51 protein-coding genes (2 of these 51 running past the window's edge) are annotated in these 57,671 nt (G+C 36.5%); 19 read left to right on the top strand and 32 right to left on the bottom strand.

Translation table 11 applies throughout. The annotated features are described in order from the left end of the window. Nucleotides 1-1,177, bottom strand: partial view of a UDP-N-acetylmuramate--L-alanine ligase gene (locus tag ALGA_RS07215; RefSeq protein WP_096428689.1) — the 5' portion only. Its footprint begins 191 nt before the window's first position; the window shows 1,177 of its 1,368 coding nt (coding positions 1-1,177); it begins with the start codon at nucleotides 1,175-1,177; its stop codon lies beyond the left edge, outside the window. A 111-nt stretch (nucleotides 1,178-1,288) separates the two neighbouring features. Between ALGA_RS07215 and ALGA_RS07210 the strand changes: the two genes are divergently transcribed. Beyond that, complete coding sequence (locus ALGA_RS07210; RefSeq protein ID WP_096428688.1) at nucleotides 1,289-2,131, top strand: MBL fold metallo-hydrolase; 843 nt, start codon at nucleotides 1,289-1,291, stop codon at nucleotides 2,129-2,131. Here the strand turns inward: ALGA_RS07210 and ALGA_RS07205 are convergent. From ALGA_RS07205 to ALGA_RS07165, 9 genes are all read right to left on the bottom strand, one after another. Further along, nucleotides 2,124-2,459, bottom strand: coding sequence for a hypothetical protein (locus ALGA_RS07205; RefSeq protein WP_096428687.1), 336 nt, complete (start codon nucleotides 2,457-2,459; stop codon nucleotides 2,124-2,126). The genes ALGA_RS07210 and ALGA_RS07205 overlap by 8 nt on opposite strands. 33 nt (nucleotides 2,460-2,492) lie before the next feature. Further along, entirely contained in the window at nucleotides 2,493-2,927 is a 435-nt protein-coding gene (locus ALGA_RS23555; RefSeq protein WP_162845397.1) for a DUF2752 domain-containing protein, read from the bottom strand. After that, nucleotides 2,920-3,378, bottom strand: coding sequence for a DUF4190 domain-containing protein (locus ALGA_RS07195; RefSeq protein ID WP_096428685.1), 459 nt, complete (start codon nucleotides 3,376-3,378; stop codon nucleotides 2,920-2,922). The genes ALGA_RS23555 and ALGA_RS07195 overlap by 8 nt, the downstream gene beginning before the upstream one ends. Before the next feature lie 32 nt (nucleotides 3,379-3,410). After that, a complete protein-coding gene (locus tag ALGA_RS07190) occupies nucleotides 3,411-3,920 on the bottom strand; it encodes a thioredoxin family protein (protein ID WP_096428684.1) in 510 nt (169 codons plus the stop codon). Nucleotides 3,921-4,004: 84 nt separating this feature from the next. Then, the gene (gene scpA, locus ALGA_RS07185; RefSeq protein ID WP_096428683.1) at nucleotides 4,005-6,161 is read right to left on the bottom strand and encodes a methylmalonyl-CoA mutase; all 2,157 of its coding nucleotides are present in this window, start codon (nucleotides 6,159-6,161) and stop codon (nucleotides 4,005-4,007) included. A 47-nt stretch (nucleotides 6,162-6,208) separates the two neighbouring features. Further along, nucleotides 6,209-6,604 (bottom strand): GxxExxY protein, encoded by a 396-nt coding sequence (locus ALGA_RS07180; protein ID WP_096428682.1) that lies wholly within the window; start codon nucleotides 6,602-6,604, stop codon nucleotides 6,209-6,211. A gap of 28 nt (nucleotides 6,605-6,632) precedes the next feature. Next, the gene (locus tag ALGA_RS07175; protein WP_096428681.1) at nucleotides 6,633-8,495 is read right to left on the bottom strand and encodes a methylmalonyl-CoA mutase family protein; all 1,863 of its coding nucleotides are present in this window, start codon (nucleotides 8,493-8,495) and stop codon (nucleotides 6,633-6,635) included. A gap of 219 nt (nucleotides 8,496-8,714) precedes the next feature. Then, nucleotides 8,715-9,764: an endonuclease/exonuclease/phosphatase family protein gene (locus ALGA_RS07170; protein ID WP_096428680.1), complete on the bottom strand. Its 1,050-nt coding sequence runs from the start codon at nucleotides 9,762-9,764 to the stop codon at nucleotides 8,715-8,717. Between the two features lie 86 nt (nucleotides 9,765-9,850). Further along, nucleotides 9,851-10,192 (bottom strand): arsenate reductase family protein, encoded by a 342-nt coding sequence (locus tag ALGA_RS07165; protein WP_096428679.1) that lies wholly within the window; start codon nucleotides 10,190-10,192, stop codon nucleotides 9,851-9,853. Between the two features lie 235 nt (nucleotides 10,193-10,427). On the opposite strand from ALGA_RS07165, the gene ALGA_RS07160 reads away from it, so the two are divergent. Beyond that, the gene (locus tag ALGA_RS07160) at nucleotides 10,428-10,634 is read left to right on the top strand and encodes a hypothetical protein (protein ID WP_096428678.1); all 207 of its coding nucleotides are present in this window, start codon (nucleotides 10,428-10,430) and stop codon (nucleotides 10,632-10,634) included. Between the two features lie 29 nt (nucleotides 10,635-10,663). On the opposite strand, the gene prfB is transcribed toward ALGA_RS07160, so the two are convergent. After that, nucleotides 10,664-11,762, bottom strand: a protein-coding gene (gene prfB / locus ALGA_RS07155) for a peptide chain release factor 2 (protein WP_145957582.1) whose coding sequence is annotated in 2 segments (ribosomal slippage) — nucleotides 10,664-11,698 and nucleotides 11,700-11,762 — 1,098 coding nt in all. Because the reading frame shifts where the segments join, the coding sequence is not laid out codon by codon here. A 610-nt stretch (nucleotides 11,763-12,372) separates the two neighbouring features. Between prfB and ALGA_RS07150 the strand changes: the two genes are divergently transcribed. After that, nucleotides 12,373-12,882, top strand: coding sequence for an outer membrane beta-barrel protein (locus ALGA_RS07150; protein ID WP_096428676.1), 510 nt, complete (start codon nucleotides 12,373-12,375; stop codon nucleotides 12,880-12,882). Nucleotides 12,883-12,953: 71 nt separating this feature from the next. Here ALGA_RS07150 and ALGA_RS07145 read toward each other — a convergent pair whose 3' ends face one another. From ALGA_RS07145 to prmC, 4 genes are all read right to left on the bottom strand, one after another. Further along, on the bottom strand, nucleotides 12,954-13,553 hold the full coding sequence (locus ALGA_RS07145) for an LPP20 family lipoprotein (protein ID WP_096428675.1): 600 nt from the start codon (nucleotides 13,551-13,553) through the stop codon (nucleotides 12,954-12,956). A gap of 45 nt (nucleotides 13,554-13,598) precedes the next feature. Next, nucleotides 13,599-15,008: an LPP20 family lipoprotein gene (locus tag ALGA_RS07140; RefSeq protein WP_096428674.1), complete on the bottom strand. Its 1,410-nt coding sequence runs from the start codon at nucleotides 15,006-15,008 to the stop codon at nucleotides 13,599-13,601. Nucleotides 15,009-15,084: 76 nt separating this feature from the next. Continuing rightward, complete coding sequence (locus ALGA_RS07135; RefSeq protein WP_096428673.1) at nucleotides 15,085-15,576, bottom strand: regulatory protein RecX; 492 nt, start codon at nucleotides 15,574-15,576, stop codon at nucleotides 15,085-15,087. Next, a complete protein-coding gene (prmC, locus tag ALGA_RS07130; RefSeq protein ID WP_096428672.1) occupies nucleotides 15,576-16,439 on the bottom strand; it encodes a peptide chain release factor N(5)-glutamine methyltransferase in 864 nt (287 codons plus the stop codon). Before prmC ends, ALGA_RS07135 begins: the two co-directional genes overlap by 1 nt. Before the next feature lie 163 nt (nucleotides 16,440-16,602). Here prmC and cls point away from each other — a divergent pair, with 163 nt between their 5' ends. Next, complete coding sequence (cls, locus tag ALGA_RS07125) at nucleotides 16,603-18,075, top strand: cardiolipin synthase (RefSeq protein ID WP_096428671.1); 1,473 nt, start codon at nucleotides 16,603-16,605, stop codon at nucleotides 18,073-18,075. Here cls and ALGA_RS07120 read toward each other — a convergent pair. The 4 genes from ALGA_RS07120 to ALGA_RS07100 all read right to left on the bottom strand — a co-directional run bounded on the left by ALGA_RS07120 (nucleotide 18,059) and on the right by ALGA_RS07100 (nucleotide 21,513). Beyond that, nucleotides 18,059-18,880, bottom strand: a complete 822-nt coding sequence (locus tag ALGA_RS07120; RefSeq protein ID WP_096428670.1) for a carboxypeptidase-like regulatory domain-containing protein — start codon at nucleotides 18,878-18,880, stop codon at nucleotides 18,059-18,061. The genes cls and ALGA_RS07120 overlap by 17 nt on opposite strands. A gap of 21 nt (nucleotides 18,881-18,901) precedes the next feature. Next, the gene (locus ALGA_RS07115; protein WP_096428669.1) at nucleotides 18,902-19,762 is read right to left on the bottom strand and encodes a carboxypeptidase-like regulatory domain-containing protein; all 861 of its coding nucleotides are present in this window, start codon (nucleotides 19,760-19,762) and stop codon (nucleotides 18,902-18,904) included. A gap of 22 nt (nucleotides 19,763-19,784) precedes the next feature. Next, nucleotides 19,785-20,627 carry a carboxypeptidase-like regulatory domain-containing protein gene (locus tag ALGA_RS07110; protein ID WP_145957581.1) on the bottom strand — a complete coding sequence of 281 codons (843 nt, stop codon included), beginning with the start codon at nucleotides 20,625-20,627 and terminating at the stop codon, nucleotides 19,785-19,787. A gap of 112 nt (nucleotides 20,628-20,739) precedes the next feature. Next, nucleotides 20,740-21,513: a uracil-DNA glycosylase gene (locus tag ALGA_RS07100; RefSeq protein WP_145957580.1), complete on the bottom strand. Its 774-nt coding sequence runs from the start codon at nucleotides 21,511-21,513 to the stop codon at nucleotides 20,740-20,742. Between the two features lie 165 nt (nucleotides 21,514-21,678). On the opposite strand from ALGA_RS07100, the gene ALGA_RS07095 reads away from it, so the two are divergent. Continuing rightward, nucleotides 21,679-22,497 (top strand): 2,3,4,5-tetrahydropyridine-2,6-dicarboxylate N-succinyltransferase, encoded by an 819-nt coding sequence (locus ALGA_RS07095; protein ID WP_096428665.1) that lies wholly within the window; start codon nucleotides 21,679-21,681, stop codon nucleotides 22,495-22,497. Between the two features lie 59 nt (nucleotides 22,498-22,556). After that, a complete protein-coding gene (locus ALGA_RS07090) occupies nucleotides 22,557-23,156 on the top strand; it encodes an L-threonylcarbamoyladenylate synthase (RefSeq protein WP_231706083.1) in 600 nt (199 codons plus the stop codon). Between the two features lie 34 nt (nucleotides 23,157-23,190). Here the strand turns inward: ALGA_RS07090 and ALGA_RS07085 are convergent, their stop codons facing one another. Further along, the gene (locus tag ALGA_RS07085; RefSeq protein WP_096428663.1) at nucleotides 23,191-23,910 is read right to left on the bottom strand and encodes a head GIN domain-containing protein; all 720 of its coding nucleotides are present in this window, start codon (nucleotides 23,908-23,910) and stop codon (nucleotides 23,191-23,193) included. A 145-nt stretch (nucleotides 23,911-24,055) separates the two neighbouring features. On the opposite strand from ALGA_RS07085, the gene ALGA_RS07080 reads away from it, so the two are divergent. Continuing rightward, nucleotides 24,056-24,475 carry an acyl-CoA thioesterase gene (locus ALGA_RS07080; RefSeq protein ID WP_162845396.1) on the top strand — a complete coding sequence of 140 codons (420 nt, stop codon included), beginning with the start codon at nucleotides 24,056-24,058 and terminating at the stop codon, nucleotides 24,473-24,475. Between the two features lie 527 nt (nucleotides 24,476-25,002). On the opposite strand, the gene rimM is transcribed toward ALGA_RS07080, so the two are convergent. Together rimM and ALGA_RS07070 are read right to left on the bottom strand one after the other, a co-directional pair. Continuing rightward, nucleotides 25,003-25,548, bottom strand: coding sequence for a ribosome maturation factor RimM (gene rimM / locus ALGA_RS07075; RefSeq protein ID WP_096428661.1), 546 nt, complete (start codon nucleotides 25,546-25,548; stop codon nucleotides 25,003-25,005). A gap of 9 nt (nucleotides 25,549-25,557) precedes the next feature. Beyond that, complete coding sequence (locus tag ALGA_RS07070) at nucleotides 25,558-26,250, bottom strand: 30S ribosomal protein S16 (protein ID WP_096428660.1); 693 nt, start codon at nucleotides 26,248-26,250, stop codon at nucleotides 25,558-25,560. Nucleotides 26,251-26,663: 413 nt separating this feature from the next. Here ALGA_RS07070 and dnaE point away from each other — a divergent pair, with 413 nt between their 5' ends. From dnaE to ALGA_RS07050, 4 genes are all read left to right on the top strand, one after another. Next, nucleotides 26,664-30,185, top strand: coding sequence for a DNA polymerase III subunit alpha (gene dnaE, locus ALGA_RS07065; RefSeq protein ID WP_096428659.1), 3,522 nt, complete (start codon nucleotides 26,664-26,666; stop codon nucleotides 30,183-30,185). A gap of 47 nt (nucleotides 30,186-30,232) precedes the next feature. Next, the gene (gene trxA / locus ALGA_RS07060) at nucleotides 30,233-30,550 is read left to right on the top strand and encodes a thioredoxin (RefSeq protein WP_096428658.1); all 318 of its coding nucleotides are present in this window, start codon (nucleotides 30,233-30,235) and stop codon (nucleotides 30,548-30,550) included. Nucleotides 30,551-30,632: 82 nt separating this feature from the next. Then, nucleotides 30,633-31,553 carry a DUF58 domain-containing protein gene (locus ALGA_RS07055; RefSeq protein ID WP_096428657.1) on the top strand — a complete coding sequence of 307 codons (921 nt, stop codon included), beginning with the start codon at nucleotides 30,633-30,635 and terminating at the stop codon, nucleotides 31,551-31,553. 150 nt (nucleotides 31,554-31,703) lie between these two features. Beyond that, nucleotides 31,704-32,426: a toxin-antitoxin system YwqK family antitoxin gene (locus ALGA_RS07050; RefSeq protein WP_096428656.1), complete on the top strand. Its 723-nt coding sequence runs from the start codon at nucleotides 31,704-31,706 to the stop codon at nucleotides 32,424-32,426. A 5-nt stretch (nucleotides 32,427-32,431) separates the two neighbouring features. On the opposite strand, the gene ALGA_RS07045 is transcribed toward ALGA_RS07050, so the two are convergent. From ALGA_RS07045 to ALGA_RS07020, 6 genes are all read right to left on the bottom strand, one after another. Then, nucleotides 32,432-33,505 carry an endonuclease/exonuclease/phosphatase family protein gene (locus ALGA_RS07045; protein WP_096428655.1) on the bottom strand — a complete coding sequence of 358 codons (1,074 nt, stop codon included), beginning with the start codon at nucleotides 33,503-33,505 and terminating at the stop codon, nucleotides 32,432-32,434. Between the two features lie 4 nt (nucleotides 33,506-33,509). Beyond that, nucleotides 33,510-34,442, bottom strand: a complete 933-nt coding sequence (locus ALGA_RS07040) for a rhomboid family protein (protein WP_231706081.1) — start codon at nucleotides 34,440-34,442, stop codon at nucleotides 33,510-33,512. A gap of 21 nt (nucleotides 34,443-34,463) precedes the next feature. Then, nucleotides 34,464-35,285 carry a rhomboid family intramembrane serine protease gene (locus ALGA_RS07035; protein ID WP_096428654.1) on the bottom strand — a complete coding sequence of 274 codons (822 nt, stop codon included), beginning with the start codon at nucleotides 35,283-35,285 and terminating at the stop codon, nucleotides 34,464-34,466. Nucleotides 35,286-35,379: 94 nt separating this feature from the next. Further along, nucleotides 35,380-37,371 carry a DNA mismatch repair endonuclease MutL gene (mutL, locus tag ALGA_RS07030; RefSeq protein ID WP_096428653.1) on the bottom strand — a complete coding sequence of 664 codons (1,992 nt, stop codon included), beginning with the start codon at nucleotides 37,369-37,371 and terminating at the stop codon, nucleotides 35,380-35,382. A gap of 234 nt (nucleotides 37,372-37,605) precedes the next feature. Next, entirely contained in the window at nucleotides 37,606-37,911 is a 306-nt protein-coding gene (locus ALGA_RS07025; RefSeq protein ID WP_096428652.1) for a hypothetical protein, read from the bottom strand. A 264-nt stretch (nucleotides 37,912-38,175) separates the two neighbouring features. After that, entirely contained in the window at nucleotides 38,176-38,979 is an 804-nt protein-coding gene (locus ALGA_RS07020) for an ion transporter (protein ID WP_096428651.1), read from the bottom strand. A 210-nt stretch (nucleotides 38,980-39,189) separates the two neighbouring features. Here ALGA_RS07020 and lpcA point away from each other — a divergent pair, with 210 nt between their 5' ends. From lpcA to ALGA_RS06975, 8 genes are all read left to right on the top strand, one after another. Further along, nucleotides 39,190-39,765: a D-sedoheptulose 7-phosphate isomerase gene (gene lpcA / locus ALGA_RS07015; RefSeq protein ID WP_096428650.1), complete on the top strand. Its 576-nt coding sequence runs from the start codon at nucleotides 39,190-39,192 to the stop codon at nucleotides 39,763-39,765. Between the two features lie 435 nt (nucleotides 39,766-40,200). Further along, nucleotides 40,201-41,739, top strand: coding sequence for a YifB family Mg chelatase-like AAA ATPase (locus ALGA_RS07010; RefSeq protein ID WP_096428649.1), 1,539 nt, complete (start codon nucleotides 40,201-40,203; stop codon nucleotides 41,737-41,739). Between the two features lie 175 nt (nucleotides 41,740-41,914). Beyond that, nucleotides 41,915-42,121: a hypothetical protein gene (locus ALGA_RS07005; protein ID WP_096428648.1), complete on the top strand. Its 207-nt coding sequence runs from the start codon at nucleotides 41,915-41,917 to the stop codon at nucleotides 42,119-42,121. A 141-nt stretch (nucleotides 42,122-42,262) separates the two neighbouring features. Next, complete coding sequence (locus tag ALGA_RS23345) at nucleotides 42,263-43,390, top strand: hypothetical protein (RefSeq protein WP_231706079.1); 1,128 nt, start codon at nucleotides 42,263-42,265, stop codon at nucleotides 43,388-43,390. A gap of 1,349 nt (nucleotides 43,391-44,739) precedes the next feature. Continuing rightward, nucleotides 44,740-44,901 (top strand): hypothetical protein, encoded by a 162-nt coding sequence (locus tag ALGA_RS22925; RefSeq protein ID WP_153244840.1) that lies wholly within the window; start codon nucleotides 44,740-44,742, stop codon nucleotides 44,899-44,901. Nucleotides 44,902-45,815: 914 nt separating this feature from the next. Further along, complete coding sequence (locus ALGA_RS06990) at nucleotides 45,816-46,490, top strand: hypothetical protein (protein ID WP_145957579.1); 675 nt, start codon at nucleotides 45,816-45,818, stop codon at nucleotides 46,488-46,490. A gap of 950 nt (nucleotides 46,491-47,440) precedes the next feature. Next, nucleotides 47,441-48,112 (top strand): inorganic pyrophosphatase, encoded by a 672-nt coding sequence (locus ALGA_RS06980; protein ID WP_096428644.1) that lies wholly within the window; start codon nucleotides 47,441-47,443, stop codon nucleotides 48,110-48,112. Nucleotides 48,113-48,432: 320 nt separating this feature from the next. Continuing rightward, a complete protein-coding gene (locus ALGA_RS06975) occupies nucleotides 48,433-48,957 on the top strand; it encodes a GNAT family N-acetyltransferase (protein ID WP_096433482.1) in 525 nt (174 codons plus the stop codon). A gap of 431 nt (nucleotides 48,958-49,388) precedes the next feature. On the opposite strand, the gene ALGA_RS06970 is transcribed toward ALGA_RS06975, so the two are convergent. From ALGA_RS06970 to ALGA_RS06955, 4 genes are all read right to left on the bottom strand, one after another. Then, a complete protein-coding gene (locus ALGA_RS06970) occupies nucleotides 49,389-51,755 on the bottom strand; it encodes an ABC transporter permease (protein WP_096428643.1) in 2,367 nt (788 codons plus the stop codon). A 69-nt stretch (nucleotides 51,756-51,824) separates the two neighbouring features. Beyond that, on the bottom strand, nucleotides 51,825-54,257 hold the full coding sequence (locus ALGA_RS06965; RefSeq protein WP_096428642.1) for an ABC transporter permease: 2,433 nt from the start codon (nucleotides 54,255-54,257) through the stop codon (nucleotides 51,825-51,827). Between the two features lie 39 nt (nucleotides 54,258-54,296). Continuing rightward, a complete protein-coding gene (locus ALGA_RS06960) occupies nucleotides 54,297-56,651 on the bottom strand; it encodes an ABC transporter permease (RefSeq protein ID WP_096428641.1) in 2,355 nt (784 codons plus the stop codon). 63 nt (nucleotides 56,652-56,714) lie between these two features. After that, nucleotides 56,715-57,671, bottom strand: partial view of an ABC transporter permease gene (locus ALGA_RS06955; protein ID WP_096428640.1) — the end only. It continues 1,428 nt past the right edge of the window; only the last 957 of its 2,385 coding nucleotides appear in the window; the start codon falls outside the window, past its right edge; the stop codon is at nucleotides 56,715-56,717.

Here is a 57,671-nt window from a genome sequence, read left to right as displayed (position 1 = left end):
TTGGTTCCAGTTTCTTGTGTTCAATCGTTTTAGGATCAAAATAAACAAAAGCGTGATCTGCCATACACATCGTGTTTTCATAATGTGGAAGGAACTCTTTTTTTAAACTACTGAATGTATGGAGTTCCATGCAGGCAATTAGTTTTCGATTCTGATATTGTTTTTTAACCGCTTCGGTTGTTGCTTTTAATTTGGATGGGGAATGAGCAAAATCTTGAAAAACACTGCAGTTTTCACTTTCTGCAAGTTTTTGAAGACGACGAGCGGCACCAGAGAAGTTTTGTATCGATTTATAAAAATCAAGATCTTTTACTCCAATGCTTTTACAGATGTGATAAGCACCCATTAAGTTTTGTAGGTTGTGCTCTCCAAATATCTCAAGAGCAAATTCGTCCTTGTCTGTAGTTAAAATTGTTTGGTTATTTTCTAATCTGAATGGATGCGTATTGTATGGAATGTAGCTGACATCTTTTCTCCTATTACTTAGGATTTTTTGAATGTGTTCGTCTTCCTCAAAATAAATTAAGCTTCCATTGGGCTGAATTAGATTTGTGAAAATATCGAATTGCTCCACATAGTTTTCAAATGTTGGAAAAACATTGATGTGATCCCAGGCTATACCAGTTAGCAATGCAATATGCGGATGATAAAGATGAAATTTGGGTCTTCTATCAATAGGAGAGGATAAATATTCATCGCCTTCGAAAATTGCTATTTTGGCCTCTTTCGTCAACCTAACCATAGTTTCGAATCCTTCAATTTGAGCACCAACCATGTAGTCGAAATCAATATTATTATCTTTCAGTACATGCATTACCATGGAGGTTGTTGTGGTTTTGCCATGACTGCCTCCAATTACGATTCTTGTTTTATCCTTTGTCTGCTCGTAAATGTACTCAGGGTAAGAGAAAATTTTTAATCCTAATTCTTGCGCTCTTAACAATTCAGGATTGTCAATTCGAGCATGCATTCCTAAAATAATGGCGTCAAGACCAGTATCTATTTTTTCAGGAAACCAACCCCATTCTTCGGGCAGGATATTGTGTTTTTCCAAACGGGATCTTGATGGATTAAAAATTTCATCATCGGAACCCGAAACAGTAAAACCTTTTAAATGCAAGGCTATTGCAAGATTGTGCATGGCACTACCGCCAATTGCTATAAAATGTACTCTCATTGATAATCGTTTTAAAAAATTGTATTTTTGACCTGAATCAAATGATTAGGTCTGTAAAGCCGTGTTTACAGTATTATTTGAAATTAAAGATAACATATTTAAGTTAAAATAATGGAAATATATAATATAGAAACGGGCAATTTTAAATGCGATGGTGGAGCTATGTTCAGTGTGGTTCCAAAACTTCTTTGGAGTCGGAAATATCCTAGCGATGAAGATAATTTATGCAATTGTGCGATGAGAAGTATGCTTGTTGTTGATGGGGAGCGAAAGATATTAATTGATAATGGTAGCGGAGATAAGCAGGATGTAGAGTTTTTCAAACATCATCATTTAAATGGTAATGCCACATTGCTGTCTTCTCTTTCAAATATTGGTTTTCAACCAACTGATATTACCGATGTCGTTTTTACTCATTTGCACTTCGACCATTGCGGTGGAGCTGTAAAGAATAATGAAAAAGGAGAAGGTTTTGATTTGGTTTTCCCAAACGCAACTCATTGGGTGAGCAAAACACAATGGGAAAATTTCAACAATCCAAATATTCGTGAAGCGGACGCCTATTTTCAGGAAAACATTGTTCCAATAAAGGAGGTTGGTCAATTAAAACTTGTTGACAGGGAGGGAGAGTTGTTTCCTAATTTTGAAATTCGATTTGTAAATGGACATACTCCGGGTTTGATGGTTGCTATTATCAAAAATGAAAATGACACCATTGTATTTGCCGGAGATTTTATTCCTACAACAGCAAATGTACCTGTAAAATGGCTGGCTAGTTATGACCTTAATCCAAAAGAATCATTGCATGAGAAAGAAGCTTTTTTAAAAGAGGCAGTGGAAAATAACTATATTTTATTTTTTCAGCACGATATACTGCATGAGTGTTGCAGTCTGGTGCAAACACCCAGAGGTGTAAAAGTTGATAAATGTTTTTCGCTCACAGAAATTAAATAACACTTAATTTGTTCTGGTAGCCATATTCTGCCAGAACATTCTCTATTGTTATTAGTCTCTGAATAACTGTTTTTTTTGTGCCAAAATCCTTGTAAGATGAATTAAGAGAGTGCAAATAGTACTCTAATACTCGAAGTTGAGTCGTAATAGTGGATTTTTCAAATTTCTTTTCCAGATCAAGATGTTTAATACCATGTTGATCCATTAATTCCTGCACAAAAAATCCTGCTCGAATAATCCTTTTGGATAAATTGAGTTCATTGTAGATATTTAAAACCATGAGGCTGGTCAAAAGTGCGAGAAAAACAATTACAAGTAGTACCAACATATCGCAAGAGTTAGTTTGTTAATATTAACTTGCTCAGTTTACGATGGTTTCTTGAAAAAGTTTTATAGTGAATACTATTAATGGTCTGAATGCTAGATAAAAGCCAATTATCGTCAGAGTAGCATCCATGAAAATATATGGTTTCATCCATAAAAATCGCTCTTTAATCAACATAAAAGATAAGCTCCTAAAAATTAGTTGAATAGCGAAAAATAGAAATATATGTAAACCAAGAGGATTGTATGTTTTCGCCAGTTGAAGATCACCTTGAACAATAGCTGAGAAACTACGGGATAATCCCGTAGATGGACTATTTTCGTTTGTTATTTGAGTGTAAAATGATGGGATTGGGTGTTTGCTTTCTTCTGCAGAAAAAAGACCTGAGTAAATAAAAATACATAGAATAATTCCGGCGAAAGAGAGGTTGATTACTTTGTAGTTTTGTTTAGTTTGATGAGAATTACTCATTATTAATTTTGATTTCAAGATTGATGCTATCTGTTTTGATATGAATTGAATCAACAGATACTTCATCAAGTTGATCTTCTAGTTCTTCTAGAACATCTTGCAAGTCAGGATTTTGTACGGATTCATCAATAGCTTCTTCGATTACATCTTCGACAAAATTTTGAATTTCATCTTCGTTGAGGTTAGCAATTCCAACGACAAAAATCAGCCATAGGGAAGCGACTAAAACGCCAATAATTGAGACAATTAATGCTCCGATATTAATCCCGCGTGCACCATTTCCCCGATTGGCTTGGCTTAGTCCAACTGCGCTTAAAATAATTGCAATTACTCCAGGAATAATTGCAATAACTCCAACGCAAGGAATAAATCCAATCATGAAAGTTATAATACCTAGTATTAATCCAATAATTCCTAATGTTTGTCCGGCATTTGTTTGCTCTTGCTCCATGATTGCGTTAGTTGGTCTAAAAGATAAAGATACTAATTTTTTGAAAGTATTTTTAAAAGATCTTTTTCCAAAGATAATTTTGGGCTTTCGATGATGCGACCTATTTCAACTCTATTTCGAGAAATAATCGCGGTTGGAACATTAGTGACATTGTTCGCTTTTGCATCAAAATCCGGTGAGGTTTTGTCGGTGTCCAATGCGTACATTTGAAGTCTGTCAAACGGATAGTTTATTTCTTCTAGTATTTTGATGAAACGAGGCACTTCCCGATGACTATCATGACACCATGAACCAAGAATAAGACTGATTGAGATATTCTCAAAATTTTGTTCTGTGAGCTTTTTTAGAATAGTTGTATCTGCCAAATAAGAGTCATGCTCGGGAGTGTACCAAGGGGAGCATAAATCCATATTAAAAGCATCTAAAGTGAATTGTCCGTATAGAACGGTCTCATTAATTCTGGAATCTTCTTTGGTGTTATTTTGAGCCGAGAGATTCAAAACGATGGCTAAAAAAATAAGAAGCGATGCAAGCCTTTTCATAGAAGTTGATATTATAATTTAAAATTTAGCAAAAAAAAGACAGGAACATTGTTCCTGTCTTTAAATATAGTGTAATAAAAAGAACTAGTCTTTGTATTGCTCAATTAGGATATCCAACATTTGGATGGCACATCTTGATACTTTGGTACCAGGACCAAATACACCAACAACACCAGCTTCGTATAAGAAATCGTAATCCTGAGCTGGTATAACACCACCTGCAGTAACCATGATATCTTCACGACCTAATTTTTTCAATTCCGCGATAACTGCAGGAACCAAAGTTTTGTGACCAGCAGCCAATGAAGAAACACCAAGGATGTGTACATCATTTTCTACAGCTTGCTTAGCAGATTCTTCCGGAGTTTGGAACAAGGGTCCCATGTCAACGTCAAATCCTATATCAGCAAAACCTGTAGCAACAACTTTACCACCACGGTCATGACCATCTTGTCCCATTTTTGCAACCATGATACGAGGACGACGTCCTGTCATTTCTGCAAATTTGTCTGCTAATAATTTTGCTTTTGCAAAATCAGCATCTTGTTTTGATTCTGATGAATACACTCCTGACACAGTTCTAATTACAGCTTTATATCTTCCACAAACTTCTTCGCAAGCGTCAGAAATCTCACCTAAAGAAGCACGAAGTTGTGCAGCTTTTACAGCAAGATCCAACAGGTTACCTTCACCACCGTTTGCACAGGCAGTAATAGCTTTAAGAGCAGCCTGAACAGCTTTTTCGTCGCGGTTAGCACGAAGCTTAGCCAAACGTTCAAGTTGTGCAGTACGTACAGCAGTGTTATCTACTTCTAAAATATCTATTGGATCTTCTTTCTCCAAACGATATTTATTAATACCTACAATAGTTTGAGTGTTCGCATCAATTTTAGCTTGAGTACGAGCAGCAGCTTCTTCGATACGAAGTTTTGGAATGCCAGACTCGATAGCCTTAGCCATTCCACCTAATTTCTCAACTTCTTCGATGTGAGCCCAAGCTTTGTCTACTAATTCTTGAGTTAATGACTCAACGTAGTAAGAACCTGCCCATGGATCAACTGATTTACAGATTGTAGTTTCATCCTGAATATAAATCTGAGTGTTACGGGCAATACGTGCTGAGAAGTCAGTTGGCAATGCAATCGCTTCATCCAATGCATTGGTGTGAAGAGATTGAGTGTGACCCAAAGCTGCAGCCATTGCTTCGATACAAGTACGTCCAATATTATTGAAAGGATCTTGCTCGGTTAATGACCAACCTGAAGTTTGCGAGTGAGTACGCAATGCCATTGACTTAGGATTCTTAGGATCGAATTGTTTTACAATCTTAGACCATAGTAAACGACCTGCTCTCATTTTAGCAATCTCCATGAAGTGATTCATTCCGATAGCCCAGAAGAAAGACAAACGAGGAGCGAATGTATCAACATCCATTCCTGCAGCTACACCTTTTTTCAAGTACTCTAAACCATCAGCAAGAGTATAAGCTAACTCGATATCTGCAGTAGCACCTGCTTCTTGCATGTGGTATCCTGAGATAGAAATAGAGTTGAACTTAGGCATGAAATTCGAAGTAAATTCGAAAATATCAGCAATAATTTTCATTGAGAAATCTGGTGGGTAGATGTAAGTGTTACGCACCATGAATTCTTTTAGGATATCATTCTGGATTGTTCCAGAAAGTTGATCCAATCGAGCACCTTGCTCTAAACCTGCAACAATGTAGAAAGCCAATACTGGAAGTACTGCACCATTCATTGTCATAGATACTGACATCTCATCCAAAGGAATTTGATCGAAAAGGATCTCCATATCCAGGATAGAGTCGATAGCAACACCTGCTTTACCAACATCACCAATTACACGAGGATGATCTGAATCATACCCACGGTGAGTAGCCAAATCGAATGCTACAGAAAGTCCTTTCTGACCAGCAGCAAGGTTACGACGGTAGAATGCATTTGATTCTTCAGCAGTAGAGAAACCTGCGTACTGACGAATTGTCCAAGGACGCAAAGGAAACATAGCTGAATAAGGTCCACGTAGGAATGGTGGTAAACCTGAAACATAGTTCAAGTGCTCCATTCCTTCTAAATCTTCCTTGTTAAAGGCTGTTTTAACAGGAATTTGTTCTGGTGTCATCCAAGATTTTTCAATGCCGTTTTCTTTTTCCCATTTCTGAGATGTTGTCGCAGCTCTTTGAGATGACTTGATATTTATATCTTTAAAATTTGGCTTCATTTCTTTTTATTTTTGTTAACGCAAAGGCGCTAAGACGCAATTTACTTTTAGAAATAATATTGATTGACTTTTCGTTTAATACCTTGTTTAATTAATGGAACATTAAAATTGATTAAAAAACCTAGCTTTTTATCTGCAAGTTTTAGATAGGTTACCAATTGAACTTCATGTACTGGTAATAGAATTTCCAATGCTTTTAGTTCAATTATCACCTCATCTTCAACTAATAAATCAATTATAAAATCTTTCCCTAAAGTTTTTCCTTTAAAAACTACAGGTATTCTAACTTGTCTTTCAACTCTTAATTTAAGTCTTTTAATTTCTTCTTCGAGACAAACTTCATAAACAGATTCAAGTAAACCTGGCCCAAGTTCTTTATGCACCTCATAAGATGCTTGAACTATTATCTGACCTATTTCCTCGTATCGTATTTTAGAAATCATCTTGGCGTCTTTGTGTCTTAGCGTTGAATTAAATTCCTAACTCGGCTTGGTATGCTTTTAAAGTTTCAAGAACGTTAGACTTCACGTTAATAAAGTTTTCAACACCCTTAGCTTTTAATTCGTCAGTACATGCCGGAGCACCTGCAACAACAAGAGTAGCTTTTCCTTTAAGTGCTTTTAAAAGCTCAGGAGCGATAGTTACGTACTCATCATCAGAGCTACAAATAACAACAATCTTAGCATTCTTCTCGGTAACGAATTTTGCACCTTCTTCTACAGAAGTAAAACCGTTGTGATCTTCAACATCGAAACCTGCACAAGCGAAAAAGTTACAAGCAAACTGAGCGCGAGCCTTACGCATATTCAAGTTTCCGATAGGGAACATCATCACTTTAGGACGTGCATTTGTTTTGCTGTAAATATCAGTCTTGTTACGAAGAGCTTCGAAAGCCTGAGCACCACGGTATGGTTTAAGAGTTTCACAAACTGCATCAGCTGCAGTTTTATCAGTAGGAACAAGAACTGCTTCAGGAAGAGTTTCCAATACTTCACCGAAGTTAGGGTACTGGTTGGTTCCTAAGAAATTCTCTTTACGGGTAGCAATCTGAAAATCTCTTTTTTGAGCAGTTGCCGTAATAGTAGACTGTACAAATCCTGCTTTGAAAGCAGCAAGGTATCCACCTTTGTCTTCAACAGTTAAGAATAATTTCCAAGCTTCATCAGCAATCGACTCGGTCAATGACTCAATATAGTATGAACCAGCAGCAGGGTCAGCAATTTTACCGAAGTGCGATTCTTCTTTTAGTAGTAATTGTTGGTTACGGGCAATTCTGTCCGAGAATACTGATGTCTCAGCAAATGCAGAATCGAAAGGTTTCACAGTAAATGAATCAAGACCACCTAAAACGGCAGACATTGTTTCAGTTTGAGAACGCAACATGTTTACATATGGATCATAAACTGTTTTGTTCCACTCTGAAGTTTCACCGTGAACAAACATTTTGCAAACTTCGTCGTTCGAAGCGCCAAATGCTTTAACGATGTTGGCCCATAGCATACGTCCAGCTCTTAGTTTTGCAATCTCCATGAAATACTTAGAGCTTGTTGCAAAGTTGAAACGGATTTTTGGAGCAACCTCGTCAACAGAAAGACCAGCAGCAACCATTTTGCCAAGATATTCAGCACCTGAAGCTAAAGAGAAACCTAATTCTTCAACAATTGAAGAACCTGAGTTATTGAATAAGCTTCCACCTACAGCAATAACCTTAAAGTTAGGAAGCGCTTTTGAAGCTTCGATAGCTTCTTTTAAATAGTTGAATGAGCTTTCTTCTGATTGACAGAAGTTACCAACAGTACTGAATCCTGAAAGAAGATCGATTGAAACCCCGCCATTTAATTTATCAAGAGCGATGCTTTTTTCAGTTGCAATTGCCTGTAGGTTTTTGATTAATTCAACTGTACCGTGAGATTTTTCAAAGTTGATTTCTACACAATCCAAGAAAATACCATTCAACAAAGTAGCTAATTCGTCTTTACTTAGGTCTTTCCAATTCAATACGAATCCAATTGAGTCAACACCTTTGTTCAAGATATCAAGAGCTTGTTCGTTAGCTGCTTTCACATCTTCAACAATAATATCTTGACGAACTAACCAATCGTTATTGTCTTTTTTATTACCACGAACATAAGGAAAATCTCCAGGATAGGTATTCATGAAGGCTTTGTCATCCATGTTTTCCAGTCTATAGAAAGGTTGTACATTGAATCCTTCATTAGTTCTCCAAACCAACTTTCTATCAAAGTCAGCACCTTTAAGATCTTTAGCGATTCTGTCAACCCACTCTTGAGTAGATTGAGGAGCAAAGTCACTAAAAAGTTTATTATCTGCCATAACTGTAACTGTTTAAAAATTAGAGCCTAAAAATAAGGCCTTTTTATCATTAATCGAAGGTTTTAAAAATGTTCTTAATCATACTTTTAAAACATCTGCTATTAGGAATTATTAATTGACATTTTGAATCAAATGGAATATTTGATAAATTTAATGCTTACTGTTAGGAGTTAATTAATAGGATAAATTATTGTGAGTCAGCTGTAAATAACTTTCGATTCACAATTCATAAGTAACAACAATTGGAGCATGATCCGACACTTGCATCCATTGTTGAAGAGTATTTCCACTGGTCGGGATAAAACATCCATTGGTAAATAGGTAATCGACCTTGCGATTCCAGTACCCGTTTTTATCCGTCGTATGTGAAAAATGTTTCGAATTGTTCTCTTTAAAATTTTCTAAAGGAATTGCGGCCTGGTAGTTTTCGTAAAAAGGCATCATCCAATTGGTTTCGGCACTGTAATTATCAGCTTCAAAATCACCATCGGTGCACGCAGAATCATCAAAATTACTTGTTTGCACACTAAAGGGCGGGAGAGAGTTAAAATCACCAGCTAAAATAAATTTTTGTCCTTTTTGATTTAAAGAATCGACGTAAGTCTTCAAAATACCCAACTGTATTTTCTTGGTATCATCTTTGGCGTAAGCCGATAAGTGAGTTGTTAGTAGCTTAATCGATTCCCCTTTATTTTCCAGATTTGCTTCCAGAATATTTCGTTTGAGATAAAAATAACGCACAATAAAATTTTGCGATTGAATTAGAGGCAGAGGAGTTCGCTTAGCATCGGTAAATTTCCATTTGGATAAAATAGCGTTGCCCGAATCCATTTTTCCGATTCCATTGCTGGGAATGTGTTTGGCTTTCCATTGTGAGGCATAAGCCGCATAATTTAAATCGCTATTGTCAAGCAGATATTGAACCTGATCTACGTAAGCACTCCGTTTCGCGTTCACATCGGCTTCCTGAATAAAAAGGATATCAGGATTTACTTCACGGATTTTTTCTGATAGAAGAGCCATGTTGTCAATTACTTCCGATTCCTCCATGATGACCCGGTCGCCATGACAATCAAAAAAGAAATCGATTCTTCCGCCACCAAATTTAATATTCCAGGTCATTACTTTTAAGGTATCCGGAAAGGTGCATTCCTGTATCGTTATGCTTTCGTATAAGGATACCTTTGGTCCTATTTTAGTTGCAAAAGGATCACAAGCAACTAATAGTAATGATAAAAGAAGGATATATATAGTGCCAAATTTTTTCATGTTCTTATTAATTTCTCTTTGTGAAATTTTGTAGAGACAAATTTATAAATGCCTGTCAATAACTATGGGAATTCGAGATGAATGAATTAGAAAATTTCATCCATTTTTTCAGCCGGCACAGCAAATATTCCTTTGTGGTCTTTAATAACAATAGGGCGTTGAATTAGGTTTGGAAACTCAATTAAGATTTTGATCCATTCATCAGTATTGAAATTTTTCCCTTTGAAATTGGTTTTGTAGATTTTTTCCTGAGTTCGGATAATCTCCCATGGCTGTTTCGCCATTCTCATTAAAACATCAGCAAGTTCTTCTTTGGTAAATTCCTCCTTAAGGTACAAGCGAATTTCAGGTTCTAATCCTTTGTCCTGTAAATATTTTAAGCCTGCTCTACTTTTTGAACAACGTGGATTGTGGTATATTTTCAACATTTTTATTTCTGATTTACTGTTTAAAGTGATCACAAATATACGGCTTTCAGTTCTATCAGAAGAAATAGAATTTGACTTTTTCGAATTAAAATGTAATCGTGGTATTGTGTGCCAATGCCAACCATATAAATTATAATATTTATTCTATAATTAACAAAATTTGTCTTGATCAGGACAATACAATTCGATATTCTTTGCTATGTTTGAGTTATATAAACATGTATATAATTGCAGGATGATAAAAAAGCTAATAAATAATAGAAAATTTGAAATAGTTGGAGGCTTAGTGGGGCTTTTAGGAGGATTCCTTTACTGGAAATATGTTGGTTGTGTTTCAGGAACCTGCCCAATTCAGGCCAATTGGTACACAATGGTACCTTATGGAGTTTTGTTTGGAGTATTGATAGGAGGGATGTTTAAGCCCAAAAAAACAAAAGAATAGAGACCTTGCATGCAAGGTCCCTAGGGTATTTATTTTTTTTCATCATTACTAAATTCCATTAGGAATGCTTTAATGAACCCATCCAAATCACCATCTAAAACGGCTTGAACGTTGGACGTTTCGTGGCCTGTTCTTACATCCTTTACTAATTTGTAAGGTTGCATTACATAGGAACGAATTTGCGAACCCCATTCAATTTTCTTTTTCGAACCTTCAATTTTATCCGTCTCTTCCTGACGTTTTCTTAGTTCCAATTCGTACAATTGCGATTTCAACAATCGAAGTGCATTTTCACGGTTTCCATGTTGGGAGCGGGTTTCTGTATTCTCAATGACAATGCCGGTAGGAGCATGTCGAAGACGAACGCCCGTTTCCACTTTATTCACATTTTGTCCGCCGGCACCGCCCGAACGGAAAGTATCCCAACTGATATCAGCAGGATTTATTTCTATTTCGATGGTGTCATCAATAGCAGGATATACATAGACTGATGCAAAAGTGGTCATTCGTTTGTTGGCCGCATTAAACGGAGAAAGTCGAACCAAACGATGTACACCATTTTCCGATTTAAGATATCCGTAAGCAAAATCACCTTCAATTTCAATAGTTGCCGATTTGATTCCAGCTTCGTCACCTTCCTGATATTCCAATGACGTTACCTTATAGCCATGAGCTTCTCCGTAACGCATATACATTCGGTAAAGCATTTCGCACCAATCGCAACTTTCAGTTCCACCGGCACCTGAATTTATTTTGAGAATAGCACCCAGCTTATCCTCCTCTTTCCCGAGCATGTTTTTAAGCTCCAGAGCTTCAATTAGGTTTTGGGTCGACGCAAATTGTTCATCTACTTCTTCGGATGATGCCTCGCCTTCTTTTGCGAAATCAAACAAAATCAGAAGATCATCAATTGCTTCTGTAATTTCTTTATATGAATTTGTCCAGGAACTAAGTTCACGAATTTTTTTCATTTGAATCTCGGCTTCTTTTGGGTTATCCCAAAATTCCGGAGCCTGAGTTCTTAACTCTTCTTCTTGAATCTGAATTATTTTAGCATCAATGTCAAAGATACCTCCTTAGCGCTGCCGTGCGCTCCGCTAAATCTTTTAGCTGGTCTGTTGTAGTCATCTGTATGTATTAAATTATAGAGGAGTAAAGGTAGTTAAAACAACGAATAATATTGCTAGATTTTAAGGGCGATCAGTCATTGTTGATTACTATTGATTTGGAAGTTTTTGCAGGAAATTCTGAATTATTTTGGCATCAAGGTCAAAGATACCTCAGACTACTTTTTTGGCGCTGCCGTGCGCTCCGCTAAATCTTTTAGCTGGTCTGTTGTAGTCATTCGTAAATATTAAATTATAGAGGAGTAAAGGGAATTAAAACGACGAATAATATTGCTAGATTTTAAGGGCGATCAGTAATAGTTTATTACTATTGATTTGGAAGTTTCTGAAGGGAATCTTAATTATTTTGGCATCAATGTCAAAGATACCTCAGGCTACTTTTTTGGCGCTTCCGTGCGCTTTGTTGGAAAAAAAGAATTCAGAGAATTAAAAAGTAGTATTGTCGGCTAATCAATTTTAGAGGATGTGAACTTGTTTGTTTTGTGTGAGATAACAGTTACACACATAGATGATTGTGGGTGAATTAAATTTGGTCACTCTTTTATAAACGATTAAATTTAGTACTGGCTTCGATAATCGGAGCAGTTGTTTTTTAACCTAAAATTTAAACTATGAAAAAGAGAATTTTATTTGCGATTGCCATCGTAGCAATGTTATTTGTAGGACAGAAGGCCAGTGCTCAAATGAAATTGGGAGGTAACCTAGTTCTTGGAACTAAGCTTTCTATTGATGATGACGGAAGTGAGACAGCGGCATTTGGTATTGGAGTTAAAGGATTGTATGAGTTGAATGAATTATTTTCAATTGCTCCTGGATTCACTTATTTTTTTCCTAGTGCTCCCGATGGTTTAGATTTGAATGTATATGTGTTGGATGTGGATGCACACTATAATTTTGTAACGGAAGAGACTTTAAAAGTATACGCCATAGGAGGATTAAATTATTCTTATTTTGATGCTTCAGTTGATTTTGGAGGTGGTAGTATTTCCGATTCAAAAGTTGGTTTGAATTTAGGTATTGGTGCAAGAACTGGAGGAGATATGCAGTTTTTTGGCGATCTTAAATACAACACGGCTTTTGAGAATATTAATTTAGCTGTTGGAGTGCTTTTTAATTTATAGCCGACCAATTATTAAAAATAAAAAGACCATTTCTTTATTAGAAATGGTCTTTTATTATTTGTGTTTTATCTTTAGAATCCTCTTTGTTGAACTTCTAATTTTTGCATTTCTGCATTAAAAGTTTCTTTGTATTTTTCGTAGTCGTAATCAACTTTAAGCTTATCGTCTTGCGATAGTTTTTGGTTGATAGCTTCTTCCAAGTCTTTTGCACTCATTTCAAGAGCAATGTATGTTTTGTATTTGTTTTCACCAGTTCTGGTTTGCTTTTCGCAAATTACTTTGATGTTGTTCAATTGTTGGTTAATCACCTCACGGGTTAAACCTTCAAAACGTTCTTCAACTTGTTCAACATTATTTAATTCAGTTGAATTCACGTAGTTGTCGATGGTTCCTTTAATTGTAGACTGAATTAGAGTAGCCAATTCGGCACGAGCATTGGTTCCGGCTTTCTTTTTAGAAACCATTTGGTCTAAGCTTTCGCCAATAGCTGAAGCTCTAAAGTAGTTTTTGTCACTTTGGTAATCAGGACCAGTGCAGTAAACTTCAATTAATTCTTCGCCTTGTGCTTTTGTCGTAACCGCTTTTTCAGCCGATCCGCAAGAACTCATTCCTGCAACTAATAACATTCCTAATCCAAGGAATAAGCTTTGATGTAATTTTCTTGTTTTCATGTGTGTATAAATTATCGTTATTTTTTGTTTTGGAATATGATGATTTTATAAATCAAGTTGATTCAATTTAGGAACGATTGTGTTATTTATTTCAGATACGGCCTGATCGTAAGCCTCTCTCACAGCGTAATCGTAACTGATTGGTTTCATGCCTTTCACCTCGTATATGGCATCATTGAAAATCTCCATGCCAGTTTTAACATCAGTTAGCGAGAAAAAACAATCCAGATACACAATATAAACCGTGTAGTTGCGACCTTCCTTAATTTCACCTTTTGTTACATTGGTATTGATATCAAGAATAACTTTAGCCTGATCTTTATCGTTTGTAAATGAGAAGAAATTTTCAGATAATTCTTTCTTTAAATTGTTCTCCAAAATTCCTCGTTTAGAATCTTCTCCAAATATTTTTTCACTAAAATTCATGTAGGCCTTTAATCGTTCTACATTTAATAATATTTTACTTTTCGGTGCCGATTCGGGAGTGAAGAAAAGTTTGTTCAGTTCGTAATTTTCGTTGTTATCATCCAAAATTGATGAAAGATCAAGAGAAACGGTAATTTCTTGAAGCTTTTGTTTTGAGGTTACTTTTGACAATTGTGACGTAGCATAACCAAATTGATCCGTAGAAACCTTACGATTCAAAATGCCTTCTCCTTTTGTGAAATCAATATGTAGTGGTAATTGAGAAATTGTTTTTTCTCCTTCATCAGCCCGCCAAACTGCTTTTACTCGGATTGGTTCTTTTTGAGAAGTTGAGATTTGAATTTGAATGGCTTTTTTCTCGGGAGTTAATTCGGTTCGGTTAAAAATATTTTGAATGGAATTGTAAATATCTGTTCCTAAATTGATAGTTCCATCCAGGGTCATTACGGAAAGATCTTCATCCAAATAATTTTTAATGGCATCCAGTGATTTTGCATAGTAATTTAATGCCTGAAAAAGGTCGAGTTGGTTCTCGTATTGTTTTCCCTCTTCAAAATAGCTTTGCGACAGCTTTTTTGCTTTGTTTAATTTTATTCTTTTCAGAAGAGCATACTGATTTTTTGACAATCGGTAGTAAACCCAATATTCTCCTTCTTTTTTATTGTCCCAGGATGATACCATTTCGTATCCTTCCAAATCTTGTGCTAGCGATGTTCGAATATCAGCTTCAAATTCTTCCTTAAAACTGGTGTTGTTTTCGAATTGATGCAAAACCGAATTCGATGAAATGGAAATAGAAATTTCAGAAGATAAATCCTGTAAAGCCTGATTCTTTGCCAATTGCATATAACTTGTTTCGTTGGCATCTTTTTTCACCACAGCGATACCAATGTAATATTCCGATGAAACAGGACGTTCTTTAACCCATTGCGGTGGTCTTCGTTTGGCCGATGCAGTATTTGGCGAACAGCTCACCATAAATACAAGTATAAAAGAAAGGTGTAGTAAATTGCGTAAAGGTTGAATCATTTTTATGATTTAGTTTTCTTTGATTTTTAAAGATAAAGATTTGTTAACAATAAGGATGCCAAAGGAAAATAAAAATTTAGTCCATTGCTGAAATTAATTTATCTATTATCTGAAGTGACAGTTGCGATTCGAAACCTCTCCCTTGTGCAAATCGGTATAATTTGGCTTTAAGCTGATAAGGATCTTCCTCTCGAATAGTTTTTATTTTACTGGTTAATAAATCTGATAGCATATTAGAATACTCAACTTCATCTAATTGTTCAATGGCATCGGAAATAAGATATTCGGGAATTTGCTTTTGCTTTAAGTGATGAGTGATTTTTATTCGTCCCCATCGGTTAAAACGGAATTTATCGCGGACGTAAAAATTTGTATATCGTTCCTCATTAATAAATTTCTCATCAATCAATGTTTGAATAATTTGATCCTGATCATCGGAAGAAATTTCCCAGTCGCGAAGTTTTTTGCGAATATCGAAACAACATTTCTCCATTCTGCTGCAAATAAACATGGCTTTCGATAAAGCAGACTCAGCGCTCACCTCTCTTTTTTTCTTTTCGTATTCCATTAATGCGATTTTATTGCTGATACCATTCTATTTTTCCCATTAATATCTTGTAAAAGGCGAATTTTTGCAAATCCTTTTTGCTCCAAAAGCTCTACCATTTCACGTCCTAAACTTTCGTTGATTTCAAAATAAAGCTTCCCCTCTTTTTTCAAATATTGCAGAGCAAACTCGGCAATGGTTCTGTAAAAAATAAGTGGATCGTGATCTGATACAAATAATGCTGTGTGTGGTTCATGATCCAAAACGTTTTTATCCATTTTGCATTTTTCAGCTTCGGTTACGTAGGGTGGGTTGCTCACAATAATATCAAAATTATCCCAATCAAATTTCTTCCAGTTCAGAATGTCGCGATGAAAGAAATTAATATCAACTTGATTAAGCAAAGCGTTTTCTTTTGCTTTTTCAATTGCTTCAGCAGAAATGTCAGCTGAGGAAACGTGAGCATTTTGTATATTTTTCGCAAGAGAAATTGGAATGCAACCACTGCCGGTTCCAATATCCAAAATGTGCAAAGCTTTTTGTTGGTTTTCTTTGATAATGGCATGAACCAGTTCCTCTGTTTCCTGACGAGGAATTAAAGTATGTTCGTTCACCTTAAAAGTAAGATCGTAAAATTCCGTTTCGCCTAAAATGTACTGTATTGGCTTGCTGGTTTTAAGTTCCTGTGTATAAGTATCAATTTGTTTAAAATGATCTTCGCCTATGTTTTCAGTTCTATTCAGCTGAATTTGATTTTTTGAATAGTTCAGAACGTACTCAAGAAGAATGTATGCCATACTTTCTGTTTCTCTTGCATGATATAGCTCAGCTAGTTCTTTTTTTATGTAATTTATCGTAGATTGTATTGTGTTTGCAGGAGTCATGTGAATTAAGAATATGTTCTAACTTGAATCTAATAAATATAGAGGATTTGAAAATTAGTAAATGCTTACTTTAAAACAGTAAATCATTGTCTCGTTACTCACATCTAATATCTCATAGCTATTAAAATAACAAAGATACAAATCTTCTGAAGTAGTCGGATATATGCTGTTAATAATTAATTGGTCGGAATTTTGGTTGCATTTTTTTCAAGTGTTGGCGGTTTTATATGTCATCACCATTATCTCTACGGTAATAATTGTAATACTCGAAAATCGCAGTCCTTTAAAAACCATTTCCTGGATTCTCGTTTTAGTCTCTCTACCTGTTTTTGGTTTGATTTCATATTTGGTTTTCGGTCAAAGTTTTCGAAAACGAAAAATGTTCAGCATGAAAGAGTTGGGCGATATGAAGTGGTTGCAGGTAATGAGTCAGGATCAAAAGCTCGATTTGGATAAAAGCCGGTGGTTGAAGGATGAACGAATTCACGAAAAAAAGAATTTGATGACTTTGCTTTTGAACAATTCAAAGGCCTTGCTTACCGGTTACAATCGAGTGAAAATTTTAAACGATGGAAAAGAGACATTCCCTTCTATTTTTAAGGCTCTTCGGAAAGCACAAGATCACATTCATTTGGAGTATTACATTATTGAAGATGGAGAGTTAGCATCAGAATTGCTTGAGATATTGACACAAAAAGCCAGAGAAGGTGTTGAGGTTCGTGTAATTTACGATGATGTTGGGAGTTGGAAATTGAGCAAGGAATTTATTGAGGTGTTGAAGGAATCAGGTGCTCAAATTTATGCTTTTTTACCCGTTCGGTTTCCCATTCTAACCAGCCGGGTGAATTATCGAAACCACCGGAAAATTATAGTGATAGATGGTAAAACAGCTTTTGTTGGCGGGTTGAATTTTGCAGATCGATACCTACATGGAATGCCCGAAATAGGTTCTTGGCGGGATACTCACCTAAAAATTGTGGGTGAAGCTGCTTCCAGTTTGCAAATTGTCTTCTTAATCGATTGGTATTTTGTTCGCCAGGAAGTTTTGCTCAACGAAAAATATCTTCCTTACAAGAAAGTGAAGGAAAAATGTTTGTTGCAGATAACCGCTTCCGGGGCAGATTCCGATTGGGCGAGTATCATGCAGGCGTATTTCTCAGCCATTACTTCGGCAAGGGGGAATGTGTATATTTCTTCACCCTATTTTATGCCGAATGGCAGTATTTTGATGGCGCTAAAAACTTCTGCAATGAGTGGTGTTGATGTTCGCGTGTTACTTCCTCAAAAGTCAGATTCATTCATGACCTATTGGGGAACACTATCTTACATCGAAGAATTATTGGAAGCTAGTGTGCGTATCTTTTTTTACAAAGGAGGATTTAATCACAGTAAAATAATGATGGTAGATGGAATAATGGCAACTGTAGGTACAGCGAATATGGATGTGCGGAGTTTTGAACAAAATTTTGAAGTGAATGCACTTATTTACGATGAGCAAACTACTTTAGAGCTGCGAACCCGCTTTTTGACTGATTTGGAGGATAGCGAAGAATTGCATTTGCACGAATGGCAAAATCGATCCAAAAGGCAAAGAGCAAAAGAGTCAATGGCTCGAATATTTACTCCTCTGTTATAGATTCTTCCTTATATTTATTGAACCAAAACAGGATTTGTTTCATAACGAAATATTCAGAAGAATTAGGTGTCACTTTAATATGAGAGCCAGCATATTCCATAAATTTCACCAATTCATCACCTTCTAAACCTGTTGCATCAGCAATAATGTCAGCATTGAATTTCGAACTTATCTTTTTTGCTTTGCTCTCGTTTCGTATTATTTTGGATATTTTCCTTTTCGATTTTTCGGATTTACTCAATTTGCTGTACAAAAAATCGGTAGGTGCAAAAATTGCACTTAAAACCCCCATTTTCCCCTCTCGGTTAGCACGATATTGCGGAGGTACAATATTTGGTTTCTTTGTATTGTAGGGAGCTAATTGTTTGGTAATGCTTTTATTGATTGGATTTTTTTCTATCAATTCCGATTTAATAAAATCTTCCTTAAACTCATCCCAGGTTCCCAATGCGTAAATATCTACTTCATCCAATAGGTACGAGATGTCTTCCAATTTAATTTGAAAGAAGGGTGGCGAATCAGGGTTAAAAACGAAAGGAACTTCCCAATCAATATTTTTGTAACCCAATGCACTTATTCGAAGAATATCGTATTGCTTAATTTGTAGGTGAAAAATACCAAGGCTGTCGCAAATAATTCCTTTACGTGTTCTTTTAATTGTTATGGTTGCCAAAGGGATAGGTGTCAGACTTTCCGAATGAAGAACTTGCCCTGAAATGCTGATGATGGAATCTGTCTCAATATTACTAGATTGTGCGGTATTGAGAGCAAGAAGAAATAATATTGAGACTATGAAGGCTTTCATATTTTACAAATCAGGAAATAATTAGAATGGCTTTAAATGATTAGGGATTTTTCTGAGGGTATCTATTCTAAATTGATAAAAGTTGGTACTGTCAATGCTGTTTTTATATTTCTCGTAAAGCTCTACTACTTTAGTCTGTATTGTAATTTCGTTTGTTTCATAAGTAAAGTTAGTATTTCTGTTGATAAACGCTCTTAATTTTTCAAGTTCATCGCCCTCTTGGTTTGTTCGCTGTTTTATTATTTCATTGTTGTATTTTTCAGCTAAAATCTGATCATGTAACTCTTGAATTTCTTTGGAAAATACAACTTCCGGAATTTTCTTTTTTTCGAATAGTTTAATGCCATAATAAATTAAAGCCCCAGCAAAATCAAAGCTTTGATTATTATTAACTGCAATTGCATCTTTAATATTTTTCATATCCACCTCTGACATTTTCAAGTTTATTTCAAGCTCATCTTCTTTAGGGGCTTTTGTGCGAATAAACTCCTCTTTAAAATCGGTCCAGTTTTTCCAAGAAGAAACTGTAACTTCTTTAAGTAGGTAGGATATTTTGTCTAGTTTGATTGTGAAAATTGGATTGTTACTATTGTTTTTAGCAGGCAACATCCATTCTTTTGGTTTGTACCCTAAAGCACTTATTCGAAGCGTGTCGTTCTGTTGAATTTGCAAATGAAAAATACCAAGGCTATCGCAAATGACTCCTTTGCGCGTTCTTTTAATTGTAATGGTTGCGAAAGAAATAGGAGTCAAGCTTTTCGAATGAAGAACTTGCCCTGAAATACTTATTATTGAATCAATTTTGGAGTCTTCAGAAAATGAGTAATAGGTGGAGCTCAGAAGTAGAATTAATGAAATGTAAAATACCCTCTTTAAATTCATGAGAAGAGTTTAATTCATCGTATTAAGGGCGAAGATGGTTCCTTACCGTTCCTAAGGAATCTATAAAGCTTAAATTGTTCACATCCTCAGGCTTTTCCTGTATAAAATCATTGTAAAGTTGTTTAATTCTCACTCCGATATACATTTCACTGGTTTGATAAGTGAATTTTTGATTTGTATTGATGTACTCCATTAATAGTTCTAACCTAAAACCTGACTCATGAGTTAATTCACCAACTACCTCTTTGTTGTATTTTTTCTGAAGAATTCGAAGTTGCCAATCAGTCATTGGTACGATTCTTTTTCCATCTCTTCTTTTTTTACCAATAGATCTTATTGCATTAATACCATCAAGAACATTGAATCCAAAACCTTGTCTGTTTAAAGAATTGGCTTCGGCCTGGGCTAGGTTTAAGTTCCCAAAATCAAAAGTTGATGCAATGTTTTCGTCTGGAGGTAAATCTGTTTTGATGAATTTTTCTTTAAACTGACTCCAGGTTCCTAATGAGTAGATGCTTACCTCATCTAAAAGAATGCTGCTTTTTTCCATGAATATTTCCATGAAAATTTCTTCTTCCTCAACTTTTGGTGGGGTAATATTCACAATCTGTTCTTGAAATCCTAAAGCAGATATTCGTAATTTTTGATCGGGATGTACTCGTAAGTGAAAAAAACCAGCACTATCGCAAACAATTCCCCAATAGGTTTGGTAAAGGTGGATGTTGGCAAAAGAAACGCCTTCCATGCTCTCGGAATTAATAATTTTTCCGGAGACAATAAAGCTATCATCATGTTGTTCTTCTTGGGAAAAGGCTCCGAATAAAAAGAATAATGAGAGAAATATAGTAAGTAGACTTGTTTTCAAATTGGTTAATTTTCTTGTTTTAATTGTAAAGATAATTTTCTTTGTGAGTGAATGCTGAATTTGTTACATTTTTTAACAGTCTTTAACCCAATTTAATTATGCTTATATCGATCTATTTACCAGTCCAGTTAATGAGTTTGCAGGTTTTTTCAAATGGATTTATTTGACCATACAGAATGTCATTTTCACGCGGATAGCAAATCATTGGGTGTGTGGTTTCTATTTTGTTTGAAATTGATATGTCTTTAACTACTTGATGGGCATTGTTACCCCATAGAAACCAAGTTATTTCAGGTTTTGCTGTGGCAATATATTTAAGTAGTTTTTGAGTGAATGGCGCCCATAGTTTACTGTGTGAGTTTGGCTTACCAATTTCGCAAGTAAAGGCTGTGTTTAGAAGCAATACATTTTCGTGTTCCGACCAATATCTAAAAAGTTGGTTTGGGGGCAATATTTTAAAATCCTCATCCATTTCTAGGCGGTCACCTTCGTTAAGGCGACCCATAATTTCAGAATATTTTAGCTCTTTATTTGTTTCAGCCTTGTAAATGCAACGTAGAATATTTTTTAACGAGACATTCCGAAACTTATCATGCCAGGAGTTTAATCCATTCACTTCAAAAGCTCTTCCGGTAGCTACTCCCTCTTGAGGATAAGGATCCTGACCTAAAATCACAACCGGAATCTGAGTTATATCCATTTCTAAAAAGCGTAGCGTAAGATTTGACGTTGGCGTGGATTTTTCAATGTCAATTGATTTTTCAATATCACTAATCAAAGAAATAATTTCATCAGAAAGAAAAGGATTCCAACTTTCGTGAATGGATATTTGAGAAAGGAAGCAAGAATGACTCATGTAGGCTGCTGGTTTTTTTTGTAAGCTCAAAATTAAGATAATTGACTGATTAATTGAGAATAGACTTGTAATAATTTAAGTTTTTACGACATATTGCAACTTTTTGACCTTTAGTCCTTTTGTCCTTACGACTTTACTACTTTTTTAAGTAGTTTTGTTACCTAATTAACCAAAATAGATAAGATACAACTGATTATGTACCAAAAATTGAGAGAAAGCATTGAAGCTGCATGGGATGACCGGTCACTTTTGAGTACTCCTAAAGTACAAAAAAACATAGAAGAAATAATTGAGCTGTTAGACAAAGGAATTCTTCGCACTGCAGAACCACTAGCAGACGGATGGCAAGTAAATGAATGGGTGAAAAAAGCTGTAATTCTTTATTTCCCAATTCGAAAAATGGAGACTATTGAAGTCGGTCCATTTGAATTCCACGATAAAATGGCATTGAAAAGTAACTATGCCGAATTGGGAGTTCGAGTAGTACCTCACGCAATTGCACGATACGGTGCTTTTATTGCAAAAGGGGTAATCATGATGCCTTCGTATATAAATATTGGAGCTTTTGTGGATGAAGGAACAATGGTTGACACATGGGCAACAGTAGGATCTTGTGCGCAGATAGGCAAACATGTTCACCTTAGTGGTGGTGTTGGTATTGGTGGCGTGTTAGAGCCAATTCAAGCTGCTCCGGTAATCATCGAAGACAATTGTTTTATTGGTTCCCGCTGCATTGTTGTAGAAGGCGTTCATTTGGAAAAAGAAGTTGTACTGGGTGCTAATGTAGTACTTACCGGATCGACAAGAATAATAGATGTGACTGGAGAAAAACCTGTTGAACACAGTGGATTTATTCCAGCTCGTTCAGTAGTGATTCCAGGAACAAGAACCAAAAAATTTCCAGCAGGAGAATATCAGGTTCCTTGTGCTTTAATCATCGGAAAAAGAAAAGCATCTACCGATTTAAAGACCTCGTTGAATGATGCATTGCGCGAATACAATGTAGCAGTCTAAATAAATTAATAAAGAATAATTAACAATGAGTAATTGAAGTAATTCAATTACTCATTTGCTTGCTAAATATTATCGACACACATTTCCTTACGATCATGCACAACGACATTAAAAAAGCTTTGGAAGTTCTTCATTCCGGAGGCGTTATTTTATACCCTACTGATACTATTTGGGGTATAGGTTGCGATGCAACAAATCCTGAAGCTGTAAAAAAGGTCTACGAAATTAAGAAAAGGGAAGATTCGAAAGCCATGTTGGTATTAATGGAAAATGCCAATCGTCTGAATTCATATGTTGATGAGGTTCCTGAAATTGCCTGGGATTTAATAGATACAAATGATCAGCCAATGACTTTGATTTATCCGGGAGCTAAAAATCTGGCGCCAAATTTGATCAATTCAGATGGAACCATTGGTATTCGAATTACCCGCGAAGAGTTTACTCAAAACTTGATTCAGCGATTCAAAAAACCAATTGTTTCCACTTCTGCAAATCAAAGTGGAGATGTTGCACCTGCCAACTTTTACGAAATCAGTGATGAAATAAAAGAAGCAGTAGATTATATCGTAGAATACCGACAAGAGGATATGGAAAAATGCACCCCTTCCAGTATCATCAAGATTGGCTTAGGCGGAGAGTTTCAAATTATAAGACCGTAGGGACACATCAGAGTGTGTCCTCACGGATATATTCTTACATTCCAATTGATTTTATTGAGCCAGAACCTGCTGATTTTGAGTCGATAGACTCAGGTTTGCCTCGGTAGTAAATATCACCGCTGCCGGCTACTCTCGCGTTCAGGTTTTTTGTTGCGTATACCTTGCAATCTCCCGATCCTGATACGCGAACACTTACGTTTTCAGATTTAAGATGGCCGGCATTAACATTACCCGATCCACTAATATGTATTTCAAGTTCTTGTAATCCATCTCCCTCCAGGTTAATGTCTCCCGATCCGGAAATGTGGCACTCAATGTTTTCAGCCGATAAATCTTCAATAAAGATATTACCACTTCCACTTATTGCATACTTGGCATTGTCCGTTTTAATACTGCTTTTGGCTACAATATTACCCGAACCAGAAATGCTTAGATTCTTTATCTGCGATGAAGAAATATACACCTCAATATTTTTAAAGGAACTGTTCCATCCCCAACTTTTATTTTTTTTACGCTTAATTTTTAAAGTTCCATCTTCCACTTCAGTAATAATTTCATCCAAATCATCGGCATCACCTTTAATTTTAACAGAGGTTGAGTTGTCTTGTGTTACAAAGACTTTTGCATGAATCGACAAACTGATCGAGTTAAAATCTCGCACCTCACGAGTCTCCGTTTTCTGTGCAAAAACCATACTACCGCTCAATATAAAAGCGAATAAGGCAAATATGGCAACAATTTTTTTTGTCTTCATCTGTATTATAATTTTAGTGAAAAAATAAGATACTTATATAAAGACGAACAAGTCGATGAAAAGTTGCACCTTAAAAAATCATAAAAATTGGCGGGCAATTTATTCTTTTCACTATTTGTATCTACATTCGCTTAAAATTTTCACAATGGAGTTCAAGCATACAAAGAAAATACAAATTCGTTTTGGCGATATCGATCTAATGGGACACGCCAATAATGGTGTACAGTTGAGTTATTTAGACTTGGCTCGAATGGAATATTTCAAAAAAGTTTATGGGGAGGTAATTGACTGGAACGATGCAGGTTTAATCGTAGCTCATCTGGAAATTGATTATTTGTCGCCTATACTGCTAAACGACAAAATAGAAGTACATACAAAAATCTATAAAATTGGAACTAAAAGTGTCTCACTACACCAAAATATAGTCGATTTACTAACAGGCGAAATTAAAACCAGAACATCGCAGGTAATGGTTGCCTACAGTCGAAAGTTAGGTGAAAGCATAAAAGTGCCTGAAACACTAAAAATTAGAATACGCGAGTTCGAAGGAGAAGTATCAATTTGATTTTTTGAGATAACAAACGACTACTTCCAAACCGTTGGAACTCTATCAGCATCAAGAATGCAGGCAGTACAGCATGCATATCAGTAACCCACTTCACAAATAAACAACTCCACTCTGTAAGTAGATACGTCCACTTCATAAATAAAGAACGGCACACTGTATGTAGATACGCCCACTTCACCAATGAATACATCCACATCCTAAAGTGTCTGGTTAACTTGTAGTGGAGACATTAATTAGTGAAGTGCATGTCTCAAAACTTGATGTGCTAGTATTGTTGGTTGAAGTGGAGAAAGGTATATTAGAAGTGGAAGAGTTAAAGTTAGTGGTGGGAGGATGTGTGTGTCAAGTGGATCAATTGATAATGTCAATTGAATTTCTTAAATAACTCGAAATAAAATGTAGCCGAGTTCCCTTATGTGCTTTTGGAGTAATCACGCCAAAAAGGAACAATATAAATATCCGTAAAGAATTCTGAATGTTTCGTAATAGCTTGGAAGAATTGTAAGTAATCTAAACGTTGAAGTTTATTCCTCTTCTAAATACATGTCGATAAGACCTTCGGAGGTCTGCATGGTAATGGTTTTATTTTCTTCATCTATTTCAATGAAGTTTTCTTCTGCAAAAGGAATCAGAACTTCCTGATCGTTAACCGAAATAACCAGAACAATATTACCTGAGTAATCTTGAATATCTTCAATTTCACCCAATTTCCCTTTTTCCTCATCAATGTAAATGAAACCGATCAACACATTTGGATCAAGATCATCCCCTTCTGCTACATATTCAGGAACATCTTTCATGGGAATGTAAATATCGCAACCAATAAATCGCTTTGCTTTCGCTTCCGTGTCCAAATCTTCTATACCAATACGCACAGAAGAATGATTTCGCAGAGTAATACCGTTTTTAGGAATAAAAAAAGGAACCAGTCCTCCGTCGATATCGACAAGAACTGATCCCAATTTATTTTTTTCAAGAAGGTTGCTGTTTTTATTGGCAACTAATTCGCCTTTAACTCCATGAGTTTTAGTAAATGTTCCGGCCAAGTAGCAATCTTCTATTTTAAGCATATACCAATATTAAGCTTTAGTTTCATCAGAACCTTCAGAACCTTCAGCAGGAGCAGCAGGAGCAGCGGCTTCAGCAGCAGCAGCTTTTGCAGCAGCTAATTTAGCTTCTTTCTCAGCTTCTTTTGCAGCTTCTTTTGCAGCTTTCTCAGCTTCTTTTTCTGCTTTTTCTGCTTCTTTTGCAGCTTCTTTTTCTGCTTTTTCAGCTCTTGCAGCAGCTTCTTCAGCTTTCACAATAGCTTCAGCATCAGAAACTCTCTTAGCGATAATTTCTGCTCTGTCAGTGTTAATCTTAGTTTCAGCTTCTAAACGAGCTTTAGCTGCGTCATCAGCGTTTTTCGAAAGACCATCTTTCTTAGCGTTGATTTTAGCATCTTTTTCTTTCTTCCATGCTTCGTATTTTACTTCAGCAGTTGCTTCATCAAAAGCACCTTTTTTCACACCGTCTAACAAGTGCTTTTTCATCATTACACCTTCGTAAGATAAAATTGCTCTTGCAGTGTCAGTAGGCTGAGCACCGTTACCAAGCCAGTTGATAGCTTTGTCAAAATCCAAGTTAATTGTAGCAGGATTGGTGTTTGGATTATAAGATCCAATACGCTCAATGTATTTACCATCACGTGGTGATCTGCTGTCTGCTACCACAATGTGGTAGAATGCGTTTCTTTTGCGACCGTGTCTAGCGAGTCTAATTTTTACTGGCATAACTTTATTTTTATAAATGAATAAGTTGTGGTATACATACCACGATTTATAAGCGCGACAAAGATACTATTTTATTTCTGATTAGAAACACCTGTTTTAAATATATTTCAAGTTTATAACAGGCCTCTTAATAGCGCATTACATGCATCGCACCTTCAATCTCACATCTATTATTTTAGATCGCTCTTTTGGGGCGTGCCCTCCTAAAGTCGGTCGGGCTTTTCGTTTCTACTCCTCACTCGCCAGCTCGTTGCGGGGTATCCACTTCTATCCCTCACGCACTCAGATTTTAACAAATCTTATTGAATTCGAAGGCATTTCTTATTCGATATTTACTAATTTTACCCAACTTTAAGGACAGGCAGAAAAACGCCTGTAAAACAGATAGAATATACATTACCAGATAGATATAAATGACCGCATTCACGCATTTACACGTTCATTCACAATATTCCATTCTCGATGGAGCTGCCAGTGTACAAGGACTGGTTACTAAAGCCAAAGAAGATGGTATGACCGCCTTGGCGATTACCGATCATGGCAACATGTTTGGCGCAAAACAGTTTCACGATATCGCAACTAAAAATGGAGTGAAACCAATATTAGGAATCGAGGCTTATGTAGCCAGAAGAGATCGAAATCAAAAAAGTGAAAGAGAAGACCGTTCAGGATATCATTTAATTATTCTGGCCAAAAACTTGGAGGGATACCATAATTTAATGCGATTGGCATCTTTTGGATATACCGAAGGATTCTACTACAAACCAAGAATCGATCGCGAATTACTCGAGAAATACGGGGAAGGATTAATTATTAGTTCTGCTTGTTTGGGAGGAGAAATTCCTCAGAAAATTATGGCCGGTAATTTAGATGGAGCAAAAGATACCATCCGGTGGTATAAAAATTTATTTGGAGCCGATTTCTATTTGGAAATCATGCGTCATAAAACCGACGATCCTCAGGTGAATGCGAACATCTACGATAATCAGCAGTTGTGTAATGTAAAAATACTGGAATTAGGGAAAGAATTCGATGTTAAAGTAATTGCGACAAACGATTCTCATTTCTTAAATGCCGAAGATGCAGATGCTCATGATTTATTAATTTGTTTAAATACGGGTAAGGATCTTGACGATCCTAAACGAATGCGATATACGAAGCAGGAATTTTTCAAGACAAGCAATGAAATGCTCGAATTGTTTTCTGATGTTCCCGAGGCAATTACCAATACAGCAGAAATAGCCGAAAAGGTTGAAGAGTATGTGTTGGATTTGGCTCCGTTTATGCCCGATTTTCCTATTCCAGAAGGTTTCGAGGATGCCGATGCTTTTCTTCGACACTTAGCTTTCGAAGGAGCACATGAACGTTGGGGGGAGGACTTAGAGCCAAATGTTGTAGAGCGTTTGGATTTCGAGCTGGATACCATCAAGAAAATGGGATTCCCTGGTTATTTCCTGATTACATGGGATTTTATCAAGGCAGCACGGGATATGGGTGTGATTGTTGGTCCTGGTCGTGGTTCTGCTGCAGGTTCAGCTGTTGCTTATAGTATTAAAATTACCAATATCGACCCGATTAAATATGATTTACTGTTCGAGCGTTTTCTGAATCCCGATCGTATCTCCATGCCCGATGTGGATATCGATTTTGATGATGATGGTCGCCAAATGGTATTGGATTGGGTTACCGAAAAATACGGACACGATAAGGTGTCGCATATTGTTACTTTTGGAACTATGGCCGCCAAAATGGCCATTCGTGATGTTGCAAGAGTTTTAAAATTGCCACTTCCCGAAGCCGATCGACTGGCAAAAATGATTCCAGACGGGCCAAAAGTGAGCCTTAAAAAGGCATTTGCCGAGGAACCGGAATTCGCCAAAGAAAAAGATTCTGATAATCCTTTAATATCCAGAACCTTGAAGTTCGCAGAAACTTTGGAGGGTTCCATACGACAAACGGGAGTTCATGCTTGTGGTGTGATCATAGGTCGAGATCCATTAATCGAGCACATTCCTGTAATGAAGGTGAAGGATTACAATCTATTGGTAACACAGTATGATGGGCGATTTGTTGAGCCAGTTGGGATGTTGAAGATGGATTTCTTGGGTTTGAAAACGCTATCCATTATTAAAGATACATTGGCCAATATCAAATTGTCTAGAGGAATTGACATTGATGTTGATAAAATTTCTTTGACCGACGAGAAGGCGTTCGAGATGTTTGCCAAGGGTGAAACTACAGGTATATTCCAGTTTGAGTCACCAGGAATGAAAAAACATCTTCGTGCTTTAAAACCTAACCGGTTTGAAGATTTGGTTGCCATGAATGCCTTGTATCGTCCGGGACCGATGGAATACATTCCACAGTTTATTCGCCGAAAGCATGGCGAAGAAGAGATTCAGTACGATCATCCAATTATGGAAAAATATTTGGATGACACTTACGGAATTACGGTGTATCAGGAGCAAGTTATGCTTCAGTCACGAGCTTTGGCTGGATTTACCCGAGGCATGTCCGATTCATTGCGTAAAGCGATGGGTAAGAAGCAGATTAAAATGATGGATGAACTGAAGGTGAAGTTCATCAATGGATGTCACGATAATCCCGAATTTATGGAGGGGGTTAATGGTGATAATGTTAAAGCAGATAAAACAATTGAAAAGATTTGGTCCGATTGGGAGGCCTTTGCCAAATATGCATTTAATAAATCGCACTCGGTTTGTTATGCCTATATCGCTTATCAAACCGGATTTCTGAAAGCACACTATCCTGCTGAATTTATGGCTGCAGTATTAAGCCGGAATTTATCTGATATCACCAAAGTTACCATTTTTATGGATGAGTGTAAACGCATGGGAATGCCTGTATTGGGACCTGATGTGAATGAATCTTATTCTCGTTTCATGGTAAACAAAGAAGGTGACATTCGTTTTGGAATGGCTGCAATAAAAGGCGTTGGAGAACAGGCTGTTATAGATATTATTAATGAAAGAGAGAATGGGAATTTTAAATCCATTTTTGATTTTATCGAGCGGGTTAATCTTCGAACGGTTAATAAGCGAACCATGGAGAATCTGGCCATGTCTGGTGGGTTTGATAGTTTTGGCTTAAAACGAGGTCAATATTTTCATGCAGATGAATTTGATTCCACTTTCATGGAAAATTTAGTGAAATATGGAAATAAACTGCAGGCAGAAAACAACAGTATGCAACAAACCTTATTCGGGGATGTTGATGATTATGTAGTAATACCGCCAAAAATTCCGCAGTGTGCCGATTGGCATAAGTTGGAACGTTTAAATAAGGAGAAAGCTTTAATTGGCATCTACCTTTCAGCTCATCCTTTGGATGATTTTCGCTTGGAAATTGAGTCGTTCTGTAATGCGACCTTCTCTAAATTAAGCTCATCGATGGAGTTTTATAAGGATAAGGAAGTTAGTGTTGCAGGTATGGTAACTGCGGTGAGAAGAGGAACCACCAAAACGGGAAATCCTTTCGCAATTGTTACTATAGAAGACTTTACGGATTCCTATGAATTTGCGTTTTTCTCGAAAGATTTTGTTGAATATGGCAATTACTTTATCGAAGGGATTTCCATATTTATAAATGGAAGGGTGCAAACCCGAAGTTGGCCGCGCGATTCAACAGAATTGGAGTTTAAGGTGAAGGGCATTAGTTTGCTTTCCGAGGTAAGAGAAAAAAGAGTAAAAGAGATTACTGTTGAGATTCCGCTAATGAGCCTTACTAATGAGTTAATCACAGAGATGGCAAGTTGTATGGAGGAGAGTAAAGGGAATTTAAAGGTTAATTTTGTTATATTCGACAATCGAAATGTGAGAATGAAAATGTTTTCAAGATCTTGTAGGGTAAACCTTTCCAATGAATTGATTGAATATTTTAAGAATAATCCTGATATTGAATTCAAAATTAATTAACTTGCACGGGTAAATATAAAATTCAAAACAATTAAAAATAGATTACCATGACAATTGCAGTAAACGATGCTAATTTCGAAGAGGTTGTGTTGAAATCAGATAAGCCTGTATTGGTTGACTTTTGGGCAGAATGGTGTGGACCTTGCAGAATGGTTGGCCCAATTGTAGACGAGCTTTCTAAAGATTATGACGGTAAAATTGTAGTCACAAAAATGGATGTTGATAGTAGCCCTGCTACTTCTGCAAAATTCGGAATTCGTAACATTCCTACTATCCTTTTCTTTAAAGGTGGTGAAATTGTAGATAAACAGGTTGGAGCTGTACCAAAATCTAGTCTTGCTGAAAAAATTGATGCTTTATTGTAAGTATTCATTGCAAAATATTTGGGCATAGAGAGATTCTTTCTATGCCTTTTTTTTTCTTTTTTCACATTCAAAATAGTTTTTTTTGAAGCAACTTTCTGATCTAATACAATTTGAAGAATTCGATAATCTCGAGCTTTTGGCCAAGCAGATTGTTGAAGGGTTTTTAATTGGTTTGCATCGAAGTCCGTATCATGGATTTTCAGTTGAATTTGCGGAGCATCGCCTCTACAATAAAGGGGAATCAACCAAACATATCGATTGGAAATTATATGCCCGCAGCGATAAGTTATTTGTGAAACAATTTGAGGAGGAAACGAACCTAAGGGCTCATATTGTTATAGATACCTCTTCTTCAATGCTGTTTCCTTATCAGCAAAAGCACCAAACTAAACTGGGATTTTCGGTACTGTGCGCCGCAGCCTTGGTTCACTTACTAAGAAAACAAAGAGACGCAGTAGGTTTGTGTACTTTTTCCGACAAAATAGACCTGCTTATCCCGGCAAAACTTTCAAATACGCACGCTCATTTGTTGTATGCTCATTTGGGTAAATTATACAATAAAGAAGGAATTGAGAAAAACAGGGAGACCAAAATTTCAGATACATTACACAAGCTTGCCGAAGCATTGCATAAACGCTCTCTTGTAATTGTTTTTTCTGATTTTATGGGAGACGAAACTCCAAAAGAACTATTAGAATCATTGCAGCATTTGCGTTTTAATAAACATGAGGTTTTGCTGTTTTCCGTTCGGGATATCGAATTCGAAAACGAGTTTAATTTCGTGAATCGCCCCAGTCAATTTATCGATTTAGAAACAGGAGAAAACATTAAGCTTAATCCATCGGATATTAGAGAAATATACAGTAAAAAGCAAAAAGATTTTTTTAACGAGTTGGAGCTTTTGTGCGGACAGTTTGCAATCGATTATGCTGAAGCTGATATTCGAAAAGAATTTCATTCCGTTCTGCAAGCTTATTTGCTGAAAAGAAAAAAAATGAAATAAATTCATCGCTTTAGTAGCTGATAAATCGATTAATTATACTCCTCCCTCTTAATTACTAATTATTTAGTGGATGAATAATTTTCATCTTCCATGCCTTTGCATTATTTTTATGGAACACTCAATAATTTTTAACAAGTAGAGAACCCCTAAATGAAAAATTGGATTTGCCTATTCGTATTGATTTTGCTATTTGCTTGCCAGCAAAAGAGCAGTCGGTCGGTGACTTCTGATGAATCTCATGTGGAAAATGGTGTCGTTAAACAATATGATGATGCAAAAAGACTAGCAGCAGAAATCACTTTTAAGAATGGTGTTCGTCATGGTGTTACTCGGATTTATTATTCTTCTGGCGAGTTGAGTGATGAAATCATGTATGTTGATGACGAGAAGAGTGGGTTTGCTAAGAAATTCCATAAAAATGGCAAATTATATAGTCTTACTCCCTATTACAAAGATGAAAAGAATGGTATTCAGAAGAAATTCTATTCGAATGGGAATATTTGGGCTGAAACTCCATATATGAGAGGACAACCTGGTATTGGTCTTAAAGAATACAGACACGATGGTCGTTTGCGTACTAATTTTCCAAGTATCGAAATTCAGAAATTTGTGAAGGATGAAGTTGTTGTATTAACTTTGTCTTTAAGCAATTACTCCAAGAACGTTATTTTTTATGTTACTGATTTGATGGAAGGTAAATACATACCTTTTGCAGCCAAACCTATTTATGCGAAAGGTGGGTCAGCACGATTCGAAATTCCCTATACTCCTGGAATGCCCCTTGATACCTCTTTGAATATTGTCGCAAAATATCAAACGCAGGACTATAATATCGATGTTTCTCAGCGAAAATTTCAAGTAACTATTAAATAGATAACTTATTCTTTAACAAACGAGAGTTTGGAAAGGATGGGGAAATGATCAGAATATTGTTTTTTGATTCTCTGATACCCGTTACAAAGTGTATGCTCATCATGAAGAATGTAATCAATTCTAAATGAAGGGAAATCACCAACATAAGTTGTGCTGATTCCGAATCCTTTATCTCTAAAACAGTCACTAAAATCATCACCTAAGGTTTTATAGGTAAATGATTGTGGCGTGTCGTTAAAATCGCCGCAAACAATTGTCGGATGAGGTGAGCTATCCATATGTGCCCGAATAATCTTAGCTTGTTTAGCTCTTCGAACAAATGCATAACGCAATCGGAAAGAAATGTCTTTGATCTCATTTAATTCCTGTTCATCGGCTTTAAATTCTTTTTTGTTGATGAACTCGTAATTTTTACCAATAAAACGGTTCGACTGTAAATGAAGATTATAAACTCGAAGTGTTTTTTTTCCAATTTGAACATCAGCAAAAACAGCACTGCACAAATTTCCTTTCTTAAAATTGATCTCTCCTTGATTAATAATTGGATATCGTGAGAAAATTGCCACGCCGGTGCCATGCTTACTCCGAATCGAATTTTTTGCGCCAAATTCTTTTTTCAAATTGGAGATCGAAAGCAAACCTGATTCGGTTGTTCTGAATTCTTGAAAACAAATGATTCCTGCCTTAAGATCTTTGGTGAGCTGAATGATCTTGTTAGGTGTTTTTGGATCTTTGGTCCATTCGTAAATATCAAAGGAGCGAACATTATAGCTCAGTACATTAATTGAATTTTCACTAATCTCAGATTTATCAGAGACGTTAAATTGAATGAAATTGGCAAAAGACTGATAGCCAATAAGAATTGCAATAAGAGGAATCAGAAAGCTCCAACGTCTTCTCATCATCCAGTAAATAACAAATAAGATATTAATAACCAACAAGTAAGGATAAGCCAGTCCCCAAAAGGCAGGGGGCCAGAAACTATCAGGATTAATATGTGCCGCCAGATAGGAAATCAAAAGCGAGCCAGAAAATATCAGGCTGAAAATTACAAGTGATTTGTGTAGAAAGTTCTTCAAATTATTACTTCTGGTTGCTTGATTTAAAAAGTATTTCTTTTTCTTCTTTGCTTAAGCTATCGTATCCCGATTTTGCAATTTTCTCTAGAATTCCATCCAAGTGTTCCTGGTTTTGTTTTTTTGACTTGTTGTATTCTTTATCGTCCATTTTCTGGGTGTTCTTATAGCTCACTTTCATTTTACGGCGTTTAAAAAGACCAAAAAACGAATCCATTAATGAGTTAAAACCAGTCGAAATATCTTTCCCTTTCCGCAGCTGACTAATGAATAGCCAACCATAAAATGCGCCACCTAAATGCGCAAGATGACCGCCGGCATTCCCGATAGGAATACTTAAAATATCAGTAGCAATAAAGAATAAGGCAATGTGTTTTATTTTAACCGATCCAATAAACATTAGACGGACAACGTGGTTCGGCGCGTAAATTACTGTTGCCAAAACCACAGCCATAACCGAAGCGGAAGCTCCGAGTGCATACGATCCGAATCGTACGCTTTCAAAAACAGGGAATAAATTATAAGCAAAAATATATGTTGCTGCACCCGTTAAGCCACCAATCAAATAAACACTTACCAGCTTTTTCTGATCCAAATAGCTTAGGAAAATCCGGCCAAACCAGAATAACCATAGCATGTTCATTAGTATGTGCAAAAATCCTTCATGTAAAAACATGTAGGTAAACACTGTCCAAGGTCTGCTCAATAATTCATTTGTTTGTGCAGGCACCGATAACCAGTGAACAAGGAAGGGAACTTGTGAGGTTTCAAGATTAAAAAGAAAAGTTAAGACACCCACGATTTTAACAATCAGAAAAACACCAAAGTTGATGTAAATTAGTCTTGTTAAATTACTTCCTTCTTTAAATGAGTCTTTAATTCCATCCCAAATGTTTTGCTGGGAATAAGACTGATATGGATTGTTGAAATTCATGCTCATGAAATATCAATCATTAAATTATTAATAAAATCGGTTTGAATTTTTTTGCCAATATTTTATCAGGATAAAACCAAAAAGCATTCCTCCTAAATGGGCAAAATGGGCAATGTTATCGCCACTCTGTTGCTGAACTCCCATAAATAATTCAATAGCACCGTAACCAATTACGAAGTACTTTGCTTTAATAGGAATAGGAGGGAATAAAAGCATTAATTCTGTGTTTGGGAATAGCATACCAAAAGCCAACAGAATTCCAAATACGGCTCCAGAAGCTCCAATGGTTGGAACATTTATGTTTTCCGTGATCATTTGGTTTACCATTGCAATTGCCTTTTGTCTATCGAAGGCATTGCTTGGATTTTCGGCCCAGTTGTTTACAAAATCGGTTACCCAAGGTTTAACTGGCCCCATGTGGTCACGAATAAATTGCAGCATTAAATCGGGAGATGGAGTATTTGCAAAAGCATTGGCTGCATCTTTCATTGAGGAATAGTCAAGCCATCCTACAAAAGTGTGAAGCGCAGCAGCTCCAAGTCCAGTTATCATATAGTAAAGCAGGAATCTTTTTGGTCCCCATACCTCTTCCAGTACACGGCCAAACATGAACAGGGCAAACATATTAAAAAATAGATGACCTATTCCACCATGCATAAACATATGCGTAATGAACTGGTGCGGTCTGAAATATTCTGATGCAGGTTGGTGCAGAGCAAAAAGGTTATCCATGCTAAAGCCAAATCGGTCGCCAATTACCATGGTTGCGAGTAGGACTAAAACATTTATAATGATCAGGTTTTTTACAACCGGAGGGAGATTTAGGAGAGAAGATCTAAATTGACTCATTCGAATTTATTTTAATATTTTGTTTTAGCTAACAATAGTTAGACCAATTTATGATTTGTGCCTTCGATTAACAAATCTAAGACAGATTGTCACTTTATTTAAACCTGCTTTCGAGTTCCTGAGATTCAAGAACCGAAATGATTGCTTTTCCATCGGGTGTGAAATTGGGCGTAGCGCAAGCAAAAAGCTGATCGATTATGGAGCTCATTTCCTCATTAGATAGAGTTTTTCCATAGTTTAATGCAGAGGCTTTTGCCAGTGATTTGGCCAAATTCTCACGAATTTTTAGTTTCACATCCATTTGGTTCGACTTGTAATTCGCCAAAAGATTCTCAACCAGTTCCTTTGGTTCACAATTAATAATGTCGGCTGGTGTGCCGTTAATAACAAAGGTCTTTTTCCCAAATTCACGAATATCAAATCCCAAGGCTCTCACATCTTCAATTATCACCTGCAAAAGAGTATAATCCGAAGCGTTAAGTTCTATGGTTTGGGGGAATAATGTTTGTTGAGCAATTCCCTGATGATTTTCCAGCGAATTGATAAATTTTTCAAATAAAATTCGTTCATGCGCCTTACGCTGATCAATGATCATGAGGCCAGAGCGAATTGGTGTAAGTATGTATTTGTTTTTCAGCTGAAAAAAGTTCTTCGCTTTCTGAATTTGTTCCTGAGGTTGTAATTTCTTTTGAATAAATTCTTCCGATGGCTTTTGTGGCTGAAAATAATCTGGAATATTTTCCCGATCGATTGCCGCTTGGCTCAATTTCGCTTCAGATTCTCTTTTTGAGGGTTCTTCATATAAAGTTTCCCATTTTTCAGGGACTGCCTTTTTGGGACTTACACTTTGTGGAGGTGGTGTCTTCGCCTTAAATTCCTGATAGAATTGATTCGATTCAAAAGATCTGCGCTCCTCGTCGAACGGATTGTAGCTCTTCTCCCCATCAAAAGGGTTGTAGTTCAAATCTGCTTCGAAAGGGTTGAATTCAGGATTCACTTTGATCATTGGAGCTGCAATCTCAGCATTATCAGCATTACTGCCTGCCACTGGAATCTCTAAGCTGTTGTCTTCATCAAAATCGATGGAAGGCACAATATTAAATTTCCCCAAAGCCTCGCGAATGGATGCTTGAATGATTTGGTAGATCGCTCTTTCGTCCTCAAACTTAATTTCAGTTTTGGTCGGATGAATATTAATATCGATAATTTGAGGATCGACCTCAAAAAAGATAAAATAAGGTGGTATGGTTTCAGGCGGCAATATTTTATCGTAAGCCTGCATAATTGCTTTGTGAAAATAAGGGTGTCGCATATAGCGGTTGTTCACAAAAAAGAATTGTTCCCCTAAATTTCTTTTCGCATTTTTTGGCTTGCCGATAAAACCAGTCAGGTTTACAATGCTGGTGCCTGTATTTATGCTGATCAACCTTTGGTTCATGCCTTTGCCAAACACATTAATGATTCGTTGGCGAATATGACTTGCCGAGAGGTTGTAAATTTCGACATCGTTATGAAGAAGTTGAAAGGTAATTGCAGGATGAGAAAGTACGATTCGATGAAATTCGGTAATGATATTACGAAGCTCAGTAGAATTGGCTTTTAAGAATTTGCGACGAGCAGGAACATTATAAAAAAGATTTTTGACAATGAAATTACTTCCATCGCTGCAAGCCGATACTTCCTGAGAAACTTCTTCGGAACCACTAATAACAATATGAGTTCCTAATTCGTCTTCGGTTCGTTTCGTTTTCAATTCAACATTTGCAATGGCCGCAATAGAGGCGAGTGCTTCGCCACGAAAACCCATGGTTCGAATTGCAAACAGATCTTTTGCTTTTCGAATTTTCGAAGTTGCATGTCGCTCAAAAGCCAGTCGCGCATCGGTAGCGGACATACCACATCCGTTATCAATAACCTGAATTAGAGTTCTTCCGGCATCTTTCAAGTTGATTTTTATAGAGCTACCTCCAGCATCAATGGCATTCTCCACAAGCTCTTTCACAACTGAAGCTGGTCTCTGAACTACCTCACCTGCAGCAATTTGATTGGCTACATTATCAGGTAGAATCTGTATCAAATCCGACATATAAATTTCTACTTCTAAAGTTTAACTTTCTAGTAATATCGATTATTAATTTGTCTGAGCCATTTTTCGCTTCTAATAGCTAACAAATTATATATCGGCATTATACCGTTCTATTCGCTGAGCTATAAACAGCCCAAACTATTTACAAATGGTATAACGTGTTTTGTAAAATTTAAATTGTCTGATTTCAGAAATTCCGAAAAAAGACAATAATAAATATAGACAAGGAGAAATTTAAATGACTCCATCCCATCCATAAATGTATAAGTATGCTGCAATTGCAAGCAAGACAAAGATAATTAACAATCGAATGTTCGATTTGTTTCTGACGCCGCTAGAGTCTGAGTGACCATGACGTAGCTGAGTTTTCATTCGTCCTTTTATGTTGGGTATGTAGGTTTCATTTTCATCCCTTAAACCCATTTCACCGCGAATCCTTTTTTCTCGATCATCTCTTTCTTCTTTATTAGGATCCCAATATCTGGGTTGAATATTAAATTTTTTGTGTTCAGGTTTATTAAAAAAACTTGTAAATCCCATGATAAAATGTTTTATACCAGTTATAAGTGTAATGTTGTAGGTATAATTCAGATGCTTTTGCGAATCAAATTAAAAAATCTATTGTCAGAATGCAAAAGAATCAGTACAAGCAATACTTTTTGTCTAAAAAAGACTCACAAATATACCCATTTTTTCTGGATTCTTTCTTCTGTAAACTTGATTACTACTAGTTAAAATATCCTAAAAAAAGATTTGCTTCTAAGGACTTAAGTGTGTTTTTTTTTATTGTTGTTAGTACTGATGTTAGTTTAGTTTTTTGCCACACTTGTTGCAGAATAAGGCCTCTTCGACATGATCGTCGGCCAAACAATATGGACAAACCTGAGTGGATGTGGTTTTTGTAGATTGTTTGGTGAGTTCGGCAGTAACAATTCCTGTTGGAACCGCTATAATGGCATAACCGATAATCATCACAAAGCTGGCAAAAAACTGGCCAAGGGATGTTGTTGGGGAAATATCTCCGTAACCTACGGTTGTAAGGGTGACAACTGCCCAATAAATTCCACGGGGAATGCTGGTGAATCCATTTTCGCCGCCTTCTATTAAATACATTATGGTTCCAATAATGATTACCAAGGTAAGAACAGCAAAAAGAAAGACAGATATTTTAATTCTGCTTTGACGAAGGGCGCGAACAATAATGGCTCCCTCTTTGACATATCTATTAAGTTTTAAAATTCGGAAAATCCGAAGTAGGCGTAAAGCTCTAATAACCATGAAACCGTGTGATCCAGCCAAAAATAAACCTAAATAGGTTGGGAGAACCGAGAGTAAATCGATAATGCCATAAAAGCTGAAAATATAGGATTTGGGTTTTTGAATGATCCAAATTCGAAAAATGTATTCGAGAGAGAAGATACCCGTAATTAGCCATTCCGAAATCTTTAGGAAATAGTGATAATCTCTTTCGATGGAAGGCACACTTTCGAGCACAACTAAAAGGATGCTAAGAAGGATGACAACAAGCAGAGAAACATCAAATATTTTTCCAGCTTTGGTATCAGCCTCAAATATTATTTCGTAAAGACGATCTTTTGTGGTACCCATGAGTGAAAGAGATTAGGATTTTATAAGATAAACTTACTAAAAAAGTAGGGAAGAGTTTTGGATGGGGTTTAAAAAGTCTAAAAGTCGAATGGTCAAAAAGCCTGTGGTATCTTAAAATAATATAAAACTTGAGCCTTGAGTGAATCTCAAATCTGATATCGTAAATCTCATTGCTCTTTTTTTTATACTTTTGAATAAAATTTGAATAAGATGATTATAAACGATATAAAAGAAAGTTTTTTGGATGCACAAAAAGTTTTGAATGAATTTATTTCAAACGAAGCTAATTTTTCTGCTATTGAAAATGCCGGAGATGCAATGGTAAAAGCATTGCAAAACGGAGGAAAGATTATTTCTTGCGGTAATGGTGGTTCTATGTGCGATGCAATGCATTTTGCCGAGGAATTAACGGGTCGTTTTCGAGATGACAGACCTTCGATGCCTGCCGTAGCCATTTCAGATCCGAGTCATATTACCTGCGTGGCAAACGATTATGGTTTCGATTATATTTTTTCGAGATATGTGGAAGGAATGGGTCAAAAGGGAGATGTTTTTTTGGGAATTAGTACCTCAGGAAATTCGGCAAATATTATAAATGCAGTAAAGGCAGCCAAAGAAAAAGGACTAATTGTTGTTGGTTTAACTGGGAAGTCGGGTGGAGAAATGGCCGCTCTTTGCGATGTTGAAATTCGGGTGCCTTGGGAAAAATATTCTGATCGGGTGCAGGAAATTCATATAAAAGTGATTCATTGTCTGATTCAATACATCGAAGCAAAAATGAAATAGCTCTGTAGGAATTTAATTCAACGCTAAGTCACAAAGACGCCAAGATGATTTCTAAAATACGATACGAGGAAATAGGTCAGATAATAGTTGAAGCATTTTATGAGGTGCATAAGACGTGAGGCCTTAGATTTGAGATTGGCTTTGCCTCAGTTTTAAACAAATAAAACCGATTGGTATTTGAAAGAATCCTATCTGCGCAATCCCAGTAGCTGCCGGGATGATATTGATTGTCAAACATCTATCGGCATTGTATTAAAATGGTATAATAAGATGCTTAAACAAAGCATATAAAAGGGTGTCGAAATGGCATCCTTTTTTTTTGTGCTCCTATTAGGATAGGGGAGTGATTGCATAATCTGAATTATGTTATTGCTGTTTGTGATATTATTGTTACATTCATGAATCGTTTTTGTTATTTAGTAAAATCTCATAAATATGCTTGTTAAAACCTACGGAAGTGCGGTGTATGGTATTCATGCCACTACAATTACAATAGAGGTGAATGTTTTTCCCGGGGTTCGCTTTTCTCTGGTCGGATTGCCCGATAATGCCGTAAAGGAAAGTCAGCAGCGAATCGATTCAGCCTTGCGCGAGGTTGGTTACAAGATTCCCGGTAAAAAGATCATCATTAATATGGCTCCTGCCGATATTCGAAAAGAAGGATCGGCTTACGATTTGCCTTTGGCGATAGGAATACTGACAGCAACCGAGCAAATAAATTGTGAGGTGCTCGGTAATTACATTATTATGGGCGAACTCTCGCTCGATGGCAGTTTGGTTCCCATAAAAGGCGTTTTGCCCATGGCTATTCAGGCGAGAGAAGAAGGTTTTGAAGGATTAATTTTACCCAAAGCGAATGCACGGGAAGCGGCTGTCGTTGACAAGTTAAAAGTGATTGGAGCCGACAATATTAAAGAGGTAATCGAATTTTTGAAAGGCGATTTGGTAATTCCGCCAACCGAAGTGGATACGCGAGCTGAGTTTTATGCGCACTTAAATAATTTTCCTCACGATTTTGCCGATGTAAAGGGGCAGGAGAATGTGAAACGGGCTTTGGAGATTGCTGCAGCTGGCGGACACAATATTATTATGATTGGACCTCCCGGAGCTGGAAAAACCATGCTGGCCAAACGAATATCAGGCATTTTGCCTCCGCTAACACTGCAGGAAGCATTGGAAACAACAAAAATACACTCGGTGGCCGGCACCTTGGAAAAGAACAGTGCCCTGATGACGCAAAGGCCGTTTCGAAGTCCCCATCATACAATTTCGGACGTCGCTTTAGTCGGTGGAGGAACATTTCCGATGCCTGGTGAAATATCTTTAGCGCACAATGGAGTGCTGTTTTTAGATGAGTTGCCCGAATTCAGACGAACCGTGCTGGAGGTAATGCGTCAACCTTTGGAGGACAGAACAATCACCATATCGAGAGCTAAATGTACCATTGAATACCCTGCCAGCACCATGCTGATTGCTTCCATGAATCCTTGTCCGTGCGGCTACTACAACCACCCCGATAAAGATTGCCTGTGTGGCCCGGGAATGGTGCAAAAATACCTGAGTAAAATTAGCGGTCCGCTTTTGGATCGCATTGACATTCACATTGAGGTAGTTCCCGTTTCTTTCGATAAAATATCGGATCAGCGCTTGTCGGAAAAGAGCGAATTGGTTAGGCTGCGGGTTGAAAAAGCCCGACAAGTTCAAGAGAAGCGATTTGAGGAACACGATGGCGTTCATTGCAATGCGCAGATGAGTTCGAAATTGTTGCGAAAACATTGTCTGCCAAACGAGGAAGGCAACCAACTGCTAAAAACCGCCATGGAAAAGGTTGGTCTTTCGGCTCGTGCTTACGATAGAATTTTAAAAGTTTCGCGCACCATTGCCGACTTGGAAGGCTCTGAAAACATCGAAACCGACCACCTGGCCGAAGCCATTCAATACCGCAGTTTAGATCGCGATGGTTGGGGAGGGTGAGAGGTAATTAGAAATTAAGAATTAATAATATTTGTAGGGTCATGCCATGGCGTGACCTTTTCATGTATTAACCCCTAAATCCCCTAAAGGGGACTTTTTGGTACTACTTATTAAATGAAGGTGAACTATTCAGACCTATAAACTTGAATGGAAAAACTATTAAATATTTAAAAACATGGCTAGTTACTATGTGAATAAAAATGCCCAAGCAAACGGAGATCATGAAGTGCATGAGTCTGGATGCTCTTATCTTCCTAATCCTGAAAACAGGAAGGATTTAGGTTATTTCACTAATTGTAAAGATGCAGTTACTGAAGCAAAGAAAACCTACAACCAAGCGAACGGTTGTTACTATTGCTCTAAAGCTTGTCACACGAGTTAATGTGTTGATCAGTTGACTCTAAATTAAAAGCCACAGTTTTCGTGGCTTTAGTTTTGTGTTACGAACAGTTGCCAGAATTTTTATTTGTTTAGTAGATATATTGTTATATTTGGAATTGCAAAATCAAAAAAAAAACTGGCTATGGTTAAAGAACTTTTTGTTTCCTTTAAAGATAATATCAATTCTAAAATAACAAATCCGTTTTTTGGAACCCTCATTATTGTTTGGTTATTCCATAATTATAAATTTATTTATACGGTTTTTACTTTTGAGAAAACTAAATTACCTGGTGCAAGGCTTAATTTTATTGGTACTCTTTTGGAGCCTTGGCCTTTTATTATAAATCTTTTATGGTGTATACTATGGGCAATTGGAGTACTACTTTTCACCTATATTTTAATAAATTTGACTCGTTTAATTGTTTTAGCATCAGATGATATACTTAAACCATGGGGGACAAGACTGGTTGCTCCTTATAAGATTGTTCAAAAAGAAAAATTTGATAACCAAGTAAAAGCAACAGAGAGTATTCAGAAAAGGTATGATGATGAGCTAGAAGCAAAATTACATAATCAGAATAAAGTTGATGACCTAGATAATAAACTTAAAGATAAACAGAAAATAATAGATGACTTACAAGAGAAGTTAAACAATGCTTTGATAAATAATTCGCTTCATGAGAGTGATTTATCTGCTATTGGGATAGCTGATTTACAAAAGAAAGCTGATGAAGTAATAGAAAAAGGTAATTCATCAAGTTTACCGGATAATTTAGATAAAGATCAAGATAATTTTCAAGGGAAATATGCTAAAAGAATAAAGAAAATACTTAGAGACAAAGATCTTATCAATTTATTTAATGATTTTAGTATTGAAATTTTGAAGAAAGGAGTACGAGAATTAGATAAGGATTCAGACGAGCTACTGTTAGCAGATTTAATTACTATAGAAAAGGAATTTGATGATGGCAGTAATCGTTTTACTTTTACAGAATTTGGAAAAGAGTTAAGAGAGTATTTATTGAACAATTCTTTATTTGATAATACTTCTTCAGAGACATTTTCAGGAGAATACTATGTGAATATTAATGCACAATCAAATGGGGATCATGAAGTTCATAAATCTAGTTGTTCTTATCTTCCCAGTTCTGAAAATAGGAAATATTTGGGACATTTCAATAATTGTCGTGATGCAATGAAAGAAGCTAAAAAATCCTATAACCAAGTGAATGGTTGTAACTATTGCAATAGTGCTTGTCACACGAGTTAAATATCCGGATTTCCTATCTATTTAATAAAATAGGGATCACAGATCCCCAGCTCGAAACCTGCGGCTTGCAAATCAGCAGGAGCTGCTATTCTTTGCCTCTGGCTTAAGGCAGAGGATTTTTATTAGCTTGGGTTAAAACCCGAGGCAATTTGTAAATTCTCGTAAGCTAATTATTAATTATATGTTTTTGTATTTAAGAAAGAGTCTCATTGTTAGTGGTGATTATTTGGCTAATTGCGAGAGATTGAACAATTCTGTGATTGGGTACTTGGATAGGATGAATGTCCGTTCAGAAATACATGCTAATAAAATTTGTTTCAAAAATATCAGAAAAAATTCCACTGATTTAGGTGAGAATAAAAGCGATGCCATGAAATTGTTACGGGAGGGAGAAATTTATTTCTCAGAAAAGTCTTCTAATGAAATTAAAATTTCGTGGAAAATAAATTTGGAGTACCTCCTATTTATGTCAGTTTTGTTTGGAGTTGTGGTTGGATTTATTGCGTGGTTTTATTTTGGGTATTCATTGGTTTTTGGTTTGTTGCTATTAAGTTCTCTAAGTGTGTTAGTATATATTATAGGGTGTTTTTTGATTAAGGAAAAGATGAATTCTTTGATTGATAGGATTCTTAAGGATAATGATCTTTTAATTTGAATCCTTCGGATTCATATGTCTATAGCAGGAGAATCAGCCTGCATGATTCGACTCCGAAGGAGTCGTACGATTTCCTCACCATCATTTCCTATAAACATATAATCCCTACGGGATATTTTGCATTCAATTATTGATTGTAGGGTAATGCCATATCGTGTGCGTTTTTTGTTTGATGTTTTGGAATTTGATGATATGAATTCGGATACGACATGTCGTATCCCTACGGTGTTACTAAATAGATTGGTAATTGTATTGAATCAATTTGTTTTGATTGAATATTTGTAGGGTCATGCCATGGCTTGTGCGTTTTTTGTGGTTTGTAATTTCGGATTGCGTTGAATGTGATGATCTGAATTGTGGATACGTTATGTCGTATCCCTAAGGCGTTACCAAATAGATTGGTAATTGCATTGAACCAATGTGTTTTGATTGAATATTTGTAGGGTCATGCCATGGCGTGACTTTTTTTGTTGGTTAGAAATTGCGTGAATGTGATCATGTGAAATGCGGATACGACATGTCGTATCCCTACGGCATTACCAAATAGATTGGTAATTGTATTGAATCAATTTGTTTTGATTGAATATTTGTAGGGTCATGCCATGGCTTGTGCGTTTTTTGTTGGTTAGAAATTGCGTGAATGCGATGATCGGAATTGTGGATACGACATGTCGTATCCCTACAGCATTACCGAATGAGATTGGAAATTGTTTTGAACGAATGTGTTTTGATTGAATTGCGTAGGGTCATGTCATGGTGTGTGCATTTTTTGTGGTTTGTAATTTCGGATTCTGTTGAATGCGATGATCTGAATTGCGGATACGACATGTCGTATCCCTACGGCGTTACCAAATAGATTGGTAATTGCATTGAACGAATGTGTTTTGATTGAATTGCGTAGGGTCATGCCATGGCGTGACTTTTTTTGTTGGTTAGAAATTGCGTGAATGTGATGATATGAATTGTGGATAGGACATGTCGTATCCCTACGGCGTTACCAAATAGATTGGTAATTGCATTGAACCAATGTGTTTTGAGTGAATGTTTGTAGGGTCATTCCGTGGCTTGTGCTTTTTTTGTGGTTTGTAATTTCGGATTGCCTTGAATGCGATGAGCTGAATTGTGGATAGGACATGTCGTATGTCTGCGGCATTGACGAATGAGATTGGAAATTGTTTTGAACGAATGTGTTTTGATTGAATTGCGTAATGTCATGCCATGGCGTGACCTTTTTTTGTGGTTTGTAATTTCGGATTCTGTTGAATGCGATGATTGGAATTGTGGATACGACATGTCGTATCCCTACAGCATTACCGAATGAGATTGGAAATTGTTTTGAACGAATGTGTTTTGATTGAATTGCGTAGGGTCATGCCATGGTGTGTGCATTTTTTGTGGTTTGTAATTTTGGATTGCGTTGAATGCGAAGATCTGAATTGCGGATAGGACATGTCGTATGCCTGCGGCATTGACGAATAGATTGGTAATTGTGTTGAATAAATTGCAGACATGCTATGTTTCTAGATGTGCAAATAAAAAAAAGTGTATTTTACCGCATAATTAATCTAAAAAACAGATTGTTTATCATATGTATTGTTTTATATTTATTGATCCGATCCTAAAAAAGGATGTAAAGCGATTGATTGAGTGGTGAATGGAGTGTTGCAGAAGGAGTATTTCCTGAAGGTGGAGAGCTGAGATCGGCTATTTTAAATGGATTGAATAATTATCAATTAAATTGTAATAAAATAACCTTTAAGTATTTAAATTATGGCAACATTATTACGGGACAAGATGTCCTCCGAATCGCACATTAGTTATAGTGAAAGACATGTACGTTTGTGCCAGCAAACTAAGGGAGCCAAAAGTTTGGCTCGAAACATCGAACCAAAAATTGAAGACCTGCAAATTAAAGTCAATTATCGTTTTGAAAAAGTAAAGTTGCGCTATTCTGCCTACGATGGTATTGTACTGCACGATGGTATTTTAGATGATAGCATTAAAAATTTGGCTGATAGTGCAAAACAATACGATAGAAGTAATCCGGGTCGATCGGTATTTGAGATGTTATTTCCCGATGGGCCACCATCGAGTATCACCGATGCTTCTTTTAGTAAGGAGGTAGATAAGGCCGATCAGTTATTGGTTCGTCTGCAATCTTTAGGCGAGGAACACGCTTTGCTTAGTCATGTTAAAATTTTACGCACTGCAATTGATGCATCGCGGCAGGCGATAGCATCACACCAAGAGGCTGTTTCGGATGAGAATACTGCTTTTGCCCAGGAGCAGTTGGCTCAGGCTGCTTTGCGTGAGCAGTACGAATTTAATTATTTGGATGCCGTGAAATTATTTGGAAAGAACCATGCCAATCGTCTGTTTCCAAAGCCATCGGGTGGAAGGAGAAAAATAATTGAAGAGGTTATTAGTGAAGCGGAAGCTTTGTAGAAAGGGCAAATTAAGTTTTCACTGACAGAAATGCATTGCCTGCAGCAGGAGCGTAGTTTGAATGATTCAAACTACGCTCCTTTTTTTGGGAACAGGCTCGGAAGCCTTCGAAGCAGCTTCCCGCAAGAGGGCCGTCTGTCGGGAAGCCTCCAGACCGTGTTCCCGAAGTTGGGAATCGGCCTTGGAGCATTTGGTAGTGGGTTCCCGAATTTGGGAAGGCAGTTTAGCTGATTCGGAGCACATTGCCTTCACGCGGGAATGCATGTTGAAGTGTTCAAACCAGTCTCCTGCAAATGGGAATGGACTTTTAGGGAATTGACCTGAATTTAGTAGGGATGGGAGAATATAATCTGGTGAAATGGGATCGCAGATCCCCAACTCGAAACCTGCTGATTGCAAATCAGCAGGAGCTGCGATTTTTTGTTTTTGGCTTTAGGCAGAGGATTTGTTTTTGTTGGGCCGTGTTAAAATCGGAGGTAATTGATACCTCTAAATGTCCTAAAGGATACGACATGTCCTAAAGGATACGACATGTCGTATCCCTACGGTGTTACCAAATAGATTGGTAATTGCATTGAACCAATCTGTTTTGATTGATTATTTGTAGGGTCATGCCATGGCGTGTGCGTTTTTGTTTGATGATATAAATTGTGGATGCCATAAAAACAATTGAAATGGAAATTTGGGGCAGGGATGGGTTAGGGATTGAAGAGGAAAGCCCGCAGGCATATTTGGCAGGTGGGGGGGATGGCGAGGACTTGGAACGAAAAGCCCGGCCGACTAAAAGGAGGAAACCCCCACATTAGTATGGCGATAAACACTCATTTCTCAGATTTAAGGGAAAAGAAAAAGACGAATAGGTTGTTTTTTATATTGTTTTCTTACATTTGCTTTACCTAAATATTAAGATCGTTGTGCTAAAAAACGTAGCTTAAAAAGAAAAACCTACTATGGGAAACAAATTGAATGATCCTATCGCAAGATTATTGGGATTGCGTTACAAGTCGCATCCATGGCATGGAATAGATGTTGGAGACAATGCGCCGAATTCGGTAATGGCTTTTATTGAAATGGTTCCTACTGATACGGTTAAGTATGAAGTGGACAAAACGAGTGGTTATTTAAAGATTGATCGTCCTCAGAAATATTCGAATGTAGTTCCTGCTTTGTATGGATTTTTACCACAAACTTATTGTGGAAAATCGGTTGGAGAATTCTGCAGCGAAAAATCGGGTAAGGAAAATGTTCAGGGTGATTTGGATCCTTTGGATATTTGTATTTTGACTGAAAAAGTGATATCGCACGGTGATATTATTGCGGAGGTTCGCCCGATTGGTGGTTTTCGAATGATTGACGGAAAAGAGGCCGATGATAAGATTATTGCTGTTTTGATGAATGATGCTACTTATGGTTCATATCAGGATATTTCGGATTGTTCGGATGTGGTTGTAGGTCGTTTAAAACATTATTTCTTGACCTATAAGGATATGCCAGGTTTGGAAAGCGAAGCTGAAATTACACATGTTTATGGTGTTGAAGAAGCTCACGAAGTAATTATCCGGTCGATGAATGATTACAAAACCAAATTTGAGAATTTGGAAGATATTCTAAGACATGTTTAATAAATTACTAATTACGAAATAGTAATTACAAATTAGAAAGCGATATGAAGCGATGGTTCGAAAGAACTGTCGCTTTTTTTGTTTTCTAACCACTAAGTGCTCGAAGTGGTGGCTTTAAATTTCAGAAAGTTTTATTTTCAAACATCGAATAATTCAAGGGGCAGATATCCTAGGTTGAGTGTGGAATATGAATTGAAACTTACTTAAATGTTATAATTTAGTCTAAATAAGAATTTTAAGTGAAAAAAATTTGCACATTTGATGGATATGTGCGAGATTAAAAATATTGATTTTTTGTAATGTACAAAGGAGAGCTAAGAATGAAAATATTGATTGAAACAGAAAGATTATATCTACGGGAAATATTGCCAACCGATGCCGAAAGCATGTTTGAAATGGATTCCGATGCTGAGGTTTATAAATTTTTAGGACGTAAGCCAATTCGTAATATTGAGCAAAGTAAAAAGATGATTGAATCGATTCAGGAACAGTACAAAAAAAATGGCATTGGTCGTTGGGCAATTATTGAAAAGGAATCGGGGAATTTTATTGGCTGGACTGGTTTTAAATTTGAAAAGGAAAACCAGAATGGTCATAGTAATTTTTATAATCTGAAATTTAGATTGTTGCGCAAGTATTGGGGAAAAGGATACATCACCGAAGCTACGAAGGCGGCTATTGAATATGCTTTTACCGAAGTGAAAATTCCCGAAATTTACAGCATGACCTTGCTTAGCAATCTGAAATCGCAACGTGTATTGGACAAGTTAGGTTTGCAGTTGGTGGAAAAATTCAATTATCAGGGTGATGATATTACCTGGTATAAACTAAGTAGAAATGAATAATTAAAAATTAGTAATGAATATTGGATTCAGTCTTTAGAGCTTTTGATGATCGTATAAAGGATTTTCAAAAGCTCTTTTTTTTATTTACTGACATGGTTTTCCAAATTACATATAGTAATATCCATTGCCTCGGGTTTTAACCCGGGGATTTTTAATGTGATTGCCCCAGCTAAAGCAGGGGACAAATGATATTGTTCATAGCAATGATTATTCATCCATTGCCTTTGGCTTTAGCCAGAGGATTTGTAAGTAAGTATTTGATCATTTATTTTGTTTAGGGATTTTGAGCTGTTCAATTGCCCCAGCTAAAGCAGAGGGCAAAGTGATTTGTGAGGTTTTTATTATTTTTTTGTTTTTAATACGAAAGTTTATCTGTCACATTTGGAAATATTCTTTGCCTCGGGTTTTAACCCGGGGATTTTTAATAGTATTTACTCATAACGAAGCGATTCCACCGGATTTCTTGTTGCCACTCTCCACGACTGAAAAGAAACCGTTAGTAGAGTAATTCCTATGGCGATAATCCCTGCCAAGGCAAAAATCCACCATGAAAGTTCTGTTTTGTAGGCAAAGTTTTCGAGCCATTTGTTCATAACGTAAAAGGCTATGGGGCATGCAATAAGAAATGCGATGACTATCCATTTTGCAAATTCTTTGTTTAGCATGCTTATTATTTCGTAGGTTTTAGCTCCGTTCACTTTTCGGATACCGATTTCTTTTGTTTTTATGGAGATGGTGTTAAGTACCATTCCTAATAATCCCATTACCGAAAGCACAATTGCAAGCAGGGAGAAGGCACTGATTAGTTTTGCCTGTTGTTGTTCTGTTTGGTAGAATTCTGTAATCTGATCCGAAAGAGAATAGACTCTTACCATTTTATCTGGAGAAATCTCTTTAAATATTTTTTGAACAGACTCTGTAATTGTCTTATCATTTTTGCCTGTTGTTTTGATGGCAAACAGACTCATTTTTTTAGGGTCTTGTTGAAGAATAACCATGGGTTGAATCATTCGTCTCAAAGAGTGAGCATTAAAATCTTTTACGATTCCTTTTACATAGCATCCATTAAATATTTCACCTGCTTTCAGATTATATTTCTTGGCTGCCGACTCATTAAAAATCATTTCCGTTTGATCGGTGCGGAAGTTTCCAAAACTTTCTCCTTCCATAATAGTAAGCTCTAGAAGTTCGATCATGCCCTCACCCATAATCAATCCGTCAAATTGAATTCTTTCATTTTCGTATTGCAAATTTACAGGAAGAAAGTTATTAAAGGGGGGAATAAAAGAAGACCCGGCAGAATTCATAACCCCGGGGATTTTGCCCACTTCGGTTTGTATTACATTAAACTGATTGCTTAATTCAGGAGAGTTTAATTCGCAGATAATTATATTTTCGGGATTAATGTTTTGGGACCCGGTTTGAGCATAATGAAGCTGTTTTTTTACGGTAATAACACCAATAATCAAAACAATAAATATGGTAAAATGCAAACTCAGAAAGGAGTTGTTCCATGATTTTATTTTTGGTGTTTGTGAAACTTTACCTAAAAGCAGCAGCACGGTTGAAACTTTGGAAACATGAATACCAATGGCCATTCCTGCAACAGAACCGGTAAGCAAAATAATGATAATCAACAAGGACCATACCTGCCACATCGAAAATAATTCGAAACTCAAACTTCGGTCAAGAGTTGCATTCAAAAAAGGAATACCAAGAGCAAGAATGAAAAAAGCGGGAACAAGGCTAATGAAGGAAATTAGATTTGACTCGAGTAAGATTTGTTTTTTGATGGAAACACTTGAGGCTCCCAATGCTTTTTGGGTTCCCAACTCTTTTAATCGCACACCAATTTTTGCTTTGGTAAGAAAAATGTAATTGACAATTGCGATGAGTAAAATAAACAAGGCAATGGCCAAAAAATAGATTAACTGCTTCGAATTTCCTGCAGGCGTAAATGTATCTCCGTTAACCTCAGCTGATTTTAAGTAGATATCGGTAATTGGCTGCAAACTAAAATCCATCGTTTTACGCTGCTCGTGATTGGTACGTTCTTTATAGTTTTGGATATTGTGAACAATCGCTTCTGGATTTGCTTTTGGATTCAGGAGCAGGTAGCTATGAAACGGAAAGTGATTCCAATCTTTAAACTCTTCGTTCTCTTGTCCGTAATGCCCGTACATTTTCTGATTGTGACTGAGCACTTCTTGTGTTAAATCAATGTCGGCAATGAAATTGGCATTAAAAGTAGAATTGGCTGGGAAATTTTTGAAAATACCCGTAATCCGTAAGGATATAAATTGATTGTTTAGCTTAATTTTTAGAAACTGATTGCAGACTTCGGTGCTGTTAAAGTATTTTTTTGCGATTGCTTGAGAGATACAAACATCTGATTTTGTTTGGGCCGGTTTTCCCTGTATAAACTGAATACCAAGACAATCAAAAATGCTGGCATCCGCAAAAGCAAACCGATGATCTTGTTGAATTTCATTGCGGGAATCTTTTAGTTCAATATCGGCGGTTTGATAATATCTAAAATAATTATCAACCAAAGGAATTTCATCTTTAATTGTATTTGCCAATGGGAATGACGTACGACAATCGTTGCCTTGCAACACTCTGTAGATTAATTGCTCGTTTGGTATGGAGCCATTGAATGAGTTTTCATGGATGTAAAGCAGCATCAAAAGAAAGACACAGCCTACACCAATGCCCAATCCTAAAATACTTATTATCGATTGTGTCTTCTTCTTGAAGATATTTCGGATTGCTAACGTCAGGTTTAGAGGAAGATCCATATTCTTTTTTTTTAATAGTTTCGTTAATTTTGTTATTGCATTTCACTTTTAAGTCTTGCTACATTCAGTTTATTCATACCTCAAACTCTCCACAGGATTTCTCGTAGCGGCCCGCCACGATTGAATGGTGACTGTGCCTACTGCGATTAAAATTGCAAAAAGTCCTGCGATGGCGAAAATCCACCATGATAATTCGGTGCGGTAAGCGAAATTAGTTAGCCATCTGTTCATTATTAAGTAGGCTGTTGGACAGGCTAATATAAATGAAATAATGACCCATTTTAAAAAATCTTTGTTAATCATTAGCAGAACCTCAGCTGTTTTGGCTCCATTTACTTTTCGGACACCAATTTCTTTAATTCGCAGGCTATTATCATAAATTGCTAAACTCCACAAGCCAAGTAAGGCGACTATAATTGAAAGTATGGCAAAGCAAATTAGGATACTCAGGAATTTTTTTTCCGGTCGATACTGTTTTGCGTAAAATTCATCTAAAAAGAAGCTGTCAAAAGTGCTTTCCGGAAAGTGTTTGTTCCAAATTGAATTAATTTTGTTTGTTAGGAGTGAAATGTTATTCTTTCCAAATTTGATACTAATGGAACTTAAAGGAATCCAATTAATTTGTTGATGTTGAAAAATTACGATTGGAGGAAATGCTTTTTTTAGCGATTGCTGATGGAAATTTTTAACGACCCCAATGATTTCGTAAGGAGTATTTTGTCCTTCCAGCAAAATTTTTGATCCAACAGCATTTTCTATTGTTTGAAAACCAAAAGTTTTAGCTCCCTGCTTGTTCACAAGTATATTGAATGCTTCGGCTTTTGAGTCCCTAATGTAGTCCCTGCCTGCAATTACATCAATATTGTAGGTTGAGATAAATTCGTCATCGGAAGCAATCATTTCATAGGTCTGTGTTCCGTTGGGATCTTCAACTCGTCTGTTGGCAAAAAAGTATCCTGCTTCAACTCCAGGAACCGAACTGGATACAGTTACATTTTCTATTCCTGGAATCTTCTTTATTTCCTTACTAAAGTTTTCGACCTTAGTGTTTCTGTCTTCGGTCATGCCGGGATACTCAATTACAAGTTTGCTGTTGATATCGATACCCAATTCCTGATTGGTCATGTATACGATTTGTTTCGAGATTCCAATTACCCCAATAATAATTGTAATTGTAAGCATGAATTGGATTACAACTAGCGATTTTCTGATTGATACAGATGCTTTTGAGTGAGATAACTTACCTCTTAAAGCACTTGTAGGATTAAAAGATGAAAGGAGTAAGGATGGATATATTCCGGAAATGATAATGCCAATAATGAACGCAAAAAGTAGTTTCAACCAAAACGATGGGAGTAGAAATAAATTTAGATCGATATTTTTATCGAAAAAGGCGATGAACATATTTTTAGTTCCCAATAGGATGAGTAAACTTAAGAGTATGGCGATTGAGTTTACGATAAAAGTTTCCATCATAAATTGGGCAATCAGGTGTTTTTTATACCCACCAAAAACCTTACGGAGACTTACTTCTTTTGCTCTTTTTAAAGCACTTGCAGTTGTAATGTTTATTAGATTAATAATTGCAATTAATAGAATGGCTATTCCGATTAGAAATAGCGAATTTAAAGAGGTTTTATTTGCTTTGTCTTCTTTTTCGTATAGTTTTTGCGGGCTAAGGTGAATGTTTTCAAGTGGCTTAAGATCAATGCCCCATATTTTGTTTTGCAAAGCTTTTTTTGACTTGTATTTATCGGACATTTTTGGGAATGCTGCTTCCAAATCATTTGGATTTGTACCAGGAGCCAATTGCAGATAAGAATACGCCTCGTGCAAATACCAGGTTTCTTGTGCCCACTTTGGTAAGGTGAGATAAGACACAAGGAAATCAATTTTGATATGCGAGTTGTTTGGGAAGTTTTGAATAGCACCACTTACGATACATTCGAACTCCCGTCTCGGACATCGAAATTTTAACAGCTTGCCAACAGGATTTTCTTTACCGAAGTATTTTTCTGCTATTTCTTCAGTAATGACAACCTTTCCTCTTTCGCTGAGTGCTGTGGCAGGGTTTCCCTTTAAAAGTTTAAATGAAAACAGTTCAAAAAAGGAAGATTCACAGTAAGTAATTTTGGTTTCGCGAAAGAGAATGTCGGTATTCACATAGTTTACAACCCCCTTCTGTTCATAGATGCCAATTCTTGTAAAGTTCTCTATTCCTGGCATGTTTTCCTTCATGGCGGAGGCGTAACCAAAGGAACTTGTTCCCCATTGCGCAGTAAGTTCATCTCCTTCGTAAAAGTTACTTTCAACCCGATAAATATTTTCAGAATTCTCATGAAACTGATCAAAGCTTCGTTCAAAATAAACGTAGCTAAAAATGAGTAAAGAGACTGCAAGACTTATTGTTAGACCAAAAATCTTAATGAAAAGAATTTTTTTATCCGTAAAAATAAACTTTAAAGCACTTTTAAACAGATAGGCAAAAAAGGATAGATTCATGTTGTTTTATATTTTTGATAGGTGATCTGTAATTATTTTTTATTCGTACCTCAAACTCTCCACAGGATTCCTTGTAGCCGCTCTCCACGATTGAAACGAAACCGTCAGCAATGCAATTCCCATGGCTATTAATCCTGCCAAGGCAAATATCCACCAGCTGAGTTCTGTTTTGTAGGCAAAATTCTCGAGCCACAGGCTAACAGCATACCAGGATACGGGGCATGCAATTATGAAGGCTATTGCAATCCAAGTCAAGAAATTGACATTCAACAGATGGATTACTTCAAATGTTTTGGCTCCGTTTACTTTTCGGATACCAATTTCTTTGGTCCGTAAATTAATTTCGTGAGATATATATCCTACAAGACTTATTATTGCAAGAATGATAGCAAGTAAACTAAATAGGGAAATTGATTTTCGCAATTCCCTCTCCGTTTCATATCGATGTGCTAAACGAATATCATAAAAGGATAGATTTAGTGGATAATCTGGGGATATAACAGTCAGCAAATTCTTTAGATCATCTAATTGTTGTGATGTCGTATTTTTATTGAGATTAATTGTAATATAATTAGCATGTTGAGGTATGTACTGCTCTGGTAGTTTGTAAAAAACACACGGCATGTTTTCCACATGTGCCGAAGCCATTACAAAATCACATGTTACTCCTACAACTCTAAACTCTTTATCATTATTATCAATAATTGTTTTGCCTACAGGATTATCCCAATTCATCTGCTCAGCCAACTTTTGGTTGATAACAACAATTTGTTGATCATTCTCTGAAAATGAGGAGAAGTCCATGCCTTTTGCCATTTTCATTTCTAGAGCCTTGAAAAAGTATCGATCGACATGAAGAAAACGGCTGATATGATACTTATCTCTTTCACTTGGTATCGTATAACTATTGCCACTCAACCAATTTAAAAGAAGATCGGTTGAAGCACTAACATCATTTACAAAAGACTGCTTTCTTAACTCATCCAAAAGTTTCGTACAATTCTTTCTAGCTTCATCGCCAGTCATCTCAATGTAAGCCAACCCTTTTGTTCGATATCCCATATCGATATGCTCGATATGTTGTAACTGACGAAAAACAAACAAAAGCATAATAAGCAAAGTAATTACACCTGTCATTTGTGCAGTTAGTAGTATTTTTTTTCCCTTTGATTCGATGCTGCTATCCGTCTTAGTATTCATTAATTGAAACTTAAGTCTATATAGCTTTAATATGGGCAAGCCAACAGAAAGCAAAAGTCCCAGACAAATAATAACACTCACAAAGAATATAGAATAGCTGTTAAAATCAATTGGGTTGGTCCAGTTCAAGTAATGACTCGTGAATTTTGATAAGGGAGCTAATAAGACAATAGAAGTCAGCACCGCAAAAGCCACAAAGCCGATATGCTCTGCAGCCACAGTGCTTATAATTTGTTTTTTAGATGCTCCAAAACACTGTTGAACACCGAGCTTAGATAAATTCTTTTGAAAAGACGATAAAGAAAGTAAAACATAGTTCAAAACTGAGATGATAATAATAATACCACCTACTGCGGTCAAAATCATCAAGATATTCTTCTTGTAGATATCATATCGAATGTTAACGTCCTTCAACTCTTGAAAATAGAAAGTTTCAGTTTGATTGCTGGTTTCATCCTTACTTGTGTCAAGATATTTACCAATAACTTTGGGTATTTTTGATTCGATATCAGCAATCTTTGCATTAGGAATTGTTTTGATGTAGCCAGTGAAACTATCGCCACCATCCCAACCCGTGTAGTACTTTTTTTCTGCACGTATTGTTTCAAATGAAATTGCAATATCAAACTGTAGATGACTGTTTGATGGAATATTTGCAAAAACACCCTCCACCTGATAAGCTTTATTATTAGAATCATAGATTAGCTGTCCCACGGCTTCTTTATCTCCAAAAAATCTCTTCGAAACACTTTCTGAAATCATCACAGTGTGTGCGCCTCTCAATTCATATTTTGTTGATTTCTTAATTATCGGAAAACTAAAAAAGTTAAAGAAAGTTGAATCTGCGTAGATACAGGTTTCGGAAAAATGATTTTCAATAGTTGAGAAACTCATTTTGCCACAATTCTTTATCAAGGCATAGTTTTCTATTTCAGGAATATTGTCCTTTAAAGCTGTTGCCAAAGGAGCAATGATGATAGGCGAATCATCTACCATTCCATCATTGTTCCACAAACAACCAATACGATAAATTTGATCACCATCTGCATGAAAATCATCATAGGTAAATTGATAGGCTATATGTGTAAAAATGAGAAACGAAACCGTAAACCCAATCACTAAAGAAAGGAGTTTAAAGAAACTTATATTACGGCTACGTAACAGTTGGCGTATAATCAGTTTAATACTTAACATGTAACTGTCTGTGTTATAAATACTCTATTTTTAAGATCTTCTTTTATTCAGGGATTATAGTTATTATTCGTACCTCAAACTCTCCACAGGATTCCTTGTTGCCGCTCTCCAGGATTGAAACGAAACCGTAAGCAGTGCAATTCCCATGGCTATTAATCCTGCCAAGGCAAATATCCACCAGCTGAGTTCTGTTTTGTAGGCAAAATTTTCGAGCCATTTGTGCATGGCATACCAGGCAATGGGGCAGGCCAAAACGAAGGCAATAGCGACCCATTTTGCAAATCCTTTGTTTAGCATTGTTATGATTTCGCGAGTTTTAGCGCCATTTGCCTTACGGATGCCTATTTCTTTGGTTCGTTGTTCGGAGGTAAAATAGGAGAGTGCACTAATTCCGAGTATTCCGATGATAATGCCAAGGATAGAGAAACTCATTAAAATTCGTTTAAGAATGTTCTCCGATTTGTATTGCTGTGCAATTTTATCATCCATAAAGAAGTAGTCCATTTTTTGGTTGGGATAGTGTTTTTGCCACTCTTCCTGAATACTGCTCATTGCTGTTCTTATATTCCCTAGAGATACTCTAACATGAATAAATCTGCCTCTGCTTCGGGATTCATCAATAATGAAAATATAGTCGCCAATTTGATCGTGTGCAGAACTATAATTGAAATCTGCCACAACTCCTATGATATCAACTCTTCTCTGATCAGCCTCCAAAGGTATTCCTGATCGGTATGAATTCATATCCTCAAGAGTTTGGTGTTTTTCCATCAATCTTTTGTACAGGTGTTCGTTGATCACCATTCCTTCGATAGTATCTTTTGAAATATTGATGTAGTTATGAATAAATGGAATGTTCATGGTTTTCAAAAAATCATAATTAGCCATCGACATTTCAGCGGTTCCTTCAATCCCAAAACCTTCCAGTGAAATGGTTTGTGTGGGATATCCAAAATGTTGCATAGTGAACCCAACTGACTCGATGAGTGATTTTTTTCTTAGCTCATTGGCAAATACATT

It is taken from the genome of Labilibaculum antarcticum, assembly GCF_002356295.1.
Classification (GTDB): Bacteria; Bacteroidota; Bacteroidia; order Bacteroidales; family Marinifilaceae; genus Labilibaculum; species Labilibaculum antarcticum.
This window is presented reverse-complemented; position numbering and strand designations above follow the sequence as displayed.

Bases quoted from the DNA above. Each gene is read 5' to 3' on its own strand.
- ALGA_RS07145 (WP_096428675.1), bottom strand. From the start codon at position 13,553: ATGAAAACAAGAAAATTACATCAAAGCTTATTCCTTGGATTAGGAATG.
- ALGA_RS07050 (WP_096428656.1), top strand. From the start codon at position 31,704: ATGAAAAATTGGATTTGCCTATTCGTATTGATTTTGCTATTTGCTTGC.
- ALGA_RS06975 (WP_096433482.1), top strand. From the start codon at position 48,433: ATGAAAATATTGATTGAAACAGAAAGATTATATCTACGGGAAATATTG.
- ALGA_RS07210 (WP_096428688.1), top strand. From the start codon at position 1,289: ATGGAAATATATAATATAGAAACGGGCAATTTTAAATGCGATGGTGGA.
- ALGA_RS06970 (WP_096428643.1), bottom strand. From the start codon at position 51,755: ATGGATCTTCCTCTAAACCTGACGTTAGCAATCCGAAATATCTTCAAG.
- ALGA_RS07080 (WP_162845396.1), top strand. From the start codon at position 24,056: ATGGAGTTCAAGCATACAAAGAAAATACAAATTCGTTTTGGCGATATC.
- prmC (WP_096428672.1), bottom strand. From the start codon at position 16,439: ATGACTCCTGCAAACACAATACAATCTACGATAAATTACATAAAAAAA.
- rimM (WP_096428661.1), bottom strand. From the start codon at position 25,548: ATGCTTAAAATAGAAGATTGCTACTTGGCCGGAACATTTACTAAAACT.
- ALGA_RS06960 (WP_096428641.1), bottom strand. From the start codon at position 56,651: ATGTTAAGTATTAAACTGATTATACGCCAACTGTTACGTAGCCGTAAT.
- scpA (WP_096428683.1), bottom strand. From the start codon at position 6,161: ATGAAGCCAAATTTTAAAGATATAAATATCAAGTCATCTCAAAGAGCT.
- cls (WP_096428671.1), top strand. From the start codon at position 16,603: ATGCTGTTAATAATTAATTGGTCGGAATTTTGGTTGCATTTTTTTCAA.
- ALGA_RS07165 (WP_096428679.1), bottom strand. From the start codon at position 10,192: ATGTTGAAAATATACCACAATCCACGTTGTTCAAAAAGTAGAGCAGGC.
- ALGA_RS07070 (WP_096428660.1), bottom strand. From the start codon at position 26,250: ATGCCAGTAAAAATTAGACTCGCTAGACACGGTCGCAAAAGAAACGCA.
- trxA (WP_096428658.1), top strand. From the start codon at position 30,233: ATGACAATTGCAGTAAACGATGCTAATTTCGAAGAGGTTGTGTTGAAA.
- ALGA_RS06980 (WP_096428644.1), top strand. From the start codon at position 47,441: ATGGGAAACAAATTGAATGATCCTATCGCAAGATTATTGGGATTGCGT.
- ALGA_RS07035 (WP_096428654.1), bottom strand. From the start codon at position 35,285: ATGAGTCAATTTAGATCTTCTCTCCTAAATCTCCCTCCGGTTGTAAAA.
- ALGA_RS07085 (WP_096428663.1), bottom strand. From the start codon at position 23,910: ATGAAGACAAAAAAAATTGTTGCCATATTTGCCTTATTCGCTTTTATA.
- ALGA_RS07180 (WP_096428682.1), bottom strand. From the start codon at position 6,604: ATGATTTCTAAAATACGATACGAGGAAATAGGTCAGATAATAGTTCAA.
- ALGA_RS07175 (WP_096428681.1), bottom strand. From the start codon at position 8,495: ATGGCAGATAATAAACTTTTTAGTGACTTTGCTCCTCAATCTACTCAA.
- ALGA_RS07190 (WP_096428684.1), bottom strand. From the start codon at position 3,920: ATGAAAAGGCTTGCATCGCTTCTTATTTTTTTAGCCATCGTTTTGAAT.
- ALGA_RS22925 (WP_153244840.1), top strand. From the start codon at position 44,740: ATGAGATTGGAAATTGTTTTGAACGAATGTGTTTTGATTGAATTGCGT.
- ALGA_RS07040 (WP_231706081.1), bottom strand. From the start codon at position 34,442: ATGAGCATGAATTTCAACAATCCATATCAGTCTTATTCCCAGCAAAAC.
- mutL (WP_096428653.1), bottom strand. From the start codon at position 37,371: ATGTCGGATTTGATACAGATTCTACCTGATAATGTAGCCAATCAAATT.
- lpcA (WP_096428650.1), top strand. From the start codon at position 39,190: ATGATTATAAACGATATAAAAGAAAGTTTTTTGGATGCACAAAAAGTT.
- ALGA_RS07195 (WP_096428685.1), bottom strand. From the start codon at position 3,378: ATGGAGCAAGAGCAAACAAATGCCGGACAAACATTAGGAATTATTGGA.
- ALGA_RS07095 (WP_096428665.1), top strand. From the start codon at position 21,679: ATGTACCAAAAATTGAGAGAAAGCATTGAAGCTGCATGGGATGACCGG.
- dnaE (WP_096428659.1), top strand. From the start codon at position 26,664: ATGACCGCATTCACGCATTTACACGTTCATTCACAATATTCCATTCTC.
- ALGA_RS23555 (WP_162845397.1), bottom strand. From the start codon at position 2,927: ATGAGTAATTCTCATCAAACTAAACAAAACTACAAAGTAATCAACCTC.
- ALGA_RS23345 (WP_231706079.1), top strand. From the start codon at position 42,263: ATGGTTAAAGAACTTTTTGTTTCCTTTAAAGATAATATCAATTCTAAA.
- ALGA_RS07020 (WP_096428651.1), bottom strand. From the start codon at position 38,979: ATGGGTACCACAAAAGATCGTCTTTACGAAATAATATTTGAGGCTGAT.
- ALGA_RS06965 (WP_096428642.1), bottom strand. From the start codon at position 54,257: ATGAATCTATCCTTTTTTGCCTATCTGTTTAAAAGTGCTTTAAAGTTT.
- ALGA_RS07135 (WP_096428673.1), bottom strand. From the start codon at position 15,576: ATGGAATACGAAAAGAAAAAAAGAGAGGTGAGCGCTGAGTCTGCTTTA.
- ALGA_RS07025 (WP_096428652.1), bottom strand. From the start codon at position 37,911: ATGGGATTTACAAGTTTTTTTAATAAACCTGAACACAAAAAATTTAAT.
- ALGA_RS07150 (WP_096428676.1), top strand. From the start codon at position 12,373: ATGAAAAAGAGAATTTTATTTGCGATTGCCATCGTAGCAATGTTATTT.
- ALGA_RS07010 (WP_096428649.1), top strand. From the start codon at position 40,201: ATGCTTGTTAAAACCTACGGAAGTGCGGTGTATGGTATTCATGCCACT.
- ALGA_RS07140 (WP_096428674.1), bottom strand. From the start codon at position 15,008: ATGATTCAACCTTTACGCAATTTACTACACCTTTCTTTTATACTTGTA.
- ALGA_RS07170 (WP_096428680.1), bottom strand. From the start codon at position 9,764: ATGAAAAAATTTGGCACTATATATATCCTTCTTTTATCATTACTATTA.
- ALGA_RS07120 (WP_096428670.1), bottom strand. From the start codon at position 18,880: ATGAAAGCCTTCATAGTCTCAATATTATTTCTTCTTGCTCTCAATACC.
- ALGA_RS07160 (WP_096428678.1), top strand. From the start codon at position 10,428: ATGATAAAAAAGCTAATAAATAATAGAAAATTTGAAATAGTTGGAGGC.
- ALGA_RS07115 (WP_096428669.1), bottom strand. From the start codon at position 19,762: ATGAATTTAAAGAGGGTATTTTACATTTCATTAATTCTACTTCTGAGC.
- ALGA_RS07205 (WP_096428687.1), bottom strand. From the start codon at position 2,459: ATGTTGGTACTACTTGTAATTGTTTTTCTCGCACTTTTGACCAGCCTC.
- ALGA_RS06990 (WP_145957579.1), top strand. From the start codon at position 45,816: ATGGCAACATTATTACGGGACAAGATGTCCTCCGAATCGCACATTAGT.
- ALGA_RS07005 (WP_096428648.1), top strand. From the start codon at position 41,915: ATGGCTAGTTACTATGTGAATAAAAATGCCCAAGCAAACGGAGATCAT.